The 49,088-nt window shown below is 71.2% G+C and carries 44 protein-coding genes and 1 pseudogene; 19 read left to right on the top strand and 26 right to left on the bottom strand.

Translation table 11 applies throughout. The annotated features are described in order from the left end of the window. Positions 1 to 834: 834 nt before the first annotated feature. Positions 835 to 1,707 (bottom strand): DUF4394 domain-containing protein, encoded by an 873-nt coding sequence (locus tag ACIQGV_RS10775; RefSeq protein ID WP_402493083.1) that lies wholly within the window; start codon positions 1,705 to 1,707, stop codon positions 835 to 837. A 278-nt stretch (positions 1,708 to 1,985) separates the two neighbouring features. On the opposite strand from ACIQGV_RS10775, the gene ACIQGV_RS10770 reads away from it, so the two are divergent. Continuing rightward, the gene (locus ACIQGV_RS10770; RefSeq protein WP_402493203.1) at positions 1,986 to 3,191 is read left to right on the top strand and encodes a PucR family transcriptional regulator; all 1,206 of its coding nucleotides are present in this window, start codon (positions 1,986 to 1,988) and stop codon (positions 3,189 to 3,191) included. 325 nt (positions 3,192 to 3,516) lie between these two features. On the opposite strand, the gene ACIQGV_RS10765 is transcribed toward ACIQGV_RS10770, so the two are convergent. Beyond that, positions 3,517 to 3,705 (bottom strand): hypothetical protein, encoded by a 189-nt coding sequence (locus ACIQGV_RS10765; RefSeq protein WP_402493081.1) that lies wholly within the window; start codon positions 3,703 to 3,705, stop codon positions 3,517 to 3,519. A gap of 284 nt (positions 3,706 to 3,989) precedes the next feature. Between ACIQGV_RS10765 and ACIQGV_RS10760 the strand changes: the two are divergent. Beyond that, positions 3,990 to 4,115: pseudogene (locus ACIQGV_RS10760) on the top strand (IS5/IS1182 family transposase); the annotation flags it as partial. Positions 4,116 to 4,147: 32 nt separating this feature from the next. Here the strand turns inward: ACIQGV_RS10760 and ACIQGV_RS10755 are convergent. Continuing rightward, positions 4,148 to 4,543: a hypothetical protein gene (locus ACIQGV_RS10755; RefSeq protein ID WP_402493080.1), complete on the bottom strand. Its 396-nt coding sequence runs from the start codon at positions 4,541 to 4,543 to the stop codon at positions 4,148 to 4,150. 329 nt (positions 4,544 to 4,872) lie between these two features. On the opposite strand from ACIQGV_RS10755, the gene ACIQGV_RS10750 reads away from it, so the two are divergent. Beyond that, positions 4,873 to 5,169: a hypothetical protein gene (locus ACIQGV_RS10750; protein ID WP_402493078.1), complete on the top strand. Its 297-nt coding sequence runs from the start codon at positions 4,873 to 4,875 to the stop codon at positions 5,167 to 5,169. 651 nt (positions 5,170 to 5,820) lie between these two features. Continuing rightward, a complete protein-coding gene (locus ACIQGV_RS10745; RefSeq protein WP_402493076.1) occupies positions 5,821 to 6,489 on the top strand; it encodes a DUF4389 domain-containing protein in 669 nt (222 codons plus the stop codon). 371 nt (positions 6,490 to 6,860) lie between these two features. On the opposite strand, the gene ACIQGV_RS10740 is transcribed toward ACIQGV_RS10745, so the two are convergent. The 3 genes from ACIQGV_RS10740 to ACIQGV_RS10730 all read right to left on the bottom strand — a co-directional run bounded on the left by ACIQGV_RS10740 (position 6,861) and on the right by ACIQGV_RS10730 (position 10,284). Continuing rightward, positions 6,861 to 7,301, bottom strand: a complete 441-nt coding sequence (locus ACIQGV_RS10740) for a hydrolase (RefSeq protein ID WP_402493074.1) — start codon at positions 7,299 to 7,301, stop codon at positions 6,861 to 6,863. A gap of 154 nt (positions 7,302 to 7,455) precedes the next feature. Next, entirely contained in the window at positions 7,456 to 9,204 is a 1,749-nt protein-coding gene (locus ACIQGV_RS10735) for an NlpC/P60 family protein (protein WP_402493073.1), read from the bottom strand. Between the two features lie 219 nt (positions 9,205 to 9,423). Further along, positions 9,424 to 10,284 carry an NAD(P)H-binding protein gene (locus ACIQGV_RS10730; protein WP_402493072.1) on the bottom strand — a complete coding sequence of 287 codons (861 nt, stop codon included), beginning with the start codon at positions 10,282 to 10,284 and terminating at the stop codon, positions 9,424 to 9,426. 87 nt (positions 10,285 to 10,371) lie between these two features. On the opposite strand from ACIQGV_RS10730, the gene ACIQGV_RS10725 reads away from it, so the two are divergent. From ACIQGV_RS10725 to ACIQGV_RS10715, 3 genes are all read left to right on the top strand, one after another. Then, the gene (locus ACIQGV_RS10725; RefSeq protein ID WP_402493070.1) at positions 10,372 to 10,791 is read left to right on the top strand and encodes a winged helix-turn-helix transcriptional regulator; all 420 of its coding nucleotides are present in this window, start codon (positions 10,372 to 10,374) and stop codon (positions 10,789 to 10,791) included. 468 nt (positions 10,792 to 11,259) lie between these two features. Further along, the gene (locus tag ACIQGV_RS10720; protein ID WP_402493069.1) at positions 11,260 to 12,072 is read left to right on the top strand and encodes a universal stress protein; all 813 of its coding nucleotides are present in this window, start codon (positions 11,260 to 11,262) and stop codon (positions 12,070 to 12,072) included. 269 nt (positions 12,073 to 12,341) lie between these two features. After that, positions 12,342 to 12,830: a DUF4265 domain-containing protein gene (locus ACIQGV_RS10715; RefSeq protein WP_402493068.1), complete on the top strand. Its 489-nt coding sequence runs from the start codon at positions 12,342 to 12,344 to the stop codon at positions 12,828 to 12,830. 59 nt (positions 12,831 to 12,889) lie between these two features. Here ACIQGV_RS10715 and ACIQGV_RS10710 read toward each other — a convergent pair whose 3' ends face one another. After that, positions 12,890 to 13,885 carry an amidohydrolase family protein gene (locus ACIQGV_RS10710; protein ID WP_402493067.1) on the bottom strand — a complete coding sequence of 332 codons (996 nt, stop codon included), beginning with the start codon at positions 13,883 to 13,885 and terminating at the stop codon, positions 12,890 to 12,892. Further along, positions 13,876 to 14,865, bottom strand: coding sequence for an amidohydrolase family protein (locus tag ACIQGV_RS10705; RefSeq protein WP_402493065.1), 990 nt, complete (start codon positions 14,863 to 14,865; stop codon positions 13,876 to 13,878). Before ACIQGV_RS10705 ends, ACIQGV_RS10710 begins: the two co-directional genes overlap by 10 nt. On the opposite strand from ACIQGV_RS10705, the gene ACIQGV_RS10700 reads away from it, so the two are divergent. Continuing rightward, on the top strand, positions 14,776 to 15,399 hold the full coding sequence (locus tag ACIQGV_RS10700; protein WP_402493064.1) for a LysR substrate-binding domain-containing protein: 624 nt from the start codon (positions 14,776 to 14,778) through the stop codon (positions 15,397 to 15,399). The two genes, ACIQGV_RS10705 and ACIQGV_RS10700, sit on opposite strands and share 90 nt — an antisense overlap. Positions 15,400 to 15,457: 58 nt before the next feature. On the opposite strand, the gene ACIQGV_RS10695 is transcribed toward ACIQGV_RS10700, so the two are convergent. From ACIQGV_RS10695 to ACIQGV_RS10685, 3 genes are all read right to left on the bottom strand, one after another. Further along, positions 15,458 to 16,024 (bottom strand): VOC family protein, encoded by a 567-nt coding sequence (locus ACIQGV_RS10695; RefSeq protein ID WP_402493062.1) that lies wholly within the window; start codon positions 16,022 to 16,024, stop codon positions 15,458 to 15,460. A gap of 179 nt (positions 16,025 to 16,203) precedes the next feature. Continuing rightward, complete coding sequence (locus ACIQGV_RS10690) at positions 16,204 to 16,827, bottom strand: hypothetical protein (RefSeq protein WP_402493061.1); 624 nt, start codon at positions 16,825 to 16,827, stop codon at positions 16,204 to 16,206. Positions 16,828 to 17,888: 1,061 nt separating this feature from the next. Beyond that, positions 17,889 to 18,578, bottom strand: coding sequence for a GntR family transcriptional regulator (locus ACIQGV_RS10685; RefSeq protein ID WP_402493059.1), 690 nt, complete (start codon positions 18,576 to 18,578; stop codon positions 17,889 to 17,891). A gap of 398 nt (positions 18,579 to 18,976) precedes the next feature. Between ACIQGV_RS10685 and ACIQGV_RS10680 the strand changes: the two genes are divergently transcribed. From ACIQGV_RS10680 to ACIQGV_RS10670, 3 genes are all read left to right on the top strand, one after another. After that, entirely contained in the window at positions 18,977 to 20,446 is a 1,470-nt protein-coding gene (locus ACIQGV_RS10680) for an aminotransferase class I/II-fold pyridoxal phosphate-dependent enzyme (protein WP_402493057.1), read from the top strand. A 282-nt stretch (positions 20,447 to 20,728) separates the two neighbouring features. After that, positions 20,729 to 21,040 carry a hypothetical protein gene (locus ACIQGV_RS10675; protein ID WP_402493056.1) on the top strand — a complete coding sequence of 104 codons (312 nt, stop codon included), beginning with the start codon at positions 20,729 to 20,731 and terminating at the stop codon, positions 21,038 to 21,040. Positions 21,041 to 22,222: 1,182 nt separating this feature from the next. Further along, complete coding sequence (locus ACIQGV_RS10670) at positions 22,223 to 22,606, top strand: hypothetical protein (protein ID WP_402493054.1); 384 nt, start codon at positions 22,223 to 22,225, stop codon at positions 22,604 to 22,606. A 200-nt stretch (positions 22,607 to 22,806) separates the two neighbouring features. On the opposite strand, the gene ACIQGV_RS10665 is transcribed toward ACIQGV_RS10670, so the two are convergent. From ACIQGV_RS10665 to ACIQGV_RS10655, 3 genes are all read right to left on the bottom strand, one after another. Further along, a complete protein-coding gene (locus ACIQGV_RS10665) occupies positions 22,807 to 23,448 on the bottom strand; it encodes a diguanylate cyclase (RefSeq protein WP_402493052.1) in 642 nt (213 codons plus the stop codon). A gap of 18 nt (positions 23,449 to 23,466) precedes the next feature. Then, the gene (locus ACIQGV_RS10660) at positions 23,467 to 23,844 is read right to left on the bottom strand and encodes a phage holin family protein (protein ID WP_402493050.1); all 378 of its coding nucleotides are present in this window, start codon (positions 23,842 to 23,844) and stop codon (positions 23,467 to 23,469) included. Between the two features lie 255 nt (positions 23,845 to 24,099). Further along, positions 24,100 to 24,654 carry a phosphatase PAP2 family protein gene (locus ACIQGV_RS10655; RefSeq protein ID WP_402493049.1) on the bottom strand — a complete coding sequence of 185 codons (555 nt, stop codon included), beginning with the start codon at positions 24,652 to 24,654 and terminating at the stop codon, positions 24,100 to 24,102. Between the two features lie 172 nt (positions 24,655 to 24,826). Between ACIQGV_RS10655 and ACIQGV_RS10650 the strand changes: the two genes are divergently transcribed. Continuing rightward, positions 24,827 to 25,909, top strand: a complete 1,083-nt coding sequence (locus tag ACIQGV_RS10650) for a YihY/virulence factor BrkB family protein (protein ID WP_402493047.1) — start codon at positions 24,827 to 24,829, stop codon at positions 25,907 to 25,909. 22 nt (positions 25,910 to 25,931) lie between these two features. On the opposite strand, the gene ACIQGV_RS10645 is transcribed toward ACIQGV_RS10650, so the two are convergent. Both ACIQGV_RS10645 and ACIQGV_RS10640 read right to left on the bottom strand, forming a co-directional pair. After that, on the bottom strand, positions 25,932 to 27,851 hold the full coding sequence (locus ACIQGV_RS10645; RefSeq protein ID WP_402493045.1) for a hypothetical protein: 1,920 nt from the start codon (positions 27,849 to 27,851) through the stop codon (positions 25,932 to 25,934). Positions 27,852 to 27,924: 73 nt separating this feature from the next. Beyond that, positions 27,925 to 28,767 (bottom strand): hypothetical protein, encoded by an 843-nt coding sequence (locus tag ACIQGV_RS10640; protein WP_402493043.1) that lies wholly within the window; start codon positions 28,765 to 28,767, stop codon positions 27,925 to 27,927. Positions 28,768 to 28,987: 220 nt separating this feature from the next. Between ACIQGV_RS10640 and ACIQGV_RS10635 the strand changes: the two genes are divergently transcribed. Then, positions 28,988 to 29,935, top strand: a complete 948-nt coding sequence (locus ACIQGV_RS10635; RefSeq protein WP_402493042.1) for a hypothetical protein — start codon at positions 28,988 to 28,990, stop codon at positions 29,933 to 29,935. A gap of 209 nt (positions 29,936 to 30,144) precedes the next feature. On the opposite strand, the gene ACIQGV_RS10630 is transcribed toward ACIQGV_RS10635, so the two are convergent. Together ACIQGV_RS10630 and ACIQGV_RS10625 are read right to left on the bottom strand one after the other, a co-directional pair. Continuing rightward, positions 30,145 to 31,626 (bottom strand): flavin-containing monooxygenase, encoded by a 1,482-nt coding sequence (locus ACIQGV_RS10630; RefSeq protein WP_402493041.1) that lies wholly within the window; start codon positions 31,624 to 31,626, stop codon positions 30,145 to 30,147. Next, positions 31,623 to 32,573: a patatin-like phospholipase family protein gene (locus ACIQGV_RS10625; protein WP_402493039.1), complete on the bottom strand. Its 951-nt coding sequence runs from the start codon at positions 32,571 to 32,573 to the stop codon at positions 31,623 to 31,625. The genes ACIQGV_RS10630 and ACIQGV_RS10625 overlap by 4 nt, the downstream gene beginning before the upstream one ends. A 58-nt stretch (positions 32,574 to 32,631) precedes the next feature. Here ACIQGV_RS10625 and ACIQGV_RS10620 point away from each other — a divergent pair, with 58 nt between their 5' ends. After that, positions 32,632 to 33,225, top strand: a complete 594-nt coding sequence (locus tag ACIQGV_RS10620) for a TetR/AcrR family transcriptional regulator (protein ID WP_402493038.1) — start codon at positions 32,632 to 32,634, stop codon at positions 33,223 to 33,225. Between the two features lie 468 nt (positions 33,226 to 33,693). Beyond that, positions 33,694 to 35,436, top strand: coding sequence for a VanW family protein (locus ACIQGV_RS10615; RefSeq protein WP_402493037.1), 1,743 nt, complete (start codon positions 33,694 to 33,696; stop codon positions 35,434 to 35,436). 109 nt (positions 35,437 to 35,545) lie between these two features. Here ACIQGV_RS10615 and ACIQGV_RS10610 read toward each other — a convergent pair whose 3' ends face one another. Further along, entirely contained in the window at positions 35,546 to 35,968 is a 423-nt protein-coding gene (locus ACIQGV_RS10610) for a hypothetical protein (protein WP_402493036.1), read from the bottom strand. A 177-nt stretch (positions 35,969 to 36,145) separates the two neighbouring features. Beyond that, a complete protein-coding gene (locus ACIQGV_RS10605) occupies positions 36,146 to 37,438 on the bottom strand; it encodes a DUF6745 domain-containing protein (RefSeq protein ID WP_402493035.1) in 1,293 nt (430 codons plus the stop codon). A 542-nt stretch (positions 37,439 to 37,980) separates the two neighbouring features. Between ACIQGV_RS10605 and ACIQGV_RS10600 the strand changes: the two genes are divergently transcribed. The 3 genes from ACIQGV_RS10600 (at position 37,981) to ACIQGV_RS10590 (ending at position 40,526) form a co-directional block, all read left to right on the top strand. Continuing rightward, complete coding sequence (locus ACIQGV_RS10600) at positions 37,981 to 38,988, top strand: glycosyl hydrolase (protein WP_402493033.1); 1,008 nt, start codon at positions 37,981 to 37,983, stop codon at positions 38,986 to 38,988. A gap of 220 nt (positions 38,989 to 39,208) precedes the next feature. Continuing rightward, entirely contained in the window at positions 39,209 to 39,958 is a 750-nt protein-coding gene (locus ACIQGV_RS10595; protein ID WP_402493031.1) for a hypothetical protein, read from the top strand. A 73-nt stretch (positions 39,959 to 40,031) separates the two neighbouring features. Continuing rightward, the gene (locus ACIQGV_RS10590; protein ID WP_402493030.1) at positions 40,032 to 40,526 is read left to right on the top strand and encodes a hypothetical protein; all 495 of its coding nucleotides are present in this window, start codon (positions 40,032 to 40,034) and stop codon (positions 40,524 to 40,526) included. A 150-nt stretch (positions 40,527 to 40,676) separates the two neighbouring features. On the opposite strand, the gene ACIQGV_RS10585 is transcribed toward ACIQGV_RS10590, so the two are convergent. Further along, a complete protein-coding gene (locus ACIQGV_RS10585) occupies positions 40,677 to 42,053 on the bottom strand; it encodes a PQQ-binding-like beta-propeller repeat protein (RefSeq protein WP_402493028.1) in 1,377 nt (458 codons plus the stop codon). Beyond that, positions 42,050 to 42,607: a SigE family RNA polymerase sigma factor gene (locus tag ACIQGV_RS10580; RefSeq protein ID WP_402493027.1), complete on the bottom strand. Its 558-nt coding sequence runs from the start codon at positions 42,605 to 42,607 to the stop codon at positions 42,050 to 42,052. Before ACIQGV_RS10580 ends, ACIQGV_RS10585 begins: the two co-directional genes overlap by 4 nt. A gap of 223 nt (positions 42,608 to 42,830) precedes the next feature. On the opposite strand from ACIQGV_RS10580, the gene ACIQGV_RS10575 reads away from it, so the two are divergent. Then, complete coding sequence (locus ACIQGV_RS10575) at positions 42,831 to 43,901, top strand: hypothetical protein (protein WP_402493025.1); 1,071 nt, start codon at positions 42,831 to 42,833, stop codon at positions 43,899 to 43,901. Positions 43,902 to 44,104: 203 nt separating this feature from the next. Here ACIQGV_RS10575 and ACIQGV_RS10570 read toward each other — a convergent pair whose 3' ends face one another. The 4 genes from ACIQGV_RS10570 to ACIQGV_RS10555 all read right to left on the bottom strand — a co-directional run bounded on the left by ACIQGV_RS10570 (position 44,105) and on the right by ACIQGV_RS10555 (position 48,764). Then, positions 44,105 to 45,031 (bottom strand): UbiA family prenyltransferase, encoded by a 927-nt coding sequence (locus ACIQGV_RS10570; RefSeq protein WP_402493023.1) that lies wholly within the window; start codon positions 45,029 to 45,031, stop codon positions 44,105 to 44,107. Between the two features lie 81 nt (positions 45,032 to 45,112). After that, positions 45,113 to 46,549 (bottom strand): cytochrome P450, encoded by a 1,437-nt coding sequence (locus ACIQGV_RS10565; protein WP_402493022.1) that lies wholly within the window; start codon positions 46,547 to 46,549, stop codon positions 45,113 to 45,115. A gap of 441 nt (positions 46,550 to 46,990) precedes the next feature. Further along, complete coding sequence (locus ACIQGV_RS10560; RefSeq protein WP_402493020.1) at positions 46,991 to 48,082, bottom strand: polyprenyl synthetase family protein; 1,092 nt, start codon at positions 48,080 to 48,082, stop codon at positions 46,991 to 46,993. Positions 48,083 to 48,467: 385 nt separating this feature from the next. Further along, the gene (locus ACIQGV_RS10555; protein WP_402493018.1) at positions 48,468 to 48,764 is read right to left on the bottom strand and encodes a hypothetical protein; all 297 of its coding nucleotides are present in this window, start codon (positions 48,762 to 48,764) and stop codon (positions 48,468 to 48,470) included. Between the last annotated feature and the right edge of the window lie 324 nt (positions 48,765 to 49,088).

The raw sequence follows: 49,088 nt of genomic DNA, 5'->3' as shown, positions 1-49,088 counted from the left end.
ACCAAAATAAAACCCCTGGGCCAACCCGCCGCCCCCCGCGGGCGCGCCCCCCCCCCCCCCCCCCCCCCCCCCCCCCCGGGGCGGGGGGGGCGCCGGCCCCCCCCCCCCCCCCCCCCCACCGATCCGAGTTCGGCAACCGCCACATCTGCACGCTGCCGGCGACACCGCGAAGGAAGCCGAGCGGCTCGCGGATCACGGGGTCCGGGTCGTCGAACCCGTGACAGGGCCACAGGTCAACGGTTTCCGGGGTACCCCAGCGTGCCGTGAGAATCACGGACAGCGCGGCAAGGTCGGCTTCCAGCTCCCGTTCGGCTGCCTCGACGACCTCGGCGCTCCGGTCCTCCCAGAAGTCCTGGCTCTCACGGAGCACCGCAAGGTGAAAGCCGGGCCCGCTCCACTGGCCGCTCACTCCCGGACGCCCCTCCTCGTCAGGGAAGGGCCGGGAGCTCAAGCTGTCGATGATCGACAGCTGCCCGGCGACGTGGTCTGCGGATCGGTGCTGGAGCGCCATGGCCGAAGCGTAGCCTCGCGGCTCCGGCCGGACTTTCCGAGCCGCCCGATCCTCGCGAAGCCGAAGCCGTGACAGATGCCATGCCCGAGTGACAGCTCTGGCGCCCTGTCGCCCCAGGGCTTTCGGCGGCGCAGGGGCTTCCGTCACACCGTCCATGCTGACGCCTCGCACGGGGGCGACGTTCTGGGACGGATGCGTCGGGCTGGGGCCGGTAAGGCCCCGCGCAGAGAAGGAGCAGGTGAGCACCCGCGTGATCAGAGCGTCCTGACGTGCGGCCCGCCGCGCATGCAGATGCCCGGCGGGCCCGTGCGAGTCCGTGGGGGTCAGCTTCCGGTGAGGGTGACAGCCAGGGACGTGATGTTCAGCGGGAACTGAAGGATCGGAGTCGGCTCGCCGGTGACGAGGTTGATGCTGTAGAGCGTCGGGGTGCTCGCAGCCTGCGGGGTGAGCGAGGCGAACGCGGCGACCGACGTCGTCTTGCCGTTGGCCAGGTAGCTGAAGATGTCCAGGCCCGCGTTGGGCTGCGCGTCGAAGCCGAGGGAGCCGACCGTGGTCAGGGTGCCGTTGTTGGCCGGCGCCTGGAGGACGAGGTTGTCGGTTGTGGTGTCGATGCCGTACAGGAGTGTCCCGGTGGCGGCAGCCAGATCGTTGTTCGTATAGCCGGACGCGGTGACGCCCCGCGTCGGTCCGGTGCGGGGCGGGGTGGTGAGGGTGGTGTCCTCGACGGTGGTGTGGTCATTGAGGTTGTGCCGCAGGTTCTGGCCGTTGTCGCTGACCACTCGGACCCGGTCGGCCGCCGGGTTGAAGTCGAAGCCGAAGTTGGTTCCGTACAGGGCGACTTGGAGCTGTGAGACCTTGGTGACCACCACGTCCGTGGTCTGCGGCGGGGTCTTGATCGTGTAGATGCCGCCCTTCTCCCCGAGGCCGTACATCAGGCCGTCCTGGACCCGGTGGTCGATGGCGAGCAGCTTGGTGTCGCCGCTGAGGCCGGTGACGGCCCGGACCCAGTCGAGCACGTTCGGCCGGTCGGTGGTGAAGGTGGCCATCAGAGTGCCGTCGCCGGTGATCCCGAAAGCCCGCAGGCTGGGCGTGGCGGTGCCGGCCGAACCGGTGCCGGGCGCGCTCACCAGCAGTGCCGCGGAAACGGACAGGGCCGCTGCGGCCGCCGCGAGTCTCCTTCTGATTCCTGCTTTCATCAGTGCTCCCCTCTCGTTCGATCGAATGACATCGAGGGAAATTGCAGACGCGACACAATATCGACGAATGCAAATTTCGATATGCTGACGACCATCATTCAGCCGCCTCCGCCGCAGCTCCGCAACCATTTCAAGGCGAAAAGTCGCCCGGATCCGGGAAATTTGCGAACCATGACAAATATCCGAGCGAGGAAAAGGTCGTCGATTCACGCGAAGTGACAAATCGCGTCCGGATTTCGCCTGTCGAACCGGTCACCTGCGATGGCAGGCTCACGCCCATGGGGAGCCTCTTCGCCGAACTGGCCCGGCAGGCGCCGACCAACGCCCGCCGCGAGGTCGATACGTATCTGCGCGAGATTCCGGAGTTCCGTGCGTGGGAAACCAGACCCCGTGCCAAGGCCGAGACGATGGAACACTCACTGTGGCTGCGGCGCCGCACGATCGAACTGTCCCCGGACAACACCGAGCTGACCGACGACGACCTTGGCTACATCGCGGCCATCGGCGAGACGCGGGCCGATGCCGGAATGTCCTCGGATTCGCGGCAGCAGGTACTGCAGCTGCACACCATGCTCATGCTGCGCGACATCCAGGAAGCAGCCGAGAAGCTACGCGGCAGCGATGTCGAGGAACTCATGCAGGTGATGACCTGGTTCGCCCCGCAGGGCGATCGCGGTATCGTCGCCTACCGACAGGGATTCGTGACGGTGCTGCGCCGCCGTCTGCCGTACGTCAAACAGGTCGCCCTGCTGGCCAGATCACTGCTGACCGGCGACCCCATGGCCGCGGATCTCGCCGCCGCCCTCGACCTGGAACTTCCCCGGTCCTGCGCCGTCGCGGTGATCCGCGTGCCGAGCAGCCCCATGGGCGACCGTGATCTGGACATCGAGATCGAAGTGCTCGTGAAGACACACCGGGTGCCCGCCGTCTGGTACCCGGAGAGCGGCACAAGAGGGGGCGAGCTGATCGCCGTCGTTCCATGTGCCGACGAGGCGACACAGCTGCCCTCCGCACCCGACGCCGTAACGGACTTCGTCGGGGACTTCACCGAGGCACTCGGCCGCCCCTGCGCCGCCGGCACCGCCACCGCACCCCTCGACGAACTCCCCGCCGCCCTCGAACAGGCCCGCCGGATCAGCAGGTCGGCCCCGCTGGGGAAGCCCTCCCGCCGATTGCGCCCGTCCACCATGGCGGACGTCTTCGTCGAACTCGCGGTGGCGGAAGCGCCGTTCATCGACACCTGGCTTCACACGGTGGCCCGGAGCCTCGAATCGGGCCCGGACCTCGTGACCACGCTCGATGCCTACTACCGCCACGACATGAACCGCGGCTCGGCGGCGGCGTCCCTCAACATCCACCCGCGCACGCTGGACTACCGCCTGCGCCGGGTCGCTGAACTCACCGGTATCAACCCGGGCTCGACGCACGGCATACGCACACTGAGCACCGTCGTGACGCGGCGGCTGTCGGGCACATGGGCCTGACACTGCACCGAGTGCCACGCCGGTGGGCGCTTGTGGGTGCTTGTGCAGCGCCGCGGAATTCGAACCGCTCCGTAAGGTGTTCTTGCTCAAGAGCTCGTGACACGATCTTGTGGTCCCGGTTGCTGTGCCGCTGGCACCTGGCCGCCCGCCTGCCCGAGACACTTGGGCGACGGACAGCTACGAGGGCACCGCTGCCGTAGAAGCAGACTCGTCCGGCAGAGGCAGCTTCGTCGAGCCCTGCCGCCTTACGAGATCCGGTCGCAGTGGTGGTGCCGATCCCGAAACCAGCCGCGAGCTGCGCATACGGCTTGCCGTCGCCGTCAGGTCAGTCACCGGCCTTTTTGTCGAACCATCCGAGCGACCGGATGACGGACGCGCCGATGAAGAGGATGCCGAGGGGAACGATCGTGAACCAGACGGCATCGGCTTTCGCGGCCGCGAGCAGGGCTATGGCGCCGATGGCCAGGGCCAGGAGCACGAGCATGCCCAGAAGGACACGGATCTTGGAAACCAACGGAGGACTCTCCCATGTTCAGCTGGGCTCTCTCGACCGGACAGCGTTCGCTCCCCGTCGGACCGCCGGCGGCAAACTCCCCGGTGGAACACCACGGCTCCGTCAGGAAGCTCATGGGGCGAGTCTCCCAACGCCGCCTTCCGGCGGCGCCAGTAGAACTACGTAATCGAATACGTAGATTCACCGGCCGGCGTGGGCCGGTGCGGAGGCAGGGTGCGAGAAGAGGCGAAGCTCCTGGCAGACGGGTTGCCGGCCAGGAGCGACCTGTCCGCCCGGGGCTTCATGTGCCGGTCCGCCCATCAGGGATCGATCTGTCCGGCTCGGTCCTTCGGTACCTGTCCCGCCTGCTCGCTGCCCGGCGCCGTGAGCTCGGTGTGCGGTGGCGTCGGCTCTCGGCGGACCGGCAGGCCGGCACGCGGAGAGCGATCGCCCCGATGCCTGGTCAGGCGGAGGTGAAAGCCTCCTCGGGGGCGGCGTCGAGGACGAATCCGTTGTCGAGCCGGACACGGACCGTGACGCGGAGCATCCGTCGCTGGTAGGCGGCCCAGTGCTCTTCCAGGGCCCCCACCTGCTCTTCCAGCTGTTTTCTGCTCGCGGGCGGCATCTGGTGGCCGAAGTCCTCGAAGAGGGATTTGAGGCGCAGGTACTCACGGACCTCGTGGCTCTGCTGCCGGTGATGCTCCTCCACACGCTCGACGGTGCCCTCGATGCCTGCTGCCAGGGCCAGAGAGGCGGCGAAGGCACCCGTCTCCTCGGGGGGTTCCCCGGCCGGGGTCGCCGATCCGGTCAGCCGCAGATCTGCCGCCAGTCGCACTCGTTGGCCCACGTTCAGCGTCATCGATCCTTCGTCTTCCTCGTCGGACACCGGCCATCCGGTACACATGGCATCGCCCGGCATACCGAAGAGGACAGGATCATCCCACCCTCCCCCGGTCCCGACACGCTCGAAGCCCTCACCGGAGCTGTCTCCGGAGCCGTCCACATGGGACGGGAGTTCGGCAGACCTCGGCCCCGTCGGTCAAGAAGGCCCGGGGGAGATCTTGCATGGCGGACAGGGTCACGCGGCGGCCCGCTCCCCCGCCCGGGTCTCCGAGGCCGCGACGCAGCGGGCCGCCGTCGCCCTCGGGACGGTGACGCCGCACCCGCCGGTGTGACACGCTGGCGGCCATGATCGTCAGAGTGAGCGAGGCACACGTACGTCCTGAACTCTTCGACGCGTTCCGCGAGATGATCGTCTCCGCGGTGCGTGACTTTCCCGGCCGTCATCCCGGGCTGGTGGACCACGAGGTTCTGCTCGCACCACCCCACTCCCTGCTGTACATCAGCCGCTGGCGCGGCGAGGAGGACCTGGTCGAGTACGCCGGCGAGAACTGGCGCGACCAGCCGGTGGTTCTGCCGGGCGAGGACACGTACCTCGTGGAACCGCTCAAGGTGCGGCACTACACGCTCGCACCGGTGACATGACTCCCGCCCGGTGCCGCCGCGGTCCTCGGTGATGCGGGGGCGCACGACGTTCCGTATGTGATTCGCGTACGAGAGGACGCGGGACCGCGCACGGCCGGCCGCTCGCGACGCGCGGGCGAGCGGCGTTCGGTGCGGAGGGTCATGCGGCGGAGTCGCCTGGCCCTCCGCACCGTGCGGCGAGCACCGTGCGGCGAGCGTGCGTGCCGGGCGTCGCGACGCCGCGGAGATCCGTCAGAAGGGCCCTGGACCGCCGGGCCGGGACGGAGCCGAGGTCACGGCCGGGTCCGAGGCCACAGCCGGGTCCGACGACCTTCCGTTCTGCTCCGCCGGCGCCGAAGGGGGAGCATGGAGGTACAAGGCAGGCCGGCGCCGGTGATCACCCCCAGTGGTCGGCGCGCAGCGCTTCGCCACCGCCTGACGACCGGACCTCGAGAGACGTTGCCGTCGCGGCGGGGGCCGGAGCCTGGTGTCAGATGCGGTGAGACCGCGCCGGCCGACGCCACCGGCGACAGGACGGCCCTGGGCGCAGGCAGACCTCGGCACGCCGCCGACCAGCAGATGGCGATGCTCCAGGGCGCGCGGGCAGTCCCGCGCCGAGCCGCTCTGCAGCCGCCGGTGGCACGGGGCCGCCCGACAAAGGAGTCGATTGCCATGACGACCTTCGCGCAGACGCCCGACCGTCCTGTCCGGGTGACCGCGTTCCTGGACGCACCACTGTCACGATGGCTGTGGCTCGTGAAATGGATCCTGGTCATCCCTCACTACGTGGTGCTGGTCTTCCTCTGGATCGCCTTCACCGTCGTCAGCGTGATCGCGTTCTTCGCCATCCTCTTCACCGAGCGCTATCCACGCTCCCTCTTCGACTTCAATCTCGGCGTGCTGAGGTGGTCATGGCGGGTGGCCTTCTACTCGTACAGCGCCCTGGGCACGGACCGCTATCCGCCCTTCAGCCTCGGCCCCGAGCCCGACTACCCGGCCCGGCTGGACGTCGCCTATCCCGACCGGCTCTCGCGTGGCCTCGTGCTGGTGAAGTGGTGGCTGCTGGCCATCCCGCAGTACATCGTCGTCGGTTTCTTCCTCGGTGGCTGGCATCTCGGCTGGTGGAGCGGCGGCCTGGTGGCCGTTCTGACGGTGATCGCGGCCGTGATCATGGCCTTCACCGAGAAGTACCCCCGAGACCTGTTCGACCTCGTCCTGGGTCTCGACCGATGGGTGCTGCGCGTGGCCGCCTACGCAGCCCTGATGACGGACGTCTACCCGCCCTTCCGCCTCGACCTGGGCGGCACGGAACCGGACGGCCAGAGGCAGGCCGCTCGCTGACCGCACAGCGGTCCAGGACGCCGGTCATGTGTCGGGCGGCGGGTTCTCCCCGCGCCGTCGGCTCGCGCGGGCGGTCGATGCCGCGCAGCATCTGCGGCGGACCGAACGACCGGCCGACGGACATGAAGGGTACGCAGACCCTGCCCTCCGGGCCGTGGTCCTGCCCTTGACGGCACGCCCGACGACCTCGAACCGCTCAGCTGGGTGAAACAGTTCGTCCGGCTGCGGTGCGTACGAACAGGTGCGGGCCCGGCCTCGTCGCCGGCCGGCCGCGGGTGTGCCGGCAGACCTCATGCCGACCACCGCCCGGCGGACCACGGTCTTGGATCGGAACCCCTGGACGCCGTGGCGGATCCCACGGTCTGCCGAGTTCAGCCGACAGCGTCCTGCGTCCTGCTGATCACACGCTTGAGGCCGATCAGGACGCGATAGCGCTGCCGTTTCGTGAACTCTTCCGGCTCCCAGACCACCGGGCGCCCTGTCTCCGCACACAGATGCAGCACACGCCCCTCGTCCGCCCAGACCCCCACATGGGCGCCGTAAGCATCGCCGGTGGCGTTGAACAACACCAGGTCGAGCGGCTGGGCGACCGACACTCGAACCGTGGCCTGCGTGTCGGCCCACAGTTCACTCGAACGCAGATCAGGCGGAGCCAGACCGAAGTGCCGAAGCACCTCGTAGGCGAACAGCTGGCAGTTCGCACCCTGCTCCAGGCCGGGAAGGGCGGCGACCTCCGCCGAACCCGGAAACCGGGAGCCCACGTACGGAACGGTCCAGAAAGCGGCCGGCAGTCGGTGCAGCAACGGATCCATGACCCCATCCTCCCTGAGGCCGGATCCGGACGACGAGGTCGAGAAGCCCGGTACGGACAGCGGATCCGCCGAGGGTGCCGGCGGTCGAAACGATGGCGGGCAGGGCGCACGAGGACGGGAGTCGGCTTCGGCGCGGCACAGGGCGATGCCCGGATCAGAAGCGGCGGATCACCCGCAGCTTGTCCGTGTAGAGGTCGCTCGCCGTGCCGTCGATGATCGACTTGCCGCCGATGTCGCCCATGGTCGGTCCGTCGGGCGTCTTGCGGCTGGAGACGAAGCGGCGCCTGCCGTGCTGGTCGACGCCCATGTAGATGCCGGTGTGGGAGACGGCACCGTCGTCGGGGTCGTTCCAGAAGAGCACGTCGCCGATCCGCAGCGCGGTGAGCGGGGGCGGTGCGTCGGTGGCCTGGGCGACGACGACACCGGGACTGGAGGCGGCCTGCTTCTGCGACGTCCGCGGCAGGTACCGGCGCTCCGAGTCCTGTGCGAGGCCCATGGGAACGCCCAGGTGGTAGCCGTAGACCATCCTCACGAACCCCGAACAGTCCAGGTTCTTCAGCCACTTCGGGTCAGGGGTCGTCGTGACGCTCTCGCCGCTGGGGAAGGTCCAGGCAAGTCCCATGTACTCGTGGAAGTCTGCGCCCACTTCACGCTGTCCGGAGGCGAGCAGCGCGCTGTACCCGGACTCTCCGAGTGTCTGTGCGTTCTGGCGCGCGGGGTCGGTGACAGCGGGGGCGTACGGCCGGTACATCGAGGAGTACGTGAGGGCGTCGGGCGAGGTGTCGCCCGCCCACGATCGGATCCGCTGCTCCAGAGCGCTCGTCCATGTGCCGTCGAAGGGCTCGGAGAGGACCCGTACCCATGTGTCGTGGGTGACGACCGGCGGGTCGGTCCAGGTGGCCGAGTCGATTCTGAAGTCGTAGACCCTCGCCTGTGGGATCACCGTGGAACCGGTCGAGGCAAGGCCCCGGATTCCGAGCGCGCCCGGGCCGAAGGCGGCGTCCGGCGTCTTCTCGGGATCGCGCACACGGTGATGCCACAGGCTGGTGGGCTCGTCGTCCACGCCCGACGTGACGTGTCGCCAGGCACGGGCGCGCAGGACGTCACCGGTCCTCTCGACCCGGACCCACCAGTGGTCGAACGCCTTGAACCCGGTGCCGACCGTGACGGCTTCACTCAAGGTGACCGGCGCGTCGGCGAGTTCCTTCTCCAGGACCAGCTGGACGTCTCCCGTCGGGGTGACGATCAGTCGTGCCCGGTAGTGATTGTTGACGTCCTGGGCGGCGAACACGAGGCCGAGGGACACAGGAGCCCCGACGGGCAGCTTGTCGAAGGAGAAGCGGGCGGCGACGAAGACGTCGCCGACGCCGTGGTCGGGGAGCAGGCAATAGCGGCTCTTGCCGGCGGCGAGCGTGACGGCACCGCGGCCGCTCTCGATGAAATAGTCCGCGGTGGTGCCGTTGTGGTGGGACCAGGTCCCGCCTCCGGGCGACGCGCCCCAGCCGCCGGTGGGCGGAGTCCGGTCGAAGGCGTCCTGGACGGCCTTGGGCTGCTCGGTGAACCAGCGGCGTGGCCCGCGCAGCGTCACCGTCCGCGCCCCGGTGGTGAGTGTCGCGAGCGTGCCGGCGCCGTCCGTGACCTCAAGGCCCCCGGACGTGGTGCGTGTGGTCAGCGCGCCGACCGGGTGCGGAGCGTAGTGCCAGGGGTCGGTCGGGTCGATCAGCACCGGGGTCCGGAAGCCGGCCGCCTGCGCGGCGGTCTCGGCCGACGCCGCTGTTCCCGCCGTGGGGGCACCGGGCGGGGCGGCGTTCGCGGACGGCGCCCCGGCAAGCGGCAGAGCACTGCCCGCCGCCGCTCCCGCGAGGGCCGTGAGGGCCGCCCTGCGGCTCAGTGAGAACTTCATCGGTACAGACATGCAACGGCCCCCGCGCAGACAGCGCTTGATCGAACGATCATGCGAAGACGGACACTACCCCGGCCCCTCGCCGGTCCCGCAGCCGGCACCCGCGCGCTCCGCGGACGAGACACGGGCAGCCGACAGGCCGGGGCCGAACCCGGCGCAGCTCCTGCCGGGTGCGCCGAGCAGGGCATCGGCCGGCTGCACGGCACGCACAGCCTCTGCTCACGGACGCTGCGCGCCCACCCGCCCCTGGTGCCCCTGGGAGATGCTTGCCCACGGTCGCGTGGCGGACGCGGCTGCGACAGCCGTGGCCAGGGGGTCACGGGCCGGGCGGCCGAGAAGGTCTGTGAGGTCGGGGGCGGTGCCGCCCAGGAAACCGTGCCGGATGCCGGTGGCGATCGAGGCGAGCATGGGCGGCTGGAACGGCAGAAGCCCGGGCGTCTGCCGGAGGAGCCTGTGCCGGTACTCGCCCAGACCGATGGTGCGGTGCGGGATCCCGAGCCGGTCGGCCACCTGCCCCGCGGTGATCGGCGTGCCGACGAGGTCGTGGCTGCGGCCGCTGTGTTCCGCTGGATCTGCTGCAACGATCGCCGCGGCTTCGGCGAGATCTTCTCGTGCGACCGCGGCCAGGGCGCCGTCCCCGAACGCGGACTCCACGCCGTTTTCGGTCCATGCCAGCAGGCCGCCGAAGAGTTCGGCATACAGGCCGTTGCGCAGGATCGTCCACGGCAGACCGCTCGCCTGCACAAGGCGTTCGGTGGCACGGTGTGCGAGCGCGAAACCGAGATGGTCGCCTGCGGCGGTCAGGCTGGTGTAGACGACATGGCGGACGCCGTCGCGGACGGCTGCGGCCAGGACCGCCGAGTGCCGGGCGACGACCTGGTCGTCCTCGGCATAACCGGCGGAGATCAGCACCAGGGTCGACACCTCGGCGAGATCGAGGCTCATGGGGTCGTCGAAGTCGAGATGCCGCATCCCCCGGCCCGGCGAGCGGCTGCCGCCCGTCGCGGCGACGCCGCGGGCCCGCAGTGCCGCCAGGGTGGCCGAGCCGAGATTCCCGTTCGCTCCGGTCACCAAGATCATGTCGATCGCCGTCTTCCGTCGTGGTCCTCATCGGTAACTACGCTTGATCCTTGATCGCTCGCCCGCCGGCCACAAGAAGGCAGTTCGATGTCACTCACGCACACCGGGGTAACCACCCCCGCCGACCTCGACCCCTGCGGAGGCGAGGACCACCCCGACTGCGGCATCCGCGACGTCCTGGACCGCATCGGCGACAAATGGTCGGTGCTCGTGATCGTCGAGCTTGCGAGCGGGCCACGCCGGTTCCGCGAACTGCAGCGCGCCATCGACGGCATCTCCCAGCGCATGCTCACTCTCACCGTGCGCAGGCTGGAACGCGACGGTCTCCTGCTGCGCACCGTCTACCCGACCGTCCCGGCTCGGGTCGACTACCGCCTGACCGGGACCGGGGCCGGTCTGACCCATCTGGTCAAGGCGCTCGCCGACTGGTCGCTCGCCCACCGTGCCGTCATCGCCGAGGCGCGCCGTGCGTACGACCGGACCCATCCCGACCACGACATCCACTAGGCAGTTTCGTTCGGACCAGCCGGTCGCCGGTCCGAGTGCACCCGCTGAGCACCGGGTGCACCTGCGGGAGGGGTACGGCAACCGGCGAGGCGTCTGCAAACGGCCGCAAAGATCCGCCCTGCGGCCGACGGCCGGTACCGGCCACTCGCGTGAGGCCGTGGCCCGGGCCGTGCTCGGGGGCCTCGCCGGGCCGACCCGGTCCGTGGGCTTCCGGGCCCCCGAGGACACCTTCAGCCGCGTCGCCGGGGTCGGCGCGTCCGGCCTCGCCTCTTCGCCATGGCGTCAGGCCGGTACGGCAGGGACGGTGCAGGTGACGCGGCAGGAGCGGACGGGGCAGTCGCACCCGGTGCCGGGAGGAACGGGCCCGGACGGCGACCGTCGTTCCGTACGTGGGGTCACGCAGGAATTGCAGCGGCATGCCGGCGGAGCGACGCTGAGAACCTCCGGCTTGAAGTGGAGCAGCCAGTCATGGCCGATCTGGTCGTTGTCGGGGTGGACGGCTCGGCCTCGAGTCTCACCGCCGTGGAGGCGGCCGCCGCCTCAGCCGTACGGCGCGGTGCGGTGTTGCGTGTGGTGCATGCCGACGTCCCGGTCAAGCCGAGGCTCGTGGTGCCGGACCCGGCGTCGGGAGCGCTGGTCCACGAAGCGGCCGCCCACGCCCGCTACGTGGCTCCTGAGGTCATCGTGACCGAGGCCGTGGTGACGGGTGATCCGGTGCATGTGCTGGAGGCCGAGTCTCAGGCCGCGGCCCTGATCGTCGTCGGCTCCAGAGGCAAGGGAAACATCGCCGGCCTGCTGCTGGGATCCACACCGGTGCCCTTGGCCGCCCACAGCCGCTGCCCGGTGATGACGGTCCGCGAAGAACACCGGCCGTCCGATCGCGCGGGGCCGGTGGTCCTGGGATTCGACGGCTCTCCGGACAGCGACGAAGCAGTCGGTCTCGCCTTCGCCGAAGCCGCGCAGCGCCGGGCGCAGCTCGTGGTCGTTCATGCACGGCAGCCGGACAAGGACTCGCCCGGCACAGCCCCCGAGTCTGCCGAGCAGTCGCCGGCCGCGGCGATCGCCGGGCGGGCGGGCGCCTGTCCGGACGTCACCGTCAGACACGACCTGGTGAGCGGCACAGCGCGTGAGGTGCTGCTGGAAGCGAGCAGGACCGCTCAATTGCTGGTCGTCGGCGCCCGCGGGCTCGGCGCCATCACCGGGCTGCTCCAGGGCTCGGTGAGCCAGGCTCTGATGGCCCGCGCACACTGCCCCGTCGTCACCGTCCGCAGGACGACGTGATTGCGCCGCAGGGCGCAGGTGCGCCCTGCGGACGGCCGGCGCGCGACAATCACGACCTGGGGCGGCCGGCATCGCCGTCCATGCCGCGTCGAAGGCCGGCAACTCGGCTGCGCCCGGCCTCGCGGCGGCCGCCGTCGGGATGCGCGGGGCAGGGAGGCGGCAGGCGGGCGTCCGGCGGCGATCGTGGCGGGCTGCCGGCCGGATCCGGAGGCATCGGCCTTCCTCACTGCGCAGTCCGGTCCGGTGGGCGGGAAGTGGATGATGGTTCGGTGACGAACATCGGTGACGACCATGTGAAGGTCCATTTCCACATGGAGACGGACGAGGACGGCTGGCCGCCGGCGAGTGTCGAGAGCCTGTGGGCCGTGGACCTCGGCGACGGCACCGTGCGGCTGGACAACACGCCCTGGTTCGTCCGCGGAGTCGCCGGCGGGGACATCATCAGGGTGCGACCGGACGCTGACGGTGTTCTCTGGGCCGGGGAGACGGTTCAGCCCTCGCAGAACTGCACCATCCGGCTCATCGTGCTGAAGGACGGCGGCTCGGCCGCAGCCCGGCAGAGCGTGCTGGAGGTCTTCCACCGCCTCGGCACGACGGGCGAAGGCATCGAGCAGTTCGGGATGGTGGCCCTGGACGTCCCGCCGCAGGCAGACCTGCCGAAGATCCGCGAGTTGCTGGAGCACGGCGAGACGATGGAGTGGTGGCACTGGGAGGAAGGGTGTGTCACCGCCGCCTGGGAAGCCGCTGCGCGATCGTGAGGACAGCGGTGCCCCGTCCCGGCCTGCGGTGCGCCAAGGCTGCCGCGGACGGCGTTCGTTCACAGCCCGAGCAGCCTCTCGGCGTTGCGGTGTGCGATGTCGAGCCTGGCCTCTTGGGTGAGGTCGCTGGTCTCGAGGAAGTCTCGCGCTCCCTCGTTGCCGAGGAAGGGGTAGTCGACCGAGTAGATCAGCCGGTCGGTGCCGAGGGTGTCGGCGCAGAAGCGCAGGTGTGCCGCGGTGAACATACCGCTGGGTGTGTAGTACACGTTCTCGCGGACGTAGTCGCCGACGGTCCGGTCCAGCCCTGTCACCCGCTGCGGCAGGGCCTCGTCGAGGCGGTCGAGGAACCACGGGACCATCTCGCCCCAGTGCCCGAGAATGAACTGCAGGTCCGGGTATCGGTCCAGGGCGCCGCTGAGTACCAGGTGGAGGAAGTGGATTCCGGATTCGTTGTGCCAGCCCCAGCCGGCAGTGGCGAACCTGGTCGCGACCACCGGGTCCAGTCCCGCTTCGTAGTCGGCCGCGCTCGTGGCACGAGTGGGCGGGGCGGGGTGGAGGTAGATCGGCACGCGCAGCTCGGCGGCTGTTCGCAGGATCGGGTCGAACCTGGGGGCCGACAGGTGTTCGTCGTCGGTGCGGCCGTGGATGAGAGCACCCACATGTCCGAGTTCCTCGACCGCACGCCTGAGTTCCGCCGGCGCGTGGTCCGGGGCGGAGGTGGGCACCGACGCGAAGGCGGCGAACCTGTCGGGGTGACGCCTGCACGCCGCCGCGAGCCGGTCGTTGACGTCCCGGACCAACTGAGGCGCCACCTCGGCCGGGAGGAACTGCGTGGTCAGGTTGGACAGCACCTGCATGTCGATTCCGTGCGCGTCCATGTCCGCGAGGCGGCCCTCGTCGAGGTCTTCCAGCACATGGACCGGGGGCGTGTAGGGAAGTCCGGTCGACGGTGCGTAGCTCTTCGCGAAGTGGGGGCTCACCTCCGCCGAGCGCGCGGCACTGGCCTGGGCCACCGCGGTGTCGAGGGTGTGTTCCTCGATGGTGATCAGTCGCATGCTGCTTCCTTGCGTGATGAGTCGGGTGACGCTTCGGCGCGGGCTCCCGGGCTGCTCCGGTGCGCGCGTACGGATTCCGTGCCGGACGGCGGGCAGCGCCCTGCCAAGTCCTCGTGCCCCACGGTGCCGACGGCGCGGCCCGCCGTCCAGACGGCCCGGACATCGCGGGTCGCGCCGATGACGTCCACCGGGTCACCGCCGACGAGGAGGAGGTCGGCGCGCAGGCCCGGCCGGACACGGCCCCGGTCCGTGAGTCCGAAGGCGTCGGCGGCGGCGCGGGTCGCCGACCGCAGTGCTTCCAGCGGGCTCGGACCGGCTTCGACGAGGAGTCCCAGTTCGTCGTGGAGACTGCTGCCGTGCGGCACCGCCGCGGGGACTCCCGGAGCGTTGTTGGCGTCGGTGCCGGCGACGACGGTGGCGCCGGCACGGTGCAGCGCCGTGACCGCGTTCCGTGCGTGCTCGTACGACAGGGCGGGCACGTCCAGGTTGTGCGCGGTGCCCCGCATCATGGTCAGCGTGGGGACCAGGACGCATCCTGCGTCGGTGATCGCCCGCACGAGGCCCGGGTCGAGGTCGGCGTCGAGCGGGGCGTGGGTGAGGACGTCGACGCCGGCCCGCACCGCGAGTTCGACGGCGCCGGTGTGGCTGGTGTGCGCCACCACACGCAGCCCGGCCGCACGGGCCGCCTCCACCGCGGCGGTGGCCGTGTCCTGGTCGGGGCCTCCCGCTCCGGGCCTTTCGAGGACCAGTTTGATGTAGTCGGCGCCTTCCTCGACGCGTGCCGCGACGCACCGACGGGCCTGCTCCGGCGTGAAGAGCAGATTCTCCGGGGGAAAGCCCGGGATGCCGGCGTGCGGGCCGACCGGGCGCTCGATGTCGCCCGGCAGTCCGTGAGGGGCGAGGTCGGGGCGGTTCGGATCGGGTTCTCCGGCGTCGCCGTCCTGGACGGCGTCCTGACCCGTGACCTGCACAGCTTCCATCGATCGCATCCCGAGGTGGAACTCACCCTGCTCGAGCTGCCACCCGCAGCCCAGGTCCAGCAGGTCCGCGAGGGCGCCATCGATGTCGGCTACAGCCCCGACCTCGGCCTCGTCGGCACCGACGGCCTGGTCCTGGCTCCCCGCTCCCGGACGCCGCTGTCGATCGCCATGCGGCACGACCACGAACTCGCCGGCGCCGCGTCGGTGAGCGAGGCCGATCTGGCGGACCGCGACCTCGTCGTGTTCGCCGCCGACGAGAACGACGGGACGATCCTGTCCGAGCTCCTCACCGACCGCAGCGCGCATCGGGCCCGCATCCACCTGGTGAGCAGCACACTCGGTGTACTGGCGCTCGCCGCGGCCGGAGTCGGCGTGGCCGTGGTGCCCACGGCCACGCAACGCATCGCGCTGCCGGAGATCGTCCACCGGCCCCTGCACGGCCCGGATTCCGGACCGCGCGTCGTGACCATCAGCAGGTCCGACGAGCTGTCCGGTCCGGTCCGCGCGTTCCTCGGCCGTCTCGCACCGGCCTGATCCGCGGTCCCGCGCCGCGGGGCGTCGCGGGCCGCGCAGGTGCCCGGCCGGCGTGCGCTCAGGTGCTCATGAGGGTGTGCATGGGGTCGGGCAGGTCCTGCTTCAGCGCCCAGGCGCGGTCGATCAGGCCGTCCACAGCGGCGCCCGCACGCCGGGCGGCGAGCATGGCGGCGGGGTCGAAGGCAGGGCCGACGGAGTCCTCGCGGTACTCGTCACCGTGCATGTAGGCGGTGGCCTGTTCGGGCTCGGCGAAGTTGTCGATCTGCATCTCGACGAAGTTCCCGTCGGGATCGCGGTAGTACATCGAGGTGGTGACGCCGTGGGCGATGCTGACCGCCGGGAGGATGCCGCTGTCCTGGAGCTTCTCGTACCGGGCGAGGAGGTCGTCGAGGCTGTCGAAGGTGTAGGCCACGTGGTGGGCACAGGCGGTGTCGGGGCTCTTGCGGCGCAGCGGGGTCGGCGGGGTGATGAGCGCTACGCGGTGGTGTTCCTCGTCGAAGGTGATGAAGCACAGGGCGTCGTCCTGGAAGACGGTGTGGCCGTCCAGGACCGCGCAGTACCAGTCACGCATCTCGTCGGGCCGGCTGGTCTGGAACACCACGTGGGCGAACTTGGGGGCTCCCATGTCGATCCTCCTTGATAGATGCCGGCGGTCTGCTCCGCCGGCGAGGGTGTCACGGTCGGTGCGGTGAGCGCCTCTTGCCCCGGAGTCCGGGTACCGGGCGCGGGCTGGTTCAGTCGGTGAAGCACCGGCGCAGCTCGCCGGTGCCTTCGATCGTGCTGACCGGTTCGTCGCCGGGGCCGCTACACCAGCGGGGTGATCTTCTCGTCGACGTCCAGCAGGGCCTTGCCGTACACCTCGTAGCTGACGGCGGGCAGGGTGACCGCGTGCCGCGCGGCGACGGCGGAGTCGCGCCAGATGCGCTGGAGCGGGTTGACGTCGGCGAAGCTGGCGGCTCCGTGGGCGAACAGCAGCCCGTCGATGGCCTGGGTCACGTGCTCGATCGCGCGCCCGGTGTCGGCCCGCACCCGGGCCCGGGTCAGCGTGTCGGGGTAGGTGCCCTGGGCCGCGGCCCGTTCGATGTCGTCGGCCGCACGGTAGGCGTGCAGATGCGCGGTGTCGATCATCATGGCGGCCTGGGCGATCTGGTTCTGGAACGTCACCGACTCGGCCTGGGCGTCGAAGAAGGTGTACGAGATCGGCTTCGCCCCTGCCTTGCTCCGCACGATCTCCAGCGCGGCCCTGCCGAGCCCGAGCTGCGGCCCGGCCAGGACCAGGGCGAGGATCGGCACGAACGCGGAGCGGTAGAAGGGCTCTTCGTCCTGGTTCTCGCTGGGGTAGTCGCCCTCGATGGCGGCGGGGACGGACATCACCCGGTGCTCGGGGACGAACACGTCCTCGGCGACCAGGCACCGGAGCGCAGACACCGGCCATCAGATCGCGAAATTGCTGGTCGTCCACCATGCTCGGCTCCTTGCAGGGGGTGGGGGAACGGCGTGGATGCGAGATCACACGCAGAACAGGGCTCACGGCTCCATGGGCATTGCACGGCCGTCGTCCCGACAACTCCGGCTCTGTGCCTGTACATCGGCGTCCGACCGACGGCGTCTGCGCCGCCTCACCTTAGATGTCATATGTGATAACAATAAGAGGAGGTGCGGAGGGTTTCTCGCCCCCCGGGGTTAAAGAGGCTCACACGCAAAGAGTCACTCAGCCGCCGTTCTGGCAGCTCAGACGCCTGCATGCGCGGGCTTGACCGGCTATGCCGGGCCTCACTCTAGGGCGTCATATGTGATAACAACAAGTGGGTCTTCGGCGGGAATCTCCCCGGGTCTCCCGGTACTCGCGCCTCACGCAGGGCGCTCCCTCGGCGTTCCTGCAGCTCGCAGCGCCCTCCTTGGGGTGCTGGCGCCGACCCTCTCCGGCCGACCTGGACCACTCTGTCATATGTTATAATAGTTGATGGTCGGGCTGGATCTCATGGCGAAGCGCCCGGCAAGCGGGCGATCCCGCGGCCCGGCAGATGGACGCGTCCTGGATCGGGGTCGGCAGTGGCACCGCCTTGACCTGGGGTGAAGTGCCCGGACGGTCGCGACATGATCACGCGGGGAGCAGCGGAGGACGGGGGCGATCGCCGGCCTCGGAGCGGGCGCCGCTGGACTCCCGCCGCGGTGGCGCCCGCTCCGAGGCCGCGGGCCGGGGCGGCACCCCCTCTCCGCCCTGCAGTTGTCCGAGGGTGCAGACGTGGATCACCGTCACACGCCGTACCGGCGTCCTGTCCTGATCGGCACGGACGGCGCCAGCAGCCGTGCGGGGTGTGCTCTCGGAGCGTTCGGCGACCGTCCGGCAGGCAGAAGACCTGCCCGCGCGCCTGGTGCCGCCGGCCGCCCGGCCCGCCGTCCCCCTTCTGCGCGATCCGCCCCGGATCCGACCGCCCGATCGCAGTCGCGTATGCGTGATCACGATCCACGGCTGGAGGCACGCAACGTCAGTCGGCGACGGCGGCGATGCCCTGCCGGGTGATGTGCTCGTTGGCGTCCAGGTGGAGCAGGAGCGCGTGAGAGGCTCGGCCGGGGTCCCGTTCCGCAACCGCCGCGAGGAGCTGCGCGTGTGCGGCTTCCCGGCGGTTCGGCTCGTCCGGGTCGCTGTCGCGGCCGCCGAAGGCGAGGCGTACATAGCGTTCGGTGGCGTGCCAGAGCATGCCCAGGGTGCGAAGGTCCCAGTCGGTGGCCGCGGGGCGCAGCAGACGGAGGTGGAACTCGTGATGGGCCTCGTAGATCTCGTCGAGCCCGAGGCTCGCGTCACCGAAGACGACCAGGTGCTCCAGGAGTTGGGCATGGTCGGCGTCGGTCAGCAGCAGGCAGGCCCTGCCGACGAGTTCCGGTTCGATCTGCCGACGGAGACGATAGACGGCGCGCAGGTCGACGCGACTGAGAGGAGCGACCGTGGCGCTCTTCCCGCGCGGGGTGACGACAAGTCCCTGGCCCTCCAGGCGGTGCAGGGCCTCACGCACGGGGATGATGCTGACTCCCAGACGGCCGGCGATCTCACGCAGGGAGAACTCCTGTCCGGGACGCAGGTCGGCGGCGAGGACCGACCGGCGGATCTCCTTGGTGACCTCGTCGACCAGAGAAAGTGACCGCACACGGCGTACGCCGCTCGTGCCCACTCCTGTCACAGCGCCCCCTTGAGGTCTGCCTGCCTCTTTCGGCGATCAGACGTTATCACATATATCAAATTCCCGCCCCGGACCGGCCTGACCGGGTCGTCCTGCACGTACCGCGCCCCCGTCAGACAGCGATACGGGAGCCGCGCGCCATCGGGAAGAGGACCACGACCGGCGAAGCGGAGCTCTGTGCGGCCAGGCTCTGGGGGAGTTCAGACTCTGGGAGGAGCTCACTCCGTTCAAACGGCGCAAGCGTCACCGACGCCGCCCGTGCTCGGTTCACTTCCTGCGCATCCACCTCCACGCCGAGGCGGGGCGGCGGGCGCCACCTCGCCACCCCGAGCGTTGCGGGCCACTCGTCCGGACGCACGGACGGACATGAAAGGGGCGGCCCCGGGAACCGCTCACCCATGGGTCTCAACCACGATGAAGCACCGGTCCTCGACGCGCTCGCCCGCTATCACGACGCCGACGAGCTGGGCTTCACACCGCCCGGCCACAAGCAGGCGCGCGGCGCGGATCCACGGGCGAGGGCCGTGCTGGGAGACGCCGTGTTCTTCGGCGACGTCCTCGCCAACGGTGGTCTCGACGACCGGATGGCCCGGGGCCGCGTCCTGGAGCAGGCCGAGAAACTCATGGCGGACGCGGTGCACGCCGAGCACACGTTCTTCTCGACATGCGGCAGCTCTCTGTCGGTGAAGGCCGCCATGCTGGTGGTCACCGGTCCCCACCGCCGCCTCCTCGTCGGGCGCGACGCCCACAAGTCGGTCATCGCCGGGCTCATCCTCTCCGGTGTCGAGCCGGTGTGGGTGGAACCCCAGTGGGACGCCGCCCGGCACATCGCCCACCCCCCGACGCCGGATGCCTACGCCCAGGCGTTCAGCCGCCATCCCGACGCCGACGGGGCCCTGGTCACCAGCCCCACCCCCTACGGAAGCGCTGCCGACCTCACAGCCATCGCGGACATCTGCCACCGGCACGGCAAACCGCTCATCGTGGACGAAGCCTGGGGAGCGCATCTGCCCTTCCACGACCATCTGCCGTCGTGGGCCATGGACGCGGGCGCCGACATCTGCGTCACCAGCATCCACAAGATGGGCAGCGGGCTGGAGCAGGGCTCCGTCTTCCACCTCCAGGGCGACCTCATCGACCCCGCCGAGCTGGCCTCGCGGGCCGACCTCCTCGGCACGACCAGCCCCAACGTCCTCCTGTACGCCGGCATCGACGCCTGGCGCCGGCAGATGGTCCAGCACGGCACCGAACTCATCGGCAGGGCCCTGGACCTGGCCGCCCGCACCCGCGCCGCCATCGAGACGATCGACGGCTTCCACGTCAACGACGCCGCCGACTTCTGCGGTCCCCGCCTCGCTGCCGACTTCGATCCCCTGCCCCTGGTCATGGACATCAGCGACCTGGGCACCACCGGCTACCGGGCAGCCGACTGGCTGCGCACACACCACCACATCGACATGCACCTCTTCGACCACCGCCGCATCAGTGCCCAGCTCACCCACGCCGACGACGAACAGACCACCACGCGCCTCCTCGACGCCCTCGACGACCTGGCCCGCCACGCCGACCGGCTGCGCGACACACCCCGGGTCTCCGTCCCCTCCCCCGACGACCTGCGCATGGAGCAGGCCCAACTGCCCCGCGACGCCTACTTCACCCGGCACACGAAGGTCCCCGTCGAGGAGGCCGCCGGCAGGATCGCCGCCGAAATGATCACCCCGTACCCGCCCGGCATCCCCGCCGTCCTGCCCGGCGAACGCCTGACCGGACCGGTACTGGAGTACCTGACCACCGGAGTCGCAGCAGGAATGTTCCTGCCGGACGCAGCCGACCGTCGCCTGAAGACGGTACGAGTCGTCGCGGACTGACCCGGGGGCTGTTTCCGCGCCCCGGCACTCTCGCGGGCCCAGGACAAGACGGCGGGGGGCCTGCCTGCTGCCGTCGCCGGTCAAGCGCGTTCTCCGGATGCCGGCCGACGCGACCTCCGATCCACTCCCCCGTCGGCGGACGCCGGACCGCCGCAAGCGTCGGCCCGGGCGGCGTCTCCCTCGTCACCGTCGCCTCGAACGGTCCGAAGTAGGATCGGTGCGCGCACCCCGTGCCGGCGTGTCAGACGATCGGGGCGCCGTCTCGAAGGACGGAGAGAGCCGATGTCCATGCACGAGGTCGAGGACCTGGTCACGGACTCGATCCGCCTCCTGGACCGCCACGCCGCGGCGGACGACCCGCGCGTCCGGGACCGGTTCGCGGCGCTGTACGGCTTCCAGGACGGATACGACTGCTCGTTCACGCACTTCCGTGTGATGGACATCCTGCTGCGCCGCCGGTACACATACCGGTTCCCGCTCGACCATCACCCTGACCACGCCGAGCGGTCCGCGTACTTCGACGCCCTGACCGACTTCACCGCACTGCGCACCTTCGACGAGGACTCCCCCGGCTTCCAGGGCTATGGATCCTGACTCGAGGACGGCTACGTCGAGCCGCCTTTCCTCCACTGCGACGCCGGCACGGAGCTGTGGCGGCGCATGACGGCCGTCGGCGTACTCCACGGGCTCGATGCCGTCCCCCCGCGCCGCACCCCGCTGATCGAAGTGGTCCGCGAGGTCGCCGTCGCCGCCGAGAAGGAGCGTGACCACGAACTCATCGGCATGGGGTACGCGTTCGGCTGCGAAACCCTTCTGAGCGGCCCCGCCGGCTGCCCCTACGACGTCACCGAACTCGCCGGCATGCCCGCCGTGCGGGACCTGCGCGCCGTGGTCCGCCGCACCGACGCCCTGTCCGTCGCCCAGCGGTCGCCTACGCGGTTCCCGCGGAGTTCGCGCCGACCATCAGGACCTCGAAGCCTGGTGGTGGCAGCCGTAGGCCCGGCCGTGACCCGTCTCCGGGACACGCGTCCACCGCTTCCTCTCATGGAGCAGCGCGAGCATCGGGAAGGGTCACGGCCCGGGTGCCGGTGTGCCGTCGGGCCAGTACGCCCACAACCCCGGCGTGCGCAGCAACGGCGCCTCGCACAGCCTGGACCAGATCACCACCGTGCAGCGCTGTCTGAAGCAGGCGGGCTGTCGCACGGGCCTGTACGGCACCCCTCGGAGGAGGTGCCCGTCCTATGGGGTCGGCGGTGCCCGGGCGGCTTCACGGGCAGCCGGCAAGAACACCGGCCGTTCCCTCCCCGTCCCCGGGCCGCCCGGCAAGACTCACGCGCCGGCGCACGACGCCACGGCAGATCACCCATCCGGTCTGCACCCCGGTACCCGGCCCTCGTCAAGAACAGCCGCCAGGGGGTACTCAGGACTTCGAGAAAGGAGCGTGACGCCTCCCGACCTCGAGACCTCGAGCCGAGACGAGCCCCTGGACTCGGACAGGCGGCGCAGTGGCAGCAGGTGAGACGCCGCTCGCCGGGCCCAGGGCATCTGCCGTCCGAACCGGCCGAGCTTGCGCAAGGGCCGCAGGCCGATGCCTCTCGTCGTCACCGTGGTCGTGGTCGCGCTGGTGGCGATCGGACCGATCGCCATGGCCGTGGCCTTGATCGCCTCATGCCCGGTTCTCGGGGTGAATGCAGTGGTCACGGCATGTCCGCAGCACAGCAGATCATCCGAGCGGCGGTGCAGAGTCGCCGCCAGGCCGAACGAGCAGGTCCACCCATGACGAAGAAGCGACACCCGTCCAAGTCCGCACACGGTCAGGACCCGAACCGTCAGGGCACCGGTCAGCACGGCTGGGCCTCCGACGTGGACGAGACACGACAGCAGGACAACCCGAGCGCCCATCGCTCCTTCCACAGCGACGAGTACGGCGGCGGAAAGAGCGCAGGCCGGACGAAGTCCAAGGAAGAGACCCGGCAGGTGCCGGGCGACACGGTGAAGAGCGACAGCGCACGCGGCGAGGAATACGCCGGCGGCAACGAGAAGGGCCGCCGCTCCACGGGGCCCAAGGGCCGCTCCCAGCGCCCCAGCGGCACCAAGGACGCCTCCGCGACCACCGGCGTGGACCCACAGGAGCCGCGGTCCGGGCGCCGACCGGGCTGAAGGCCGGTCCGCGGCTGATCGACCAGCCGGGACGGCGTACCTCTGGGGGCTCGCTGTCCTTGGAGACCTTGATGCCGCAGGAACCCGCCTCCGGCTTCGTCGGGTCCGCCGGAGTGCACGGCCCGGAGGCGGGGCCGAGCACCGCCTTGCCCGGCGAGGCAGGCGGGCGGCTCGGCGTCACGCCCGTCGTGCGCGAGCCATCACTCGTGGTGGTGTCGGCGAGCGCGCAGGCAGCGGACCATTTCCTCCGCGTAGGGAAGGACGACACACAGGCCCACGCCGGCACCGATGGCTGTGAGGTAGCCCGCCGGCAGGGGGCGCTCCTTGGGCAGCAGCTTCCAGTTGCGCCCCTGGCCGCCGCTGCGGAACACTTCGCGCGCCTGGTCCCAGTGCAGGCAGGTGGTGAAGGCCGCCGCCGTCAGCGGCAGAACTTCCAGAAAGCTGTGGATGTGCTGCTCAAGGGGCCGCACCTCGCGCTTGTCGACGGCCAGCGACACGTCCCACAGAGCGGTTGCCCCGTGCAGCACGGCCGCGCCGCCCATGAGCGACAGCACCAGCGGGTTGATCCTGGCCGTCAGGCCCGCGACCACGGGGATGCCGGCTTCGGTCATCATCAGGGCGTGCACGGCGGACTCCCGCACTCCGCTGGTGTGCTCGATGCCGGAGCGGCGGTGCATCACCCAGTCCGCCACGGCGGGCACGAACCACAACGGCAGGACGCCGTACATCAGGAACCGCCGGCTGGCGCTCTCCACGTCGTCGGCGCCGCGGGGAACCCGCAGCGCGGGCGCCGAGCGCCAGCGACGCCAGCGGGCGAGTGTCGAACCGCGAGAGATACGCATGGGTTCCTTTCCCAGCCGTCAGAGGGAACGTGGCGGCGCGGGTACCCGGCAGGCGCCGGCTCGAACGGGGCGCCGGCGTCCCGGGAAGTGGCCCAGGCTGCGAGGAGGCCCGGCTCCTTTTTTGGAAGATGCCGTCGCGGAGCGTCGCGAAGAGCACGGCGGCAGCGGTTCGAGCAGGAAGGCGTGCGCGGCGCCGCCGAACAGACCGCCGCCCTTGCCGTAACGCCTCCCCTTCTCCTTCATCTCCGCCTGGGCCAGCCTCATCTCGCCGCGCACCAGCTCGGCCAGCTGCTGCGAGGCCCGCTGGACCAGCTCACTCACCGGATCCTGGTCCGAGCGGTCCCTTCCGGGGCTGGTGGTGGCAGAGTGCGGCTGCGTGTTCGACACGGCCGTCACCTCCCGTCTGTAGCAGTGGTTGCGGGTTCGGGGCCGCATGCCGTGTCTGCGGACAGCAGCCCTCGTGGACGATCTCGGGATCCGGCCGAGCAGCATGCCTGCCGTCTCCGGCGGTCGCTGATCGCCCCACCCCAGTTCACCGCCTCAGCGCACGTGAAACCGGAATCCGCATGCCGAATCGCGAAGCAGCAGCGATGCCCGGTGAGCGCGAGCGGCGAACGTACCCGGCGGTCACATGCTCGGCCTGCGCGCTTCTCACCGCCAGGGCCGGTTACGCACGATCAGGCGCGGTACGTGACGGACGAGCCAGGCACCGGCCAGGCCGACGGCGGCACCGGTGGCCACATCACTGGGGTAGTGGGCCCCGCTTTGCACCCGCTCGAGCCCCACCATCGCCGACGGCACTGCACACAGAGCTCCAGCCGCCGGCCAGACGGGTACGACGGCAGCGGTGAAGGCCACCGCCGCGGCGGTGTGCCCGGAAGGGAAGGAGGACGAGCCGGGACGGTCGTCGACCTCGTCGTGGGGAAACCATTCCTTCGGCGGACGTGGCCGATCGGCCAACGGTTTGCACAGGCCGTTCGAGATGAGCTGCGCGACCGCCAGAGCCGCCAGGCCGGCCCCTGCCGCCCTGCGCCCGCGCCACCCGCCCAGCCACGCCATTCCGGCTGCGGCGCCCCACCACAGCTTCGTGCTCTCCGCCGCCTCCTCGACGGCCGAGAGCGCCAGACCGATCCGGGTCGGAATGCGGGAGGACGCCGCTTGGGAAGCTGCCCGATCCAGGCGCCGCAAACCGCCTATAAGCCTCATGGCAGACGAGATTCCCTGAAGCCGCTTTCGTATTCAAGGGCGGTGAACGCCACGGCCCGAAGGACCGCGCGCCCACTCCGGAGCTGAGGCTGCGGACGCCCGGGCTCCGGAGAACCGACATCGACAAAGCGAGGGCTGGTAACGCTGCACAGGGCCGGGGTACCCGGCGCTCATGGTGAAACTGCATCTTCCAGGACGTAATGGCCAGCACGTCGGCGACGAGGAACCGGTCCAGGCCGGTCCGGGACCGGAGGTCGAGCGCAGAGAGCCCGACACACCGGCCGAACTGCCCAAAGGCGCGTGGAAAGCGGTCCTCAGGGGGAGCCTGCGTGAGTTCAAGGACGACGAGCTGACCGACCGCGCGGCGGCGCTGACCTACTACGGAGTGCTGGCCCTGTTCCCGGCGCTGCTGGTGCTGGTCTCCCTGCTGGGCATCACCGGGAAGTCGACCACGGACAAGGTGCTGGAGAACATCCAGCAGCTCGCTCCCGGCCCGGCCCGCGACATCCTCACCCGTGCCGTGGAACAGATGCAGGGCAATGCCGGCACCGGCTCGCTCATGGCGATCGTGGGCCTGGTCCTCGCGGTGTGGTCCGCGTCCGGCTATGTGGCGGCCTTCATCCGCTCCGCGAACGCCGTCTACGACATGCCCGAGGGGCGGCCGGTGTGGAAAATCCTGCCGGTCCGGCTCGGGGTGACGGTCGTACTGCTGGTACTGGCCGTGGCCAGCGCGGTGATCGTGGTGTTCACCGGCAGCTTCGCCCGCCAGGTCGGGGAGACGCTCGGGGTGGGCGACACGGCACTGACCGTATGGGCGATCGCCAAATGGCCCGTCCTGATCCTGCTGGTCACCAGCATGATCGCCCTCCTGTACTGGGCGAGCCCGAACGCCAAGGTGAAGGGCTTCCGGTGGATCACTCCCGGCAGCTTCCTGGCGCTGCTGATCTGGATGATCGCCTCGGCCGGCTTCGCCCTCTACGTCGCCAACTTCTCCTCGTACAACAAGACGTACGGCACCATGGCCGGCGTCATCGTCTTCCTGATCTGGCTGTGGATCACCAACATCGCGATCCTGCTGGGCCTGGAGTTCGATGCCGAGACCGCACGACAGCGGGCCGTCGCAGGCGGCTACCCGCCCGACCAGGAGCCCTACACCCAGCCCCGCGACACCCGCACATGGGACGAACAAGACCGACGCCGCCTCGACGAGACCCGACCGCCGTCCGGCAGGTCCCCCTCGAACCGAAGCACCTGAAGCCCAGAGGTGGCGGCGGTGTTCAGCGCCGGGCTGCCACGGCCACTGCGGCCGCGGCCAGGATGCGCTCCAGGACGGGGACCGGGATCGCCGGATTGGTGACCGCCTCGTGTGCCGTGTCGCGGTCGTGCAGCAGCCCGGCAAGGACACGGGCCGGCAGCCGCGGACTACGGATCGCGGCCCCGCGGACGTGGTCCACCGGGTCGTTCAGCAGCCGCACCGCGTCGGCCGGTGACAGCCGGGGGTCCTCGGCCGCGCGGCGGCGCACCTCTGCTTCCGGGTCGCGGGCAAGACGTGCGACGTCGGCAGGCGTGGACTGCGGATCGTCCAGGGCCAGGCGGCGCATCCGCCCATCGGGGTCGCCTGCGTGGCGCAGCAGGCCCGTGCGGGGGAAGTTGGGGTGACTGCGGGGGCGGCCGGGGTGAGTGAAGCTGCCGTCCCACCAGCGCCAGACCTCCAGCAGCATCTCGGCCGGCGCGTCGTCGCACGATTCGGCGAGGAACAGGCGGACCGTGCGGTCCTCGTCCCGCGCCAGACGCTCCACGACGTCCGGTGGAAGATGCCGGGCACGGGCCACGCTTCGGCGGACGAGCGGGTGGGACGAGACGGCGAGGCGGCGCATCGCGTCGGCGTCATCGTGCAGAGCCTCGACCCAGGGCAGAGCGTGCGACCTCGACTCCGGGTCGAATGCGTGGCGCACCGCGGCGCGCTGCTCCTCGCCGAGGTCGGACCGCAGTGCCACCGCCGAGCGGATGTCGCCGCACGGGTCCTGCGCCAGCACGGTGACGCTGTGCGCGCCGAGTTGCGGATTGGCGGCCAGCGCTCGGCGTACCTCCACGTCCCCGTCCCGGACCAGCTCCGCCTCCAGCCCGGGCGAGAGACGGCACCGTTCGAGCGCGCGCCGGGGCGCGGGCAGCGCGGTGAAGACCTCGCGAGGCATGGGGACATCGCTGTGGTGGGCGAGCAGCGCCGCCGTACGCACTCCCTCGTCGGTGTCGGCCAGCAGCCGCTCCCGCAGTGGCGCGGCGAGATCCTCCCACCGGGCGCAGGCAGCCGTCCGCACCCGGGGGTCGGTGTCGGCCGCGAGGCCCGGGATCTGGTGGGCGGGGAGCCCGGGGAGTTCGGCGGCCGAGGCGCGGGAGGGACCGGCGAGGAGGTCGTCGTACAGGTCCTCGGGGAGTTCGGCGCCCCAGATGCAGGCATGCTCGGCCCAGAGCACACGCCGCTCCGACGACGGCTCGGCACGCACCAGACGTACCCACTGATCGGAGGTGAGCTTGGGCCGGAAGGTGTCGGCGGGCGTCGCCCTCACCCGTGGATCGGGGTGCGCAACGGCGGCGTCGAGGACGGCAGGCCGGTCGCACCCGTGCAGAAAGCCTTCCGCCACATCCAGCAGTCGGATCAGCAGCTCGTCCGGCGCGGCCGGATTGAACCCGATCCCCTCCGCCCAGTGCAAGGGCCATGCGTGCCGGCCGGGCACCGCCGCCCACGCCTCGGCGCGCTCGGCCTCCGTCTCGTGCCCGGCGGCCGCGGCCGCCGCCTCCAGCCGCTCCGGCAGCCGGTCGAGAGCCGTCACCCGCGGCCCGTCCGCACCGGGCACCTGCGCCAGAAACACCTGTCCGTCGAGAGAGAGCGCCACGAACCCGGGGTCGCCGGACAGCCCCGGCGCACCGGCATCTGCGCAGCGGACCCGGGTCCACCAGGAGTCGTTGCCACCGATCCGATGGCCGAGGACGGCCACCAGGAACTCGCCGTCGGCATCTGCGAGACGTCGCCACCACGCGTCATCGAGCGCTTCCCGGACCGCGCCGTCCGGCGCCGCGATCCCCCGCGCGATGCGCCAGCCGGCCTCCGGCGGGAACAGGCTGCCCGGGCGCATGTCCTCGACGACCGTGAGTCCGGCGCACAGGAGCAGTTCATGGAGTTTCTCACGGTGTTGCACTTGGCCACGCTCCCCGACGGCTCACGGTCGGACAAGGTCCTCAAGAGGACGTTCGATCAGGGCGGACCGCTCTTCATCCTCTGGATCGGACGCCCTCCGAGAACGTCCCCTCCGTCTGTGTGACGGCGAGCCGGACTTCGCCGAAGTAGGCCAGGTCCCAGGCTGCGACACGGGTGGTGCCGGGCCGGCCGGGTCCTCCGGAGGAGATGCCGGGCCGGTCCCACGGCCGGTCCAGGTACGGAGACCAGATGTGCGCACGAAGCCGGGGGTCACGGACCGGGGCGAGGAGGCGGTCCCGCTCGGCCGCCGCCTCGGGCGGCAGTTCCCGCTCGCCGTCGAACAGGACCGACGGCAGCCCCAGGACCGCTGTTTCGTCAGGGCCGGGCCGCAGCCGATCGGGGCCCTGCTTCCCGCGGATCGCGGTCAGCAGCGCGTCCCGGAGGGTGCCGTCGGTGGCGACGCGGAAGGACACCCCGACGGTGAACGTGCCGTCCTCGACACCGGACACGATGTCGGCCGGACCCAGGCCGTGCTCGGTGAGCACGGTGGCCAGCTCATCGCCGGTGACCGTGCGGCATGCCTCGGCGACCAGGTTGGAATCGGGCCGTGCGCCGAACGCCCGTGAGAGAGCCGATTCCCCGGTGAAGTCGAACTCGAAGACGGACCGGGCGAGATCCAGGCTCCAGTCGAGGGCGAGGCAGATCTGCAGCAGCGCGGGCCGGTCGCCGTCGTCGCCCGGCCCCCATGTCCGCCTCAGCGAACCGGCGTCATCGAGCGTTGCCCACACCCATGTGTCGTCGACCGCACTGTTGATGTAGTACAGGTCGTACTCGGCTTCGGGATCGAAGCTGTCCACCGGCCTGCCGAGCAGCACGGAGAACGCCGCCGTCAGATCCTGCTCCCAGAGATCGGTCATCCCGATGATCGTAGTCGAGCAGCTCAAGCACCCGAACCGCACCGCTGCCGCCGGGAAGGGTCCACCGACGTGGCGGCGGCACCGGAGCATCGTCACGGTTCCCCGTCGCACGGCGCTCTTCGGTCGGCAGGCCGCGGCTCCGGGGCCGGCGATCAAACGCCATGCGTCTGAGCAGCGCCCACGGAAGACCGGCTTGAGGGGCGTGCCATAAGGTCGGGCGATGACCAGTTCCCCGCCTGCCGCCGAATACGCGTTCACCGAGGAGTTGCTGCTCGAAGGCTGCGGCGGCCCGAACGCGCTCTATGTGCGTGACCAGGCGCGCGGCGTCCTCGGAGCGGTGCACGCCGGGGCCGCGATCACCGCCGATGACGCCGGAAACCTGGCCGACCTGCTCGGGGACCGGCAGGCGTTCGTCAACGAGCCGACCGAGCCCGCCCATCTCCGTGAGGAGAGTCGCCGCCACATCACGGCGGCGCTGCTGATCCACGCGTGCCGCACGGACGATCCGGACCTCGTACGGCGGCTCCGGCAAGTGGCGCCGTACGAGGTCCACCGCATCGACCTTCGTCTCCCGTTGTCGGTGCCCTGCCTGCTCTCGCTCTTCGCCGGCCTCGGCCAGGAAGAGCCGGCCGTCCGTCACGCCGCCATGCGCATGGCCCGCAACCTCCACCGGCAGACCGACATCACACCGATCCTCGACATCGTCATCGGCGAGCTGGCCTCCCCGGAGCAGGGCCGCGGCTGGCGCAGGATCGCTCCGGCCGACGGTGCCCGCGGGGCGCTGGTCGGCTACAGCCTTGGCACCACCGATCTCGACAGCCTGTGCGAGCAGGTCGCGGCGGCGGTCGATCCGTCCGCACCGACTCAGAACGCGCTGCGCACGCTGGCGGCCCTGTACACGGTCACCGGACAGTTCGACCGGGTGACCGGCCTTGTCGGGCGGGCGAGCACCAGGGCTCCGGTCATCGGTGGGATCCACGACGCCGTCTGCGGGATCGCCTGGAACCTGGAGCACGGGTGGCATGTGCCCAGCGCCGGCTTCCCCTTCGCCGAGGCCGTCACCGTCGCCGAGGGAGTGGCCACCAACGCCGGCCACCGCAAGCAGGTGGAGGCCATCCGCGATCGGCACAACCGTCTGAGGGTGAGAGCCGGGACAACGGCTGCGTGAACCGGGGCAGGAGACGAACCTGTCCCGGTCTCCGTGAGAGGCCGAACCCGTCGATGAACGGCGGCTTGAGCTGCTGCGCGAGAAGACCGAGACACCAGGCCGAGTTCGGCAACGGCGTCCGGCAGGGACGACGAGGTGACGGGGCCGGTGGCGCGAGCCCGCGCGAGCGGCCCGGGAGCGGGGCGCCGCGCATGCCGACGGCGGGAAGCTCATGTGCCGAGGCCCTGCCGGTCGGTGGTGCGTACGACGGTGAAGTCGCGGGCGTCGAAGCGGGCCACCCGTGTGCGGAGCCGGCTGGTCGACCATGGCCAGCTGAAGCTGTTGCGGCCATTGGCGTCGAGGTAGTAGCTCCGGCATCCGCCGGTGTTGTAGACCGTGCCCGCGAGGGCGGCCTGCAGTTCGGTGTTGTAGGCGCTCTGCACCTTGCGGCGTACCTCGACCGACGCCCACCCCTCGGCGCGCGCTGAGCGGATCGCGCCGCAGACCAGATCGAGCTGCGCTTCGAGGATGGTGAACGCGGAGCTGTGTCCGGTGCCCAGGCCGGGACCGAGAAGCAGGAACGCGTTGGGGAACCCGGCGGTGACGGTGCCGAGGTACGCCTCGGGGGAGCCCTGCCAGTGGTCGGCGAGGGAACGTCCGGCGCCGTCGTGGAGGAGGTTCGACAGGGGCATGTCGAGGATGTGGAAGCCCGTGCCGAGGATGATCGCGTCCACTTCGGCGCTGCTGCCGTCGGCGCCGAGCACGGTGGTGCCGTCGACCGTGCGGACGGCGCAGGCGTGCACGTCCACATTCGGGCGGGTCAGGGCCGGGTAGTAGTGGTTGGAGAACAGGATGCGCTTGCAGCCGATGGTGTGGTCGGGGGTCAGCTTGCGGCGCAGTTCACGGTCCCGGACGGTGCGGCGCAGGTGTGCGCGTGCCACGGCCTGTACGCCGCGCATCAGTGAGGGCCTGCGGAATCCGCGGCCCAGTGTCTCCATGGCCCGGTACTCCAGTGCGGCCAGTGCGGCCCGGGCGCCGGGCGCGTGACGCATCGCCCACCGCTCGGCCGCCGGTATGCGACGGTCCGGCTTGGGCAGCACCCACTGGGCGGTGCGCTGGAACAGATGGAGCCGGTCGACCTGCGGGGCGACGGCAGGGACGAACTGCACGGCCGACGCCCCGGTGCCGAGCACCGCGACCCGCTTGCCGCGCAGGTCGTAGTCGTGGTTCCAGCGCGCGGAGTGGAACACCTCGCCGGGGAACTCCGCAAGGCCCGGCACAGCAGGGACGAGGGGCTCGTTCCACGGCCCGGCACCGGCGATCAGGAACCGGGCGGTGAACTCGCCGGCATCGGTGCTGATCCGCCACCGTGCCGCGCCGGGCTGCCAGTGCGCCTCGGTCATGCGCACCCCGAACCGGGTGTGCTCGCGCAGCCCGTGCCGGTCGGCGACCCCTTTCACGTAGGCGAGGATCTCCGGTTGATGCGCGTACACCCTCGTCCAGTCCGGGTTCGGTGCGAACGAGTAGCTGTAGAGCCGGGAGGGCACATCGCACTGGCAGCCCGGATAGGTGTTGGCCCGCCATGTGCCGCCGAAGTCGTCGGCGGCCTCGATGATCAGGAAGTCCCGGATGCCTGCCCCGCGCAACCGGACTCCCGCGCCGACGCCGGAGATGCCGGCGCCGATGACGATGACCTCGAAATGGGTGCTCATGCCTGGGTGCTCCTGTCGACGGCTCGCCGGACACGGTCGGGCGCGGTGCGCAGGGAGACGGCGAGGGTGGCCGGGCGGCGGGCGACATCCATGAAGTTGAAGCCCATGACGGCCAGTTCCTCGGCGCCGGGCTCGATCCGGACGACGCGGGTCCCCGCTGCCCGCAGCAGGTGCTCCTCCGCGTCGAGAGTCCGGGTCATCCAGCGCCTGCCGATGCGCTCCAGGCGGCTCAGCCCGGTGGCGGGCGCGCCACCGGACGTCGCCATCGGGGCGACGATCACGACCTCGTCCAGGCCGAGCCAGGCCACGAGGTCGGCCGACGCCGGCGACACCGTCCCGCCGTCGAGGTAGGCACGCCCGTCGATCCGTACGGGAGGGAACCAACCCGGGATCGCCCACGACGCGGCGATCGCGCTGCCGATGTCGGCGGCCGGGGCGCCGGGTGATCCGAAAGCGACCCTTCCGCCGGAGCGCGTGTCGGTCGCCACCAGCCACGTACGTGACGAGGCGAGCCATGTGCGGCCGTCCGCCAGGGCGGCGCCGAAGGCCCGCAGCCACTGCGCGTCCCCACGGCCGCGCGGCAGGAGACCCAGCAGCCCCGACCCGGGTGAGACCCGGCCCCGCGCTGCCGCCGCAGCCAGCCCGGCGCCCGGCAGTCCCGGCCACGGAACCGGTGGCAGGGTGCCCGGGTGGGTGGCCACGTGCCGCAGGAGCAGCGGGTCCGCGTCGGAGCGGCCCTCCAGTGCCGCGAGGAGGTCGGCGACCGACCGGCCGGACCCGAGCGCGGAGACGATCTCCGCCCCCGCCGAGGTCCCCACCAGCACTTCTGCCGTGCGGGCGTCCCAGTCGAGCTGCTCCTCGACCGCGGCCAGTGCCGCGACCGCCCACGCGAAGCCGAGGGTGCCGCCGCACCCGATGACCAGCCCGCGTCGTCGACACCCCGCCATAGATTCTCCCGGTATTGAGATTCCGATGGAATCCGAAAGCTAGCGGTATCCTCCGGGGGTGGCAAGACTGACCCGGGCCGAGAGCCAGGCCCGCACCCGCGAACACGTCCTCGACACCGCGTACACGCTCTTCCTGAGCGACGGCTTCACGGCGACGTCGATGGAGCGTGTCGCCGAGGCAGCGGGCTACTCGAAGGGAGCGGTCTACTCCAACTTCGCCACCAAGAACGAGCTGTGCCTGGCCGTGCTCGACCGCATCGCCGCGGAACAGGTGGCCCGGCTGGCCGCCGCGATGGGCGACGCGCCCCGCTTCGAGGACCGGATCGCGGGATTCGCCCGCTGGGCCGACGAGACCATCGGCGACAGCTCGTGGACCTCGCTGGAGGTCGAGTTCGCCACGGCCAACCGCCGCGACCGGCAGGTGTGCGAGCAGCTCGCCCGGCGTCGGCGTACCGTCACGGACACGCTCGCGGATCTGATCCGGGTACAGGCGGACGAACTCGGCATCACGCCCGCCCTGCCCGCCGAGACCGCCGCGCTGACCCTGCTCAGCCTCGGCATCGGCCTCGGCGTCCAGCGCGCCTTCGACACGACCGTTCCGGTGCAGCCCGTCGTCGACCTGCTGCGCAGTGTCATGGGCGGGCGCCCCTGAGGATGCCCGTGCCGCCCGGCCGGCCGCTGGAAGCGCTCAGGGACCACTTCTCCGCGTTCTCCCGCCGCAGCCGCCGGAGCTCGCCGCGCTCGGCGCCGGCTTGCTCACCGAACCCGGCCCCCTCCCGGTCCGCCCCGGCCCGGCGACACCAGCCGCGCAGGAGCCCCGGGCCGCGAGTTCCGGCGACACCAGCCGCACAGGAGCCCCGGGCCGCGAGTTCCGGCGACACCAGCCGCACAGGGGCCCCGGGCCGCGAGTTCCGGGCGGCCGTGGTGACCGTCCCGCCGAGGAGCACTCGCTCCCCCTGGTGCCGCTTCCTCCGGAGCCTCAAGATCCCTGATGACCGCAAACGCCCCAATGTGATCTGAGCTATACCTTTGGTTCATTTTTGTACGTAGCCTGAGCGGCTGTTCCCGCACACAGTGCCGTGACCCCGGGTGCACGTCACGTCGATCGTTCAGGAGCCCCATGCGCCCTCCGATACCCTCCCTCCTCCGCACGGCCTCCCGCCCGCCCGTCGCCCTGGCGGGCGGTGCGCTGGCCGTCGGCATCGGCGGCCTGTACCTGGCAGGGCTGCTGCTCACCGGCGGTGAGATCCAGTCGGGGACGACAGTGCTCGGCGTGGACCTCGGGGGCCTGACCCGCGAGGAAGCCACCCGGAAGCTGGAGCGGCATCTGGCGGAGGCCGGACCGCGGGAGCTGGCGGTGAAGGTCGGCGACCGCACGGGCACGCTCGATCCGCGGCAGGCGGGGGTCGGCTTCGACATCGGGGAGACCCTCGACCGAGCGGTGTCCACCCACGCCGATCCGATCGGCGTGATCGGCGGGCTGTTCCGCTCGGGCGGTGAGATCGAACCGGTCGTACGCGTCGACGAGGACAAGGCCCGTGCCGCCCTCGGGAAGCTGGCGAAGTCGCTCGACCGGAAGGTCCGCGACGGCGCCGTCTCCTTCGACGACGGCCGCATCGAGCAGGTCGCTCCGCACCGCGGATACGCGCTGGACGTGGACGCCGCGGTCGGCTCGCTGCGCGCACCCTTCCTGCACGGTTCAGCGGGCCACGTCACGGTGCTGCCCGTGCACGAGACCGAGCCGAAGGTCACGGCGGAGGAGGTGCGGCGGGCGGTGCGCGACTTCGCGCGGCCGGCGATGTCGGCGCCGGTCACCCTCACCGCGGACGGCAAACGGTTCACGCTCACCCCGGCCACGCTCAGCAAGTACCTGACCGTGCGGCCGGACGACACCGGAAGGCTCACGCCGCGGCTCGACAGCAAGGGCCTGCGGACCGCGCCGGTGGTGGCCGACGCCCTTGACGGCCTGCCCGCCACGCCCCGCGACGCCCGACTGGCGCTCGACGGCGACAAGGTCGTGGTGGCCGCCGACGCCAGGCCCGCCGTGGAGGTCACCGACAAGGCTCTCGGCAAGGCCGTCCTGCCCCTGCTCACCAAGCCGGACACCGCCCGCACCGGCGAGGTCGCCGCTCGGCGGATCGAGCCGGAGCTGACCCGTGCGAACGCGGCCCGGCTGGGACTCACGGAAAAGATGTCCAGCTTCACGGTGAACTTCGAACCGGCCCCCTACCGGACGAAGAACATCGGCCGGGCCGTGGACCTCATCAACGGCTCCCTCGTCATGCCGGACGAGACCTGGAGCTTCAACCGGACCGTCGGCGAACGCACCGAGGCCAACGGCTTCGTCGACGGCATCATGATCTACGACGACAAGTACGCCAAGGCACCCGGCGGCGGCGTCTCCGCCGTGGCCACCACCGTCTTCAACGCGATGTTCTTCGCGGGCGTCAAACCGGTCGAGCACGGCGCCCACTCCTTCTACATCGAGCGCTACCCCGAGGGCCGTGAGGCCACGGTCGCCTGGGGCAGCCTCGACCTGAGGTTCACCAACGACTCCGGCAACGCCATGTACATCCAGGCCGAGTCCACCGACACCTCGGTGACCGTCACCCTCCTCGGCACGAAGAAGTACGACGAGATCACCTCGGTCAAGGGGCCGCGCACCCAGGTGCGGCAGCCGTCGACGAGGGTGAACACCGCCGAGCAGTGCGTGCCCCAGACCCCGCTGGAGGGATTCGACGTCACCGTGGAGCGGGTCTTCCACGACGACGGCCGAGAGGTGAGGCGGGAACCGTTCCGCACGCACTACACCCCGCGCGACGAGATCGTCTGCGAGGAAGCCCCGGGCAAGAGCCGGCCCTGAGCACACGGCCACGCCCGGAGCGGCACGCCGCCGCCTCGCCGCCCTTCACCACGACACCCGTCAGCCGAAGCGCCGGACGCCCGAGTGGCGCCGGGGCCGAGCCTTCCCGTCAGTCCAGGACCACCCGGTCGTCGAGCTCGACCTGACGGCGTACCAGGTAGGTCCCCGGAGCATGGCCCATGGCGCCGTGCTCCGGGTGCAGGACGTAGGCCGTGGCGCCCTCGTGAACCGTGAAGCAGCCCACGTCCGGGCCGTCGCCCTTGTTCGGCGCCCAGGTGACCGGGCCGTCGGCCACGAGCAGGTGGGTGTTGCCGCCCTCCTCGGAGGACACCAGGGGTGTCCCGGCGGCGGGGACGGGCCCCGCGCCCCTCGGCGGCTCGTACCCGATCAGACCGACCGGGATGAGCCCGATGTCACCCTGGCGCTGAAACCCCGCGGAGACGGGAATGGCGGCCTGCAGATCGAGGTGCTCCAGGACGTCGACACCGGCGAGAGCGGTGACGTGCCCGAGTGTGGGGTGCTGCGCGGTCATGGGTCCTCCGGTTCGTGAACGGTGTGGGGTTCGGGGGTGATCCGGCCTGTGAGGTGCGTACGGTCCCGGTGTACGGCCTGCTGTGGCCGGGGGCCTGCTTGTGGTCGGGGGGCCTGCTGTGCGTGGGCGTCGTGGCGGACATGAAGCAGCCCCCGGCAGCCCTTCCGGCAGCCCTCCTCATGTGGCCCGGGTGATGGTGAGGTACTGCTCGCGGGTGAGGCCGAGCAATCCCGCCGCGGCGGTCGTGGCGTCCGGGGTGTCGGCGGGCACGATGAGCCCGTACTGACGGCGGGTGCCGTCACGTTCCACCGAGGCGTTCGTGCACAACAGGACCCGGACACGGCCACGTTCGTGGGGCAGTTCGTAGAGGCTGAGCCATTGCCCGGGATTGCCCGGGTCCGGCTCGCGGCGGCCGACCTGGCTCAGACCCGCCGCCACGATGAACTCGGGCCATCCCATCCTCTCGATCGCGCAGCGGCGCACCTCGACGTTGGACTCCGCCAGGATCCGGGCGGTGTCCCAGCGGCCCGCGATCAGGGAGGCGGGCACCCTCCTGCCGTGCCAGGAGTGGACGGCCCAGCCGTCGGGCCATACGGCGGCCGGCCCGTCGGCGCAGTGGAGGCGCCCTTGCGCGTCCCGCAGGAAGACATCGGGGCGGGGGGTGAGGACCGCGTAGTCACGGAAGGCCCACCAGTAGCCGGCGTGCCGGGCCACCTGCTGCTCGCCGTGGACGTCGTCCATGCCGGTCACGCCGATGCGTTCCATGGCGTCGGCCCACGTGTACGGCATCACGCCGAGGCCGGACAGGGCATGTCCTCGCCACCAGCGCACGGGCAGCCTCGTCGGCGCCCCCTCCGGCACCGGGGAGACACCCGCCTGCGCGGCGACCTGCGCGAGCAGCTCCGCGTGCACGGTGGGCACCATGTCGAAGTCGTACCGGGCGGAGCCGATGTACCCCTCGCTGTCGGCCCAGCTGTCCAGGACTCCGAGGTGCTGAGCGTTCACCTGGTCCTGCACATGGGCATGGACCACGAACCGCCAGCCGCTCAGCGCTGTTCTCGGCTCCCGCAGCAGTTCCATGACCCGTTCGTCCACTGCTTCGGACACCTGCGCCCGGGCCCGGTCGTAGATCTCGGGCCGCAGGATCCGCTGTCGGCCGGGCAGCAGCTCCCGTCGCATCCGCCGGCGGAACCGGGCACGTACCCGGGCGGGCCGGCCGCCCACGACGGAGGCGATCAGGCCGGGGAGCATCGCCTGCCCGATCAGACCGGCCCAGGGGGAGCCGAGCCAGACGATGAACCGGGGCGGCGGCAGCCCGCACGCCCGGTAGGCGGCCCGGACCCCGTCCTCCGCGGCCGCGCGGTCCCCCGGCCCCGTCGCCCGGTCGACGGCCGCCCAGTCCTTCGCCACCTCACGAAGGACGGCTTCCTGCCCGGCGGTCAACTCCGTTGTACGTCTGCCGGATTCCATGACCCTCCCCTGAACCTCGTGAACCTTGTTCCGTGTCGTCACCGGGCAATGGCCGGGATGAGGGTGAATGAACGACCGGGAGCAGTGGACGGCTGGGATGACTGAGACGACGAAGCCGGTGCCGGCGGTTCCCTCGACGTGACCGGGCGCCCGGGCACAAGGCGGCACGCAACCTTCCGGCCGCCGGGCCGACGGCATCTGCCTGCGAAGACGATGCAGGACCCCGACTCCCCCGGCAACGCCGTGGGCAAGAACCATTGCCGCATCGCGGTGCAGTGGCCCGGCCGTGACGCCCTCCTGTCCCGGCTTGCGGGAAGCCGGTCCGCCGTAATGCGGATCCACCGAAAGCGCAGTCGACGCACTGCGGCACCAAAAAGTGCACGGAAGGACAAGCGGCCACTTTCTCGGCAGCGTTCAGGAAAAGTTAAGCAAAGGATTCGGTGGGTCCGTTGCGGGAAGCGGACTTTCCATTGACTGCCGCCACCGCGACGGCCACCTTTATGGCGTGACGAATTCCGTTCGACCATGAAGGCTGGATGCCCATGAAAAAGATCCGCTACCGCGTCAGCTTTGTCGCGGCCGTCGCTGCTGTCGCTGCGGCGGTATTGGTCTGGCCCGCGACCGAACCCGCTCAGGCTTTCCCCTCGACCCCCAAACAGAATGTGCTGAACTACCTGCGTTCCATTTCCGGTGACCACATCGTCTCCGGCCGGCACAACAAAGAGCCCGCTTCCGCCCCCGGACAGTACACGCAGCAGGTCAAGGACGTCACAGGGCAGTACCCGGGCCTGTGGGGCGGCGACCTGATGTTCGACGCCGCCGACGTGGCCAACCGCCAGCGCGTGATCGACCAGGCCAAGACCGAGTGGGTGAGCGGCTCACTCGTCGCCCTGACCTGGTATGTCTGCCCGCCGACCGGCGGGAGCACCTGCGTGTTCGAGGGCGGCGTGAAGTCGAACATCTCCAACGCGCAGTTCTCGCAGACACCCACCGCCGGCAGCGCCCTGAACAACGCCTGGAAGCGTCGCCTCGACGAGGTCGTCCCCTACCTCCAGCAGCTCAAGGACGCAGGCGTCCCGGTCCTTTTCCGGCCCCTGCACGAAATGAACGAGTCGTGGAACTGGTGGGGAAACAGGCCGGGCGCGAACGGCAGTTCGCGCCTCTACCAGATCACCCGCGACTATCTCGCCGGAACAAAAGGGCTGGACAATCTGATCTGGGTCTGGAACGTGCAGGACAATCCGGCAGGCGGCTGGAACAATTACTATCCGGGCAGCCAGTACGTCGACGTCGTCTCGCTGGACGTCTGGTACAAGAATCACCCCAGCTCCGCCGACTACCAGCAGATGCGGAGCATCGCGGGCACAAAGCCGATGGCCATCGCGGAAATGGGCAAAATGCCGAGCGCCGCACTGCTGGACAGCCAGACCCGATGGGCATGGTTCATGATGTGGTCCGAGCAGCTGCGCGGCAACAACTCCAACTCCGAGATCCAGACAGCCTACTTCCACCCCCGCGTACTGAACCAGGATGAGGTCGTCCTGCCCTGACACCTCCTCGCGGGCGCTGCGCGACCGATCCGGCCGCAGGTGCCTGTGGCAGCCGGCCACGCAAACCGGTTCGCTGCCACGACGTCCGTCTGCAACGCTGGCTTTCTCCCGCGATCGACGCGGTGGGGTGGCACCGGTGACGGGTCTCCGGCAAGGCGGGGCCGCGTGGAGCCCGCCCGGCAAGGCGGGGCCGCGTGGAGCCCGCAAGGAGGTGTCAGCGGTGTGGGACGAGGCGTGGGGCGAATGGCTGCGGCAGTCGCCGCCGGGAACCGAACTGCTCGTCTGGTGGCAGCAGGCGCCGGACAAGACACGCCGGGTCGGCCGGGACGCCTACGGGGAGCGCCTGGCCGCCCTGCTGTCCGCCGTGTCCGCACGCGACTGCGCGGCGACGGGGTTCGGGTGCACACGGCGTATCGACCGTGTCTGCCGCGAGCCGTCGGTCTGCCGTCTGGATCCTGCTGCGCCGCCGGCCGCGGAGGAGGGCGCGCGCGGCGAGCGTGAGGGTCCGGTCCAGGGCGCCTGCGGCGGATTCCACGGTTCCTGGCCCGGCTTCGAGGTCCATGTGCGGTTCAGCGGGGGCGAGGACCGGCATCGCGCGGTGTTCTGGCGCGACGTGGCGGCATCGGTGGTGCGGCTGTGGGTGGACGGTGTCCCGGTCGGCGCCGGGGCCGACCTGGACTCCTACGGACACTGGCTCGGCGGCAGGTTCCTGGTGGTGCAGGCGGAGGGGCCGGACGGCCATCCCCGGCAGTCGTACGGGCCGGGCATCCTGGTCACCAGGATCGTCTCCGTGCTGATCCACGACGCCGTCCACGGTTCCACCCGGACCCTGGTCCCAGGACCCCACGAGACATGGACCGACCCCCAGGTGGTCCTGGCCGGCGAGACCCTGCGGGTGTACGCGACCGGTGAGGCGCGGGCCGCCGACGTACCCGACCGGATCCTGCCGGCCCGGCCGGCGCCGAAGTGACGGCGGGAGCGTCCCGTATCGTCCGCACCGAAGCACAGTCCCCGTCCACCGGCGGAAATACGGCACCCGTGACATGACAGACGAACTGCGGCCGGGCCAGGCCGAGATGATCAGACTGACCACGACCCTGCGCATAAGCGGCGAATCGGCGTCGGTGGTCTCGATACAGGCCGGCTACCGGCGGCAGGCCATCCGGCGCGGCTCGGACCGGTCGGTCGGCGGCGACCCCCGGCTGCAGGTCGACTTCAGCAGCGGGTCGGCCCTGCTGTACGCCGACAGGCTGCAGAGGCAGCAGGTGGGCGAGCGTCTGGGCAACACCGTGCGGCTGTGGTCCCAGGAGTACCGCATCCACCGCCAATGGCTCTGGCCCAGGCTCCTCTTCACGGTGACCGCCGGAGAGCGCACCGTCCTGCGGGTCCGCGAGCGGTTCAGGAACAGCGGCGGCGCCCGCGTCTTCGACACGCACAGCGACCCCGCACTCGACCCGGTCACCGCACTCGCCCTGCTCCTGCTGGAGGGACGCCCCCACAGGATGGGCCTCGGCCGCGGCGACTCCACCCCGCCCTGAGCCCCGGCCCTCCCCTCGTGCATCGCGAACCGTCCGGTCTCCGACGCTGCACCGACGGAGCCGGGCCGGCCGCACCAGGGTGGCCGGCAGGCGAGGACGACCGGACCGTGATCGCCCTCGCCTGCCGGGAGCCGCTCCGCCGCGCCGGGGCTACGAGACCGACTCGGGCAGCACGGGCCGGATACGGAACAGCTCTCCGCCCACCTGGCCGACGAGGCCGTGCTCGTAGACCATCAGCTCCGGGGCGATCCCGCTCTCCACGGGGGTCTCCGGCAGCTCCACCCGGCCGCGCCAGCGCACCTCACCGCTGTCCAGGTCGAGGCCCACGAGGTTCCCGGACGGATCGGCGTAGTACGCCGTCCGGCTCGCGAGGTCCACCGCGGCCTCGGAGGGCAGTTCCGCCATGTCGGGCATGTGTGCGTCGGGGCGCAGCTCCAGTCCGAGGTCGTGGGACCACAGGCGCCTGCCGTCCTCCGCCGAACGGGCGACCGCGCGGTCGTTCCCGTCGAACCCCAGGACGATCCCGTCCGCCACCGCTCCCCCCGGCAGAGCGTCGACGCGGTGCCGCGACACCTTGCCCGAGCCGAGGTCGACGCGGATCAGGGTGCCGGGCACGGGCTCGCCGAGGCGCTTCGGTTCGCCGTCCGTGGCACCCAGCAGCAGGGCCTTGCCGTCCGTGCCCAGGTAGGCCGTCGGTCCCTCGACGCTCGCCACCGTCCGCGGTGCGCCGGTGTCCGGGTCCAGCCGTACGACGGTGCTGCGCTGCGGGGCCTTCTCGCTGTCCGGTGAGCACATCAGGTAGGGGACGCCGCCGATCGCGGCCCGGTCGCAGTCCGCCTGCTTCCACGTGTACGACCACAGGGCCCGGCCTGTGCCGTCGTCCAGGGCGACCACGCTCTTGAAGGTCGGGGAGTTGGCGAGGACACCGCCGTCGAACAGCACGGCCGAGGACCGGCCGCGGCTGTCGTCGGCCAGTTTGTGCCGCCACAGCTCCCGCCGCGCGTCGACGTCGACGGCGACCAGGTCGGTGCCGGCCATGGACGCACCCGGGGAGTGGTCGGCGTAGGTGTACAGCACCCCGTCGCGGACCCCCGGCAGCGATCCCGCCGGGGTGCGGTCGCCGTCGGCCTTCCCGGCCTCGCGCTGCCAGGTGATCTTTCCGTTGCGGACGTCCACGCCGATGCCGTCGTACGACGCGCCCCGGCAGTAGACGGCGCCGGGTCCGATGGTGCAGGCGTCCCACGACGTGCCGGGCAGCGTGGTCCGCCACAGCAGGTCGCTGTCCTCGCTCACTCCCGCGGCGGGCGGTCGCGGCCCGTCGTCGCTGCTGCCGCCGGCGCCGGCGGCAAGGACTCCGCCGAAGGCGATGCCGGCCAGGGCCAGGGCCGCACCCGTGCCGCGTACGAGGCTACGGCGTCGGCGGCGGCGCACGATGCGGTCGGCGACGCCCTCGGGAACGCCGGGGTTCTCGGGGGTCCAGCTGTGCAGGACGTCCCGGATCGCGCGGTCCAGCTGATCGGTGTTCATGTGTGGGCCCCCTTCGGTGTCGGTGCGTTGCTGCCGGCCGCGTGGTCCGCGGGCCGGGTGGGGCCGCCCAGCTCCGGCGCGAGGCTGCGCAGCCGGGCCAGCGACCGATGGGTGGTGCTGCGCACCGTGCCGACCGTGCAGCCGAGGACGCTCGCCACTTCCGTCTCGGACAGGTCCTCGAAGTAGCGCAGTACGAGCATCGTGCGCTGACGCGGGGTCAGCCGGGTGAGCGCCTGGCCGACGGTGATGCGCAGGTCGGCGGCGGACATGCCGTCGGCGACGCCCAGGAATTCCGGCGGCACGGCGAACGTCGCCTCGCGGTGCGGGCGGCGCAGTCGCCAGCGGCTGATCTGGTGCCGGTACATCACCTTGCGCACATAGCTCTCCGGGTCGTCGACGTGCCGCCAGCGGCCCAGCGCCTTCATCAGGGCGATCTGCACGAGGTCCTCGGCCTCGTGCCGGTCGCCGCCGGTGAGCAGGTTCGCCAGGCGCAGCAGGGTGCTCCACCGGGTGTCGACGAAGTCCCGGAATCTCTCGTGGTCCTGTGGGTCCATGGGCCCTCCCGTTTCTCAACACTCGCAAGGACGCGCGGGCCGTGGACGATCTATGCCTGTGGTTCCCGTGCTCTTCCGCCGCGCCCGGTCGGTTCAGCAACTGCGCGGGGCCGCGAAGGCTGCGGTCAGAAGGCCGGAGCCTCCTTCACCCCTCGGCCACCTCGTTGCGGAACGGCCTTCAAGGCGGCGGGGGTTGTCAGTGGCTGGTGGCAGGATCACCGGCATGGTTCTCGTGCGTACTACTCCGCCGCGGCCCGTGGACGTGACCGCGGTCTTTCCCGAGCTGGCGCCGTTGGCGCGTCCTGCGATCCGGCTGCATCCCCGTCCCGGGTCGCCCTCGGTCGGGGAGAGTTCGGTCGGGGGGCCGCTGCTGTGGCCGGTGGAGGAGCCGTGGCCGCACTGCGAAGCCTCGCATCTGCACCTGGACAGCGGGTTGCGCCAGTCGCCGGCCGAAGTACGGCTCGAGAGGCGTATGCGGGCCCGGTGGCACCGTGATCCCGGCGGTCCTGAGCTGACGCCCGAGGAGAAAGCGATCAAGGAGCGCAGCGCCGCGATGCTCGCGGAACGACTCGGCGCCGACGCTCCGTTGCCCGCGGACTGCCCGGCCCCCATGCTGCCCGTGGCCCAGCTGTATCTGCGTGACATACCCCTGCTGCGGCCACCCGGCCAGGCCGATCTGCTCCAGGTTCTGTGGTGCCCCTACGACCACGAACCGGACTGCAAGCCGGCGACCGCACTGTTCTGGCGGTCCTCCGCCGAGGTCGTCGACATCCTCGCCGCACCGCCGGAACCGTACGAGGCGAACTACCCGGGCTATGTGCCCGAGCCGTGTCTGCTGGCACCGGAAGCGATCACCGAGTACCCCGACAGCCTCGATCTGAGCCCGCAGCTGCGGCAGGCTCTGGGGGACTGGAACAGATGGCAGGCAGCCGGCGCCGACGTGGACAGCTCCTACGCGGACCGTCCGGTGGAGTTCTACGACGTCCATCTGGCGGACGCGCCCGGCTGGAAGGCCGGCGGCTGGCCTCCGTGGGGCCGCACCGACCCCGACCCCCGGTACTGCGCTGTCTGCGAGGTGCAGATGGTCCCGCTGCTGACCGTCGCCTCCTTCGAATGGGGCGGCTATGAGGGACGCAGCTGGGCACCGCACGAGGACCAGGCCGCCGCCCACGCCACCCACGCCGGCCGGCGCCCCTCGCAGCCGACCCAGGTCGAAGTGGGCAGCGCCGACAACATGCAGCTCTACGTCTGCCCGACCTCCCCCGAGCATCCGCACACCGACCTGATCCAATGAGCCGTCGGGCCTGTCACACACCCCCGTGACCGGCGGCATGAATGCTGCCGCACGAGGGCGGGTGACAGGCTGCTCGCCTCGCTCGCGCCGACCAGTCAGCTGTCGCCGGGCTCGATCCCTTGACCGGCGAGCCGCACCCCTACGCCGACATGTACCCGGTCTCCGACGAGTGACCTGCTTCCGGGCGAAGGCGAAGGGAGATGTCAGAGCGTGATGAACGCCGATGCGAGGACGGCGGCGTACCAGTACTCGAAGAGGCGGTAGGTGCGATGGTCGTAGGCGGGGCTGCGGCGGTGGACCACGCGCCGGGCGATGTTCCAGCACAGGGCCGCGGTGGCCGCTTCGGCGGACCAGGCCAGTGCGTCGGCGCCGGTGGCGCGGAGCAGGAGAAAGTGGCTGACGAGGGGAAGGAGGACGAAGCCGATGCACAGGAGGCGGCGGGTGAACCGCTCGCCGAAGGCGTGGGGGAAGGTGTTGCGGTGCAGGGCGGTGTCGCCGTGCAGGTCGCGCAGGTCCTGAAGGGGGACCAGGAAGAAGATCGGGACGGCCAGGGCCAGCATCCAGCGCCAGGCGTCGGCGGTGAGGGGGGCGGTCATCTGCCAGGCGGGGCCGAGCATGGGCAGGACACCGAACCCGACCACCGCGTCCTTCACCGCCCAGTGGCGGGCGCCGCCGAGGTTGTGCAGCAGGGTCATCGCCTGCCAGAGCAGCGTCCACTGCCAGACCCCGAGCGCCCAGCCGACCAGCGGGAAGGCGGCGAAGGCGACCACGGCGCGCACCCATGTGCCCCGGAAGGAGGCATCGCCCCTGATCAGCGGTCGGAAGGGTTTGTTGAGCCGGTCCTCACGCGTGCCGGCGAGTTGGTTGGTCAGGCAGAAGGTGTAGAGGTAGAGCCAGAAGTAGACGGTCGATGCCGCGGCCGTGACGGCGAGACGGCCTGGGGACAGGTGCTGGTGGACGGCCACGGCGAGAGCGAAGACCACGCCGGGGTAAAAGCCCGCCCATGGATCGTTCCTGATGAACCGCCAGCTGATCCACGCCTCCCTCGCCGGCCACCGCACGGCCGCGCCGAGGGCTTGTGGCGTACGTCGGCGAGGCGACGGGGCGGTGGTCGTCGAGGTCGGTGCCATCGCGGCTGCTCCTGGGTGGGGAAGGGCATTCACGCGGTCCTGGTGAGGTTGCGGTGCACGTCCGGGACGGCGAGGTCGCGGTCAGGGCAGTGGTTTCGGCTCCGCGGGCGGGAAGGGGTCCGCCGCGTCTGGTCGGCCCTCGCGGTGGTGCGGCCTGTCGCCGGGCCTGCTGTGCCGGGCGTGGACCTGCAGGCGGAGTTCCCGTGGGGTGGCTGCTGCGGACAGGGCGAGGCGGGCGGGTTGTCCGGTGACCGGGGTGAAGGTCCAGGTGCTGGTGAGGACGGCGAGGATGACGGCGGCTTCCTGGCGGGCGAAGCGTTCGGCGATGCACTGCCGGGGACCGGTCGTGAAGGGGATGTAGGCGGCGCGGCCGGCCGGATGGTCCTGCCGGCGGCCGGGGAGGAAGCGGCGGGGGTCGGGGTGGAGGTCGGGGTTCCAGTGGAGGGTGTAGGGGCTGAAGACGATGGTCGTGCCCGCCTGCAGACGGGTGCCGGCGAGGGTGGTGTCGGCGGTGACGGTTCGGGTGAAGAGCCAGCCCGGCGCGTGCAGGCGCAGGGCTTCGGTGAACGCCTGGTCGATGCCGGTCAGCCGGGGCAGGTCGGCATCCTGCGGCGGGCGTCCCTCCAGGACCTGGTCGGTGTGGGCGTGGAGGCGTTCCTGGATGTCCGGGTGGCGGGCGAGTTCGTAGAGGGTCCAGGTCAGGGCGCCGGCGGTGGTCTCGGTGCCGGCGATGAAGAAGGTGATGACCTGGTCGGCGAGTTCCTGGTCGGTCAGGGCCTGCGGGCCGCTGTCCGTGGCGTCGGGTTCGGTGGCGGCCAGTAGTGCGGAGAGCAGGTCGTGCCGGTCGCCGGCGTCGGAGCGCCGGTCGGCGATGACATCGGCGACGGTCCGGCGCAGGCGGGCGCATGCCTGTCGGAAGCGGCGGTTGCCCGGAGTCGGGAGGCGGTCGAGGGGGGCCGGCATCATCATGCGCCGGATGACGCCTGCGACGAGGGTGGTGGTGTCGTCCGTGACGTGCCGGGTGGTCTGCGTCGGGAGGTGGTGGCCGAACATGGTGGTGACCAGGATCTGGTTGGCGAGGGCCATCATGGCCTGTTTGATGTCGACGACCTGCCCGTCCCTCCAGCCGGCCGCCGTCTGCAGGGCTGCGGCGGTCATGGCGGGGATGTAGTCGGGCAGGCGGGCGGACCGGAAGGCGGGCTGGCACAGGCGGCGCTGGCGCCGGTGACGGCTGTGGGGGCAGGAGGCGAGACCGTCGCCGACGATCCCGATGGCCTGGTCGTAGAACGGGCCGCCCTTGTCGAAGGTGCGGTCGTCGCGCAGGACCGCCTGGGTGAGGCTCGGCTCGCACACCATGACCATGGTGTGCGAGCCGAGCCTCAGGCGCAGAAGGTCGCCGTGGGCGGGCAGGGAGGCCAGGAAGCCGAGGCGGTCGCGCAGCAGGGGCAGGGTGTGACCGAGCACGGGAAGGTGCCCGGGAGCGAGCGGGATGTCGGCGAGGGCGGACGCAGTGGCCATGAGGGCTCCGGGTGATCGCGGGCCAGGTGTGCGAAGGGCGGGTCGGCGTCGCTCCGGCCGCAGGCCGTGGCGGACGGGCCGACATCCGTCGGGGCCAGGCTGGTCCGGCGGCCGCGCAGGGGGCGGGGCGGGGCCCTGACGGGAGCGGGGGTGTGGTCGCAGGGGCGCCGCTGCCACAGCTCTGGTCGGCAGCCGCCGGTTTCACGGCCCCAGGCGTGGTGGCCGACGGCCCGGCCCAGGACCGTGTCCGCGGACGCCTCGGTGCTCCGGCGTCGCGCGGGAGCAGGCCGGGCGCCGGTCAGGCCCATGGCCTGGGCCCGCCCGTCGGTCCTCTCGCGGATGCCGTCCGTCTCCGGCTGGGCCGGCGGCTCAAGGCTCCACGGGAGCGGGCTGTCGATCGGGGCCATGGGCGGATCGCTCCTTGCAGGGGGTGGCGGCCGGTCAGCCGGTACGGGCGACGACGGCGTGAGCGAGGTCGTGCAAGGCTCCGGCCGCGGCCGCCGGGAAGGACGCCTCGGCCAGGGCACGCAAGGCATCTCGACGGAGACGGGCGATCATCCGCTCGACGTCGGCGCGGGCGCCTGTGGCCTCGATGACGGTGCGGATGCGGGCCGCCTCCGGTTCGGTGAGGTCCCGCTTCCCGACCAGGGCGCGGAGCACGGATCGCTGTGCGGGATCCGCCCGCTGCCGGGCCGTGGCGAGCAGGACGGTGTTCTTGCCTTCGCGGAGATCGTCCAGCGGGTCCTTGCCCGTGGCCCGCGCCGTCCCGAACACTCCCAGGAGATCGTCGCGGAGCTGGAACGCCTCCCCCAGCGGCAGCGCGTACGCGCTGCAGGCGGCCTGGACAGCGGAGGCCGGTCCGGCGAGGGCGGCGCCGATGTGCAGGGGCCGCTCGACGGTGTACTTGGCGGTCTTGTGGGCGATCACCGTCCGGGCCGTCTCGACGTCGCCCGAGGGACGGCCGGTGGTGAGCAGATCGAGCCATTGGCCGTGCATCGTCTCGATGCGCATGGCCCCCAGCAGGGGCAGCACACGAGCCAGCTCCTGCGGGCTCAGGCCCGCGGTGTGGACGAGCTCGTCGGAGAAGGCGAACGCCATGTCCCCGATCAGGACGGCTGCCGCGCGGCCGAACTCCGCCGCGAGGGGGCCGGGGCCGGGGTGGAGGCCGGCCAGTGTCCTGTGGACGCTGGGACGGCCCCGGCGGGCCGGGCTGCCGTCCATCACGTCGTCGTGGACCAGCGCGAAGGCGTGGAACATCTCCAGCGCGGCCGCCACCTTCAGCACCGCTTCCGGCGGCACGGCCTCGCCTCCGGCCGCGGCGCACCAACCGGCCGCACACAGCAGGGGCCGCAGCCGTTTCCCGCCCGCGCCGACGAAGTCCGCCAGCACCCGCACCGGGGCACCGGACAGCCCCGCCTCCCGCGCGGCCCTCTCCTTGGCCCGGAAGAAATCCGTCAGGACCGCTTCCACATCGCACCGTACGGCGTCCAGATCCAGCAGGACCGCGGCGGGAACAGCACCCGCAGACTCCATGACCAGCCTCCAACAGGCCCGCCCGCACCACCGGCCGACGGCGTGCCCGTCCCTGTCGGCCACCCCTGTGCCGCCGTGCGTTCTCTTCCCGGAGGTCTCGACGACCGCCACCACCAGGACACCCCGACCACACCCCCGGCACAAGGCGCATGCCCTGCACGGCGGGCACCTGCCGAAGCAGACAGCGCACATCAACCGCCCGGCGCACCCCCCGTTGCGCGATCGCACCACGGCTGCGCCCCTCCCCCTACGTCGTCTCCGGCGACGCCGGCCCGCACTCGAACGCGGCACCGCGTGTGCCCCGCGCACCGGCCAAGTTGCTGCCCCTGCCGGGGTGTCGCGCACACCGTTTTCCACTGCGGACTGCTGCTGATACGCGCCCGGGTCAGGGGGCGTCGCCGGAGTAGTGGAAGCGGCAGCTCACACCCGGTCCCGGTGTGCGCGGTTCGCCGGGGCGCGGGCCGTACAGGGCACGGCCGCCGGGCCACCGTGACAGTTCGGTGGGCAGGGCCGCGCCGTCGTCGATCTCCTCGGTCCGCCAGCCGTGGATGTCCAGCAGCAGCCCGTCCAGCGGCCCGCCTATGAGCGCGGCATACGTGCGGTGTGCGAGCGGGCCGGGGTGGGGGTCGTCGTGGTCGAGGCCGTACACCCGGCCGCGCAGCAACTGTTCATCGCCGTTCATGACGATCAGTTTTCCAGCCACCACCGACAATGCGGTCCGGCCCAGGGCCGCTTCGGGTCCGCCCGCGCGGCCGGTCGCCTCGGTACGACCGGGTCGGGTACGGAAACGGGAGAACCATCTGCCGGTCTTCCGCACGACGGCCCGCTCCGCCGTCTCCTGCCGCAAGCGCTCCTGCTCCTGCTCCTGACGCTCGCGTTCGCCGGCTCCGGCCTGCCGGACCGGGCACTGCAGGGCCCACTCGCTCGGCAGGCCCGTGATGCGCTCTCGCGCGACGGCCGTAGTGGCGGGCCACCGCGTGGAAGGCGTCCTCGGGTTCCCGGTGCC

The sequence above is a fragment of the Streptomyces sp. NPDC093094 genome, assembly GCF_044754345.1.
Classification (GTDB): domain Bacteria; phylum Actinomycetota; class Actinomycetes; order Streptomycetales; family Streptomycetaceae; genus Streptomyces.
The sequence above is the reverse complement of the archived record's forward strand: the minus strand, read 5'-3'. Positions and strand labels throughout refer to the sequence as shown.

What these genes read in the sequence shown, in the direction of transcription:
- ACIQGV_RS10560 (WP_402493020.1), bottom strand. Translation starts at nt 48,082, where the DNA reads ATGGAGTCTGCGGGTGCTGTTCCCGCCGCGGTCCTGCTGGATCTGGAC.
- ACIQGV_RS10730 (WP_402493072.1), bottom strand. Translation starts at nt 10,284, where the DNA reads ATGATCTTGGTGACCGGAGCGAACGGGAATCTCGGCTCGGCCACCCTG.
- ACIQGV_RS10670 (WP_402493054.1), top strand. Translation starts at nt 22,223, where the DNA reads ATGACGAAGAAGCGACACCCGTCCAAGTCCGCACACGGTCAGGACCCG.
- ACIQGV_RS10555 (WP_402493018.1), bottom strand. Translation starts at nt 48,764, where the DNA reads ATGAACGGCGATGAACAGTTGCTGCGCGGCCGGGTGTACGGCCTCGAC.
- ACIQGV_RS10570 (WP_402493023.1), bottom strand. Translation starts at nt 45,031, where the DNA reads ATGGCACCGACCTCGACGACCACCGCCCCGTCGCCTCGCCGACGTACG.
- ACIQGV_RS10680 (WP_402493057.1), top strand. Translation starts at nt 18,977, where the DNA reads ATGGGTCTCAACCACGATGAAGCACCGGTCCTCGACGCGCTCGCCCGC.
- ACIQGV_RS10710 (WP_402493067.1), bottom strand. Translation starts at nt 13,885, where the DNA reads ATGCGACTGATCACCATCGAGGAACACACCCTCGACACCGCGGTGGCC.
- ACIQGV_RS10775 (WP_402493083.1), bottom strand. Translation starts at nt 1,707, where the DNA reads ATGAAAGCAGGAATCAGAAGGAGACTCGCGGCGGCCGCAGCGGCCCTG.
- ACIQGV_RS10575 (WP_402493025.1), top strand. Translation starts at nt 42,831, where the DNA reads ATGGTTCTCGTGCGTACTACTCCGCCGCGGCCCGTGGACGTGACCGCG.
- ACIQGV_RS10610 (WP_402493036.1), bottom strand. Translation starts at nt 35,968, where the DNA reads ATGACCGCGCAGCACCCCACACTCGGGCACGTCACCGCTCTCGCCGGT.
- ACIQGV_RS10635 (WP_402493042.1), top strand. Translation starts at nt 28,988, where the DNA reads ATGACCAGTTCCCCGCCTGCCGCCGAATACGCGTTCACCGAGGAGTTG.
- ACIQGV_RS10615 (WP_402493037.1), top strand. Translation starts at nt 33,694, where the DNA reads ATGCGCCCTCCGATACCCTCCCTCCTCCGCACGGCCTCCCGCCCGCCC.
- ACIQGV_RS10755 (WP_402493080.1), bottom strand. Translation starts at nt 4,543, where the DNA reads ATGACGCTGAACGTGGGCCAACGAGTGCGACTGGCGGCAGATCTGCGG.
- ACIQGV_RS10650 (WP_402493047.1), top strand. Translation starts at nt 24,827, where the DNA reads ATGGTGAAACTGCATCTTCCAGGACGTAATGGCCAGCACGTCGGCGAC.
- ACIQGV_RS10725 (WP_402493070.1), top strand. Translation starts at nt 10,372, where the DNA reads ATGTCACTCACGCACACCGGGGTAACCACCCCCGCCGACCTCGACCCC.
- ACIQGV_RS10565 (WP_402493022.1), bottom strand. Translation starts at nt 46,549, where the DNA reads ATGGCCACTGCGTCCGCCCTCGCCGACATCCCGCTCGCTCCCGGGCAC.
- ACIQGV_RS10740 (WP_402493074.1), bottom strand. Translation starts at nt 7,301, where the DNA reads ATGGATCCGTTGCTGCACCGACTGCCGGCCGCTTTCTGGACCGTTCCG.
- ACIQGV_RS10705 (WP_402493065.1), bottom strand. Translation starts at nt 14,865, where the DNA reads ATGGAAGCTGTGCAGGTCACGGGTCAGGACGCCGTCCAGGACGGCGAC.
- ACIQGV_RS10640 (WP_402493043.1), bottom strand. Translation starts at nt 28,767, where the DNA reads ATGACCGATCTCTGGGAGCAGGATCTGACGGCGGCGTTCTCCGTGCTG.
- ACIQGV_RS10720 (WP_402493069.1), top strand. Translation starts at nt 11,260, where the DNA reads ATGGCCGATCTGGTCGTTGTCGGGGTGGACGGCTCGGCCTCGAGTCTC.
- ACIQGV_RS10675 (WP_402493056.1), top strand. Translation starts at nt 20,729, where the DNA reads ATGTCCATGCACGAGGTCGAGGACCTGGTCACGGACTCGATCCGCCTC.
- ACIQGV_RS10745 (WP_402493076.1), top strand. Translation starts at nt 5,821, where the DNA reads ATGACGACCTTCGCGCAGACGCCCGACCGTCCTGTCCGGGTGACCGCG.
- ACIQGV_RS10580 (WP_402493027.1), bottom strand. Translation starts at nt 42,607, where the DNA reads ATGGACCCACAGGACCACGAGAGATTCCGGGACTTCGTCGACACCCGG.
- ACIQGV_RS10590 (WP_402493030.1), top strand. Translation starts at nt 40,032, where the DNA reads ATGACAGACGAACTGCGGCCGGGCCAGGCCGAGATGATCAGACTGACC.
- ACIQGV_RS10750 (WP_402493078.1), top strand. Translation starts at nt 4,873, where the DNA reads ATGATCGTCAGAGTGAGCGAGGCACACGTACGTCCTGAACTCTTCGAC.
- ACIQGV_RS10665 (WP_402493052.1), bottom strand. Translation starts at nt 23,448, where the DNA reads ATGCGTATCTCTCGCGGTTCGACACTCGCCCGCTGGCGTCGCTGGCGC.
- ACIQGV_RS10735 (WP_402493073.1), bottom strand. Translation starts at nt 9,204, where the DNA reads ATGAAGTTCTCACTGAGCCGCAGGGCGGCCCTCACGGCCCTCGCGGGA.
- ACIQGV_RS10695 (WP_402493062.1), bottom strand. Translation starts at nt 16,024, where the DNA reads ATGGGAGCCCCCAAGTTCGCCCACGTGGTGTTCCAGACCAGCCGGCCC.
- ACIQGV_RS10630 (WP_402493041.1), bottom strand. Translation starts at nt 31,626, where the DNA reads ATGAGCACCCATTTCGAGGTCATCGTCATCGGCGCCGGCATCTCCGGC.
- ACIQGV_RS10625 (WP_402493039.1), bottom strand. Translation starts at nt 32,573, where the DNA reads ATGGCGGGGTGTCGACGACGCGGGCTGGTCATCGGGTGCGGCGGCACC.
- ACIQGV_RS10585 (WP_402493028.1), bottom strand. Translation starts at nt 42,053, where the DNA reads ATGAACACCGATCAGCTGGACCGCGCGATCCGGGACGTCCTGCACAGC.
- ACIQGV_RS10770 (WP_402493203.1), top strand. Translation starts at nt 1,986, where the DNA reads ATGGGGAGCCTCTTCGCCGAACTGGCCCGGCAGGCGCCGACCAACGCC.
- ACIQGV_RS10605 (WP_402493035.1), bottom strand. Translation starts at nt 37,438, where the DNA reads ATGGAATCCGGCAGACGTACAACGGAGTTGACCGCCGGGCAGGAAGCC.
- ACIQGV_RS10600 (WP_402493033.1), top strand. Translation starts at nt 37,981, where the DNA reads ATGAAAAAGATCCGCTACCGCGTCAGCTTTGTCGCGGCCGTCGCTGCT.
- ACIQGV_RS10655 (WP_402493049.1), bottom strand. Translation starts at nt 24,654, where the DNA reads ATGAGGCTTATAGGCGGTTTGCGGCGCCTGGATCGGGCAGCTTCCCAA.